This window comes from Streptococcus sp. WM07, from assembly GCF_004570525.1.
Classification (GTDB): Bacteria; Bacillota; Bacilli; order Lactobacillales; family Streptococcaceae; genus Streptococcus.
The window spans coordinates 1-41,923 of the sequence record NZ_SPPZ01000004.1 but is presented as its reverse complement, the minus strand read 5'-3'; the positions used below and the strand labels follow the sequence as shown (position 1 = coordinate 41,923).

Below are 41,923 nucleotides of genomic sequence, written 5' to 3'. Positions count from 1 at the left end.
CGATAGGATGTTTCTTTTAGAAAGACAGTGGGAGGAGCTAGAACCAGAAATCAGACATCAAAAACGACAAGAAGAGCTCCGTCCCTTGATGGAAGAATTCTTTGATTGGTGTCGGGAGCAGTATGTCTTACCAGAGTCTAAGTTAGGCCGTGCTCTTAAATACAGTTTGGATTATGAGTCCACATTCAAGACTGTATTGGAAGATGGACGTCTAGTTCTCTCTAATAATCTGGCAGAGAGGGCTATTAAATCCTTGGTTATGGGACGTAAGAATTGGCTATTCTCCCAAAGTTTAGAGGGAGCAGAGTCAAGTGCTATTATCATGACTCTGCTTGAGACAGCCAAAGTCCATCAACTTGATAGTGAAAAATATATAGCTTATCTTCTAGAACATTTGCCAAACGAGGAGACTCTCGTAAAAAAAGAGGTTCTAGAGGCTTATTTACCATGGGCTCCAAAAATCCAAGAGAATTGTAGATAAAGAAAACTCCAAGATTAAAAGCAATCTGCTTATAATCTTGGAGTTTTGTCAATATACTCTGTTATTGGGCGCTTACGATTCTTGAAAAACGATTGCCGATAAGAAAAACCAGACTGCTTAAGCCAAAGCAATCTGGTTCCTCATATTTTATCTGTCTACTTGAAACAGTGCATATCCGTTTTACAATTCAACAATTTCACCTGTTTCCAAATAAACAACCCATTCACAAACGTTCTTAGCATAGTCACCAATTCGCTCCAAGTAGCTGATCACTTGGAAATAGTCCCGACCTGCCACAATGGCTTCGGGGTTATGCTTGATTTCTTCAGTTGCTAATTCTTGGATCTTTTTGAAATAATCATTAACTTCTTCGTCCATAGCCGCAACTTGATAAGCAGAGTCAACATCTCCTTTGAGATAGAGGTCCAAAGTCGCTTCCACAAATTCTTTGACTTTTTTACCCATTTTATCAATCTCTTGCTCAACAGCTGCAATCCGTACTTCCCCTTTTACACGGATTGTTGCTTGTGCAATGGATACTGCATGGTCACCCATACGTTCAATATCACTTGAAGCCTTTAGAATCGTAATAACAGTCCGCAAATCATGTGAAACAGGCTGTTGGAGAGCAATAATCTCAAGAGATTTTTCTTCGAGTTTTACTTCATACTTATTGACATCCGCATCATCTTCAATAACGGCACGAGCTAATTCGCGATCGTGAGTAACAAAGGCACGAACGGTCCGGTTAATCTGAGATAGAACTTCGGTTCCCATCGCATAAAACTGATTGTGTAGTTTCTCTAATTCATTTTCAAATTGTGTACGTAACATATGAACTCCTATCCAAATTTACCTGTAATGTAATCTTCCGTTTCCTTGTGCTGTGGATTGAGGAACATATCCTTGGTAGAGCTATATTCCAGGCAATTGCCATCAAGGAAGAATGCAGTTCTATCGGAAATCCGAGAAGCTTGTTGCATAGACCGGGTCACTAAGAGTAAGGTGTATTGATCTTTCAAACCATAAAGGGTCTCTTCAATTTTACCAGATGAAATAGGGTCTAAGGCTGATGTAGGCTCATCCAACAAGATAATTTTAGGACTGGTTGCCAATACCCGTGCTACACAGACCCGCTGTTGTTGTCCACCAGATAGACCTAAGGCAGAATCGTGTAATCGATCTTTGACCTCATCCCAGATAGAAGCTCCTTTCAGAGATGACTCCACAGCCTCATCCAAGACTTGTTTATCCTTAATTCCTTTAATCCGGAGACCATAGACTACATTCTCATAAATCGTCATAGGGAAAGGATTGGGTTGCTGGAAGACCATTCCAATTTCCTTACGCAATTCAACTGTATCACGTCGAGGACTATATACTTCGTGCCCATCATAAACGATTGATCCTGTCAGACTAGCCTCAGGATTTAAATCATTCATCCGGTTGATAGACCGTAAAAGAGTAGATTTACCAGATCCCGAAGGTCCAATGAGAGCAGTGATTTCCTTAGGATAAAAGTCTAATGAAACACTGTTGAGGGCTTTCTTTTTACCGTAGTACACGGATAAGTCCTTCACACTTAAAATAGGTTCTGTCATGACTTCCTCCTAACCAAAACGTCCTGATACATAATCATTTGTGGATTTTAGTTGGGCATTTTGGAAAATTTTTCCAGTCTCATCGTACTCGATTAGATCTCCCAAATAGAAGAAAGCCGTATAATCACTAGCCCGAGCAGCTTGTTGCATATTGTGGGTTACGATGATAATGGTATAGTTTTTCTTCAATTCCAACATAGTCTCTTCCAACTGCATTGTCGCGATTGGATCCAAGGCAGAAGCCGGTTCATCCATCAAAAGAATGTCAGGCTTCACAGAGATTGCGCGGGCAATACAAAGCCGCTGCTGTTGTCCACCTGATAAGGTAAAAGCCGATTTATGAAGGTCATCTTTCACCTGATCCCATAAGGCTGCCTGCTTAAGCGAAGTCTCCACAATCTCATCTAAGACTTTCTTATCTTTTACCCCTGCCCGTTCATGAGCAAAGGTAATATTGCGATAAATCGATTTAGCAAATGGATTCGGCCGTTGAAAGACCATTCCAATATGCTTGCGCATTTCATACACATTGATATCTGGACGATTGACATCCACTCCCTCATAGAGGATTTCCCCTGTAACGCGGGCAATATCAATGGTGTCATTCATGCGATTCAAACTACGCAAGTAAGTCGACTTCCCAGATCCTGATGGTCCAATCAAGGCCGTAATCTTGTTCTTTTCGAACTGCATATCAATTCCCTTGATGGACTCATTTTGACCATAATACACATGAAGGTCCTTGGTCTCAAGGGCAACTTTTTCTTCTGGGAAACGAATAATGTGTTTTTCATCCCAATTATATGTTGTCATTTTTCCTTAAACCTCCTTAGGATGCTGAAGTCATCTTCTGATGAAGTTTTTTACCAAGGTAACGAGCACCTAGGTTGAAAATCAAGATAAAGATCAGAAGAACTGCTGCGCTTCCTGCTGATACCTGCATAGCATCTGGTATAGTTCCCTCACTATTGACCTTCCAAATATGGACAGCCAAAGTTTCCGCTTGGCGGAAAATCGAAATAGGGCTTGTTACATCTAAGATATTCCAATTTGACCAATCAAGAGCTGGAGCAGATTGCCCGGCAGTATAAATGAGGGCTGCCGCCTCACCAAAGATACGGCCGGAAGCCAAAACAATACCCGTCACAATTCCAGGAAGAGCCTCCGGAATAACAACATGCACTACAGTTTCCCACCGTGATATTCCAAGTGCCAAACCGGCTTCTCGCTGAGTGTGATGAACTGTCCGAAGACTATCTTCGACATTCCGTGTCATCATTGGCAAGTTAAAAACTGTCAATGCCAAGGCACCCGAAATAATAGAGAAACCATATTGAAATTGAATAACAAAAATCAAATATCCAAAGAGACCAACAACCACAGAAGGGAGTGATGAAAGAATCTCGATACACGTTCGAATAAAGTTAGTAACAGGCCCCTTCTTGGCATACTCTGATAAATAAATTCCTGCTCCCGTAGATAGGGGGAGAGAGATCAAAAGAGTAATGACCAACAAGAAAAAGGAATTAAACAATTGGATTCCAATCCCGCCTCCAGCTTCATAAGAAGAAGAACGACCTGTCAAGAAATGCCAATTTACATGTGGCAATCCTCGAACCAGAATAAATAAGAGAAGGGAGGTTAGGATGGTGACGATAATTCCTGCAATGGTGTAGAGAACAATGGTCGCCACCTTGTTCATTTTCTTAGCGTTCATAATTTCTCTTTCCTTCCCTTGTAATTAATTTAATCACGGAATTAAAGGCTAGACTCATCATTAAAAGAACCAAAGCCAAGGACCAAAGAACATTGTTCTGAACCGTACCCATAATGGTGTTCCCGATTCCCATAGTCAAAACAGAAGTCAATGTTGAAGCGGGTGTTGTCAGAGATGTTGGCATCACAGCAGAATTTCCGACAACCATCTGGATGGCTAATGCTTCACCAAAGGCCCGTGCCATCCCAAAGACAATAGCCGTAAAAATACCTGGACGAGCAGCATTCAGAACCACGCGCCAGATAGTTTGCCAGCGAGTAGCCCCCATAGCTAAACTCGCTTCTTTATAGTGACGTGGAACAGCCTTCAAACTATCGACAGTCATAAAGGTCACCGTTGGCAAAATCATAACGAAGAGGACAAATACCCCAGATAAGATTCCAAACCCTGTTCCACCTGCAATACCGCGGACAAAAGGAACAACTACTTGTAAACCAATAAATCCATAAACTACTGATGGAATTCCCACCAATAATTCAATAGCTGGCTGAAGAATTTTAGCTCCATATTTAGGAGAAATCTCTGTCATAAAGATAGCCGCTCCAATCGCAAAAGGAGTTGCAAGCAGGGCAGATAAGATGGTAACAATAAAGGAACCTGTAATCATTGGCAGAGCCCCCATATAGGGTTGACCATTCGCATCTTTCACACTTGGTTGCCATTCTGTTCCTGTAAGGAAAGAAATAGGATTAATTCCATCTACAAAGAAGGTCGATAAACCTTTCTGAGCCACGAAAATCAAAATCATCGCAACCACTAGAACAATCAGTGAGAGACACATAAAAGTAACTGTTTTACCAAATTTTTCTAATTTGGAATTTTTAGAAGGGGATAGTAATTTCTTTTCTAATTCTGATGTTTTCATTCCTGTTCCCCCTCGCTCTTTGGACTTTGTGCTTTCACAGTTACCTTACCATCCGCATCTTTCTCAACTTCCATTTTATTAATGGAGATATAGCCCATGCTACGAACGATACCATCTTGGACTTCATCAGAAATCATATAGTCCAAAAACTCTTCTGTGAGCTCATCCTTATTCTTTTTAGTATACATATGTTCATAAGACCAGATAGGCCACTTATTTGTAGCAACATTCTCAGCAGTTGGTGCAGCACCATCTAGCTTTAACTGTTTCACAGAGTCATCTACATAAGAAAAGGCAAGATAAGAAATAGCTCCCGGTGTTTGAGACACAATGGACTTAACCATACCATTGGAATCTTGTTCTTGACTCTTCTTAGCAGTTACACCATCCATAACAACTTTATCAAAAGTCGAACGGGAACCTGAACCAACCGCACGGTTGATAATCGTTACTTCCAAGTTTGGTCCCCCAACTTCTTTCCAGTTGGTAATCTTGCCCGCAAAGACATCTCGTAATTGATTCAAGGTGAGATTATCGATGCTAACTTCCTTATTAGCAATCACAGCTAAACCTGCAACTGCAACTTGATGATCCATTAATTCATCTGCTTTAATCCCATCTTTCTCTTCCGCAAAGACATCACTATTCCCGATTTGAACAGCACCCGATTGCACCTGAGAAAGACCCGTACCGGATCCTCCACCTTGGACATTGATGGTTTTTCCTAGATGCTGGGCAGAAAACTCATCTGATGCGGCTTCGACTAGCGGTTGCAAGGCTGTAGATCCCACAGCCGTAATGGATTCGCCTTTATCAATCCATGCTGCACAGGCTGATAGAGACAGAGCTGTCATCCCCAGAACAGAGATGCTCAGTAGTTTTTTACCAAAGCTCATATTTTTTTCCTTTAATTAAATTTGGGGTGGCTTTCACGCCATTTCTAGCCCCTTTCTCACTATACCATAAAGCACGAAAGGTTCCATCAAAATTGCCCAAAAAACCACCAAATGAAATACTTTTTTTGATTAACGAATTTCAGCTCCAAGTTCTGATTCCAAAGCCTTCTGAATCTTGTCCATATAGCGTACCACTTCCTCATCTTCCATAGTAGCTTCTGGATTTTGGAAGGTCAGGCTATAGGCCATAGATTTCTGATTCTCACTCAATGGTAATCCTTGATAGACATCAAACAGATGAATAGCTTTCAAGCGTTTCAAATTTAAAGATGAAAGAACATCTAGAATCGCTTGATGCTGAACCTCTTCCTGAACCAAAAGAGCAATATCCCGTGTAACGGAAGGGAATTTACTAATATCCTGGAAGATCGCTTGCTCTGGTAATAAGTTTTCTACAAGTGACAGATTAACTTCCGCAACATAAACTTCTGATAAATCATAATCCTTAGATAGAGCCGGATGAACTTGACCAAGGAAACCAATCGTTTGATCTCCTACCTGAAGCAGAGCTGTCCGCCCAGGATGACTACCAGGAAGATCAGCAATGGCTTTATAGGTTACCTCTAATCCCAAACGATCAAAGAGTAATTCCAACATCCCCTTAGCCGTAAAGAAGTCGACTGCTTGAGGTTGAGTTTGGAAATCTTTTTCTGTGAGTGACCCCGTTAAGGCCAAGGCCAAGACTGTATCTTCCTGTGGCAGTTGCTGACCTTCAATCTGTTTGAAAATCTTACCAATCTCATAAATAGCTAGGTTCGGCTGACGACGAGCTTGATTATATTGAAGCGTTTCTAGAAGACTAGATACCATACTTTGCCGAAGCACACTGCGCTCGACACTCATTGGCCACATCAATTGAATCAATGCAGATGGATTCTGTCTGAACAATTGTGCTTTTTCAGGTGTTGTCAATGTATAAGTGATAACTTCTGTTAAACCAGCACCTTCCATCGTGTCTTGAACCTTGCGACGAAGAGCTTGCATCGTAGTCAATTCACCTGCAGTTCCCTGTCCTCCTGGCAAAGAAGACGGGAGACGGTCATAGCCATAAATACGAGCAATCTCCTCATTTAAATCTGCTGGGATGGTAATATCCCAGCGACGCTTTGGTACCGAGACTTGGAAAGCTGTCGCATCTCCAGACAGACCAAAGCCTAAGCGACGGAAAACATCCTCGATGGCAGCATAATCTAAGTCTGTACCTAGGACACGATTAACAGAGGCTAAATCAGTAGCAACAGATACTGGTTCAACATCAACCTCTCCTGCTTCTACACGCCCCGACAGTACTTCAGCTCCAGCAAGTTCCACTAAAAGACTAGCAGCATAATCCAAAGCCTCAGAAACAGACCCTACATTAATTCCCTTTTCAAAACGTGCTGATGCTTCGCTACGTAAATTGAGGCGTCCACTTGTTTTACGGATTGAAGTTCCATCAAAAACAGCTGCTTCAAGAACTACCCGTTTGGATTCCTTAGTAATTTCTGTCGCTTGACCTCCCATAACTCCTGCAAGGGCAACAGGCTCATCCGCAACTGTAATCACTAAATCGGAAACTTCTAGATTCCGCTCAACTCCATCCAAAGTTAGGAGCTGTTCACCCACACGAGCCTCTCGCACAACAATCTTAGAATCCTTGAAGGTATCTAAGTCAAAAGCATGCAAGGGCTGACCATACTCTAGCAGAACCAAATTCGTTACGTCCACGACATTGTTAATCGGTCTAATACCAGCATTCATTAAACGATTTTGCAACCATTGAGGACTTGGTGCTACTTGAACATTTTCCAAAATACGTGCCTGATAAGTCGATACTTTATCGGATTCAATCGCTACTTCTAATAAGTCGGACGCAGGTTGCGAAACTTCCGTTAATGTAACAGGCTTCAAGGTCAAGTTACTATCGTAAATAGCCGCGACCTCATAGGCAACTCCTCTCATGGAAAGAGCATCTGCACGGTTAGGTGTAATGGACAATTCAATGATTTGATCATCCATATCCAAATAAGGAAATACCGATTCTCCAGGAATTGCATCAGCTGGAAGAACTTGAATCCCTTCCGCATACTCCTTAGGAATAATAGATTCAGAGAGTCCCAACTCAGCTAACGAACAGATCATACCAAGAGATTCCATCCCTCGAATTTTACCTTTTTTAATTTTATAGTTATCTGCAATTCTAGCACCAGGTAAAGCAACAATGACCTTTTGTCCAGCCGCAATATTGGGAGCCCCACAAACAATTTGCCGAGCTTCTTCTTCACCAACATCTACTTGGCAACGATGAAGATGAGTTTCAGGGACTGCCTCCTCTGTTAGCACATGCCCCACGACAATTTTAGAAAGTCCATCTGCAGGGCTCATGACTCCCTCAACCTCGATACCAGTTGTAGACATTTTTTCGGCTAATGCAGCCACTGGAACATCCAATTCCACTAATTCTTTTAACCACTTATAACTTACTAACACTTCATACTCCTTACTTGAACTGCTCTGAGAAGCGTTGGTCTCCCAAATAAAAACCACGAATATCATTGATTCCGTACCGCAACATGGCAATACGTTCTTGTCCTAATCCAAAGGCGAAACCGGAATATTTACTAGAATCAATTCCACTCATTTCAAGAACACGTGGGTGTACCATACCAGCCCCTAAAATTTCAATCCAACCAGTTTTTTTGCAGACATTACAGCCCTCACCACCACACTTAAAGCAGGAAACATCCACTTCTACAGAAGGTTCTGTAAACGGGAAATAGGACGGACGTAAACGAATTTTGCGATCTTGACCAAACATCTTCTGGAGAATTAATTCCAAAGTTCCTTTAAGGTCTGCCATAGAGATTCCTTCTCCTACAACTAAACCTTCAATTTGATGGAACTGATGACTATGGGTAGCATCATCTGTATCTCTACGATAAACACGTCCCGGAGAAATCATCTTAAGAGGACCCTGGCTAAAATCATGGGTCTCCATAGTCCGTGCTTGGACTGGACTTGTGTGAGTCCGCAATAAAACTTCCTCTGTAACATAGAAAGTATCTTGCATATCACGTGCTGGATGGTCCTTCGGCAAATTCATACGCTCAAAATTATAATAATCAGACTCTACTTCAAAGCCATCGACAATCTGATATCCCATACCTAGGAAAATGTCTTCGATTTCTTGGCTAATTTGAGTCAAGACATGGCGTTGACCACGCTTCACCTGACGCCCTGGTAGAGTGACATCAATACTTTCAGCTTCCAGCTGTTTAAGAATTCGATCTGCTTCTAAATCCTTTGCAGCTTGATCAAATGCTTGTGTTAAGACATCACGAGCTTCATTCACATGTTTTCCAACCACAGGACGCATCTCGGCAGATAAGTCCTTCATTCCTTTCAAGATCTCAGTCAAAGAACCTTTTTTACCCATGACAGAAACTCTTAGATTTTCTAACTCATGATCTAGCTCACTGTTAACATCATTCAAACTGGCAAGGGTATCCGCCACCAGTTTGGACAGCTTTTCTTCAATTGTTTCCATTTTTCCTCCATAAAAAAAGCGCGTGCAAACTCACCTTAATCGGAGCGTTGACACGCGGTACCATCCGTCTTTCATCCCATCAAGGGACCTTATTTTCATTGTTCTTATATGGGTGAATTCACCAAGCTTCCCCTGGGCAGACTCTCAGTCACGGTCTCCCTCCCTGTACAGCTTTCCCTTGGTTACTAGTCCCACGAACAAGTATTCAATTACAATTTTAGTCTATCAAAAATAGTAGTCTTTGACAAGCGAATTACGAATTCCAACGGAAGTTCACTAGCTCTTTTTAAGCCTAGTTCAAAAAAACTTGTCCTGTTTGGTAATCTAGCCTGATTCCTTCCTGAACATTCGGAATAAAAACATTAAATTCCAAACTTCCGTCACTGGATTTTGCCTCCAGATGAGAGCCAGATGGAACTAAATCCCATTGATTATTATAGATGACCTCAACCCGGTAACGAACACGCTTATTTTTATCTAAAGCTTTACGAACAAGGGTTTCATAATAATTTTGACCACGTCCTTGTTTTGAATTGGCCTGATTCGACCAAGCAGTTTGAACCGCTATATTGGCGGGATTACTCGTTGAAGCATCATATCCTTTCAAACCACCGACTAAGGCATAGCCTAATAAATGCCCACGATCAACAGCATGGTTATATTCTCCTTCAAGACGAAGTTGGTGCCAACCAGCTGGAGTCCATGATGTCGAACCATTTCCAGTTTCTTCTCGGCTTTTATACTGACGTGTCGATTTAGCCAATAGCGCATTCGCCAGAGTTGGCACTACTTCACCATTCACTTCCTTGGTTTCATTTGTAGCATAGGGTTTACTAGCCACGTTGGCATTTAAATTTGTCTGATTTCCGTTCACCTCAAAAGAACCAGCTCCATTCCAAGTCAGGTCTCCCTTAAGTTGAGCTCTAACAGATTCTGTTAATACAGACTCCGCTAAAACTTGACTGGGTGCTTCTTGTGAATGCTGTATACTTTGCTGGGGGAGGGCTTCTTGGTTACTAGTTTGGTCAGATACATAATAACTCGCCAAGGCCAATCCTAAACTGACTAACACACCTAAAGTACTAACTGCCTGTTTTTGTTTTCTTCGACCCATAGTTCTCCTTAATGAAATTTATCCATCAATTCTTTCCAAGTTGATGGGGACAAAATATCAAGAGGCTGTTTTCCCTCTCCCAAGACAGAGTAGCCTAAAAGTAAACCCAAGGCAAATACCAAGAAGGTTAACAGAAGAAATCCAAAGATCAATAACCACTGTCTTCGAAAACGACGCCAATTACTTTCCATTAGTAGTTCCTACTCGTTCTATGTTTGCTCCTAAAGCAGCTAACTTGCGTTCAAACTGATAATAGCCGCGATCTAAATGACTGAGTTTGCCAACTCGAGTTTCTCCCTCTGCTACTAGACCTGCTAAAATTAAGGCTGCACTAGCCCGCAAATCCGTTGACATCACCTCAGCCCCTTGTAAAGTTTGACCACCATAAATAATAGCGGTGTCCCGAAGAATATCAGAATGTAAATTCATTCGACGCATTTCTTCCAAGTGTTGAAAACGATTTTCAAAAACCGTTTCAATCATGGTCGACTCCCCTGGTGCGACAGCCATCAAGGTTGTAAACTGGGCCTGCATATCTGTTGGAAAACCTGGATGAGGCTGAGTCTTAACGGTCACCGATTTTAATTTCGAAACATCCGATTTTATACGGATACCTGCTGCCTCTTCTAGGACTTCAACCCCCATCTCCTGCATTTTTGCTAGAAGCGGGCGGTTGTGTTCCCAAATGGCATCTTCAATCAAGACATCGCCACCAGTCATGGCTGCAGCTACCATAAAGGTTCCCGCTTCAATTCTGTCCTGCACAACAGCATGTTCCGCTCCATGTAAAGACTCTACGCCATGAATAATCAAGGTTTCCGTGCCAGCACCACGAACATCTGCCCCCATAGCATTTAAGAGTAGGGCTAAACCCACGATTTCAGGCTCACGAGCCGCATTTTCAATAATTGTTACCCCATCAGCTAGGGTGGCTGCCATCATAATATTCTGAGTAGCCCCAACACTTGGGAAATCAAGATAAATCGTAGCGCCTTTCAAACGATCCGCCTTCGCTTCAATATAACCTGCCTCTTGATGGATTTCCGCCCCCAGAGCTTCTAATCCCTTCAAATGTAGGTCAATAGGTCGGCTACCGATGGTACAACCTCCAGGCATGGAAACCTTGGCAAAACCATTACGCGCTAAAATAGGACCAAGAACCACGATAGAAGCTCGCATTTGGCTTACATATTCATAGGGAGCTTCACTGAGAATAGAGCCCTGAGCATCCACTACGATCTGATTTAATTCCTGTTGAAAGTCGACATCAATGTTCAGACCAGAAATAACTTGAGCGAGGGTGAATACATCAGATAATATAGGAACGTTGGTAAGGGTTGTCTTACCCTCAGAAACCAGAATTGTTGCTGCTAGTAAGGGCAGAACTGCATTCTTAGCTCCTTCAATTTTTACTGTACCGGTTAGACGGTTGTTACCACCTTTTATAACAATTTGATCCATTTTTTACTCCAAAAAATCATTTTGATTTTATTCTAACACAAAAGTAGAAATAGAGGCCAAAATCACTCTGCTAGTGAACGAAGCTCCATACTCAATTGCACTAAGCTAAGAAAAAAGGAGGACACCAAGAACCCCAATGCAATACTGAACATCAGATGAAGTAATTGAGCTTTGTGGGTATTCTCAGATGTGATACGTAACAACTTATTCCATGCCAGTAAATCCCCCAGTAAACGATGACTTACATAAATAAAAAACAAGTGACTGCAAACTGCTAAAATTTGAATATTCATGAATCCATTGTAACATAGTCTAAACCAATACTCCTTCAATTTCAAATTGGACATTACCATACCTCTTGCAATGACTTAGCTATGAAAAAACAAGGCCTCGAAAGAACCTTGTTTCTTCTTATTACTTACTTCCCACATTGATTCGGTTAATGGCTCGTTGCAAGGCAATGCGCGCCCGTTGTTCCTGATCAATGGAATGTTCTGAAATAGCTTGTTCCAAAGCTGCTTCCGCACGCTTCTTAGCTCTCTCTGCGCGGCTGATATCAATATCTCGTTCACGCTCTGCAGAATCAGCAATAATCGTGATGGTATCGTCAGCTACTTCAATAACTCCTCCATTTACAGCTACCCAATCAACATGACCTTCATCATCAACTCGACGAACCTTTAGTTCATCCACCGCCAAAACGGCTAATAGATTGGTATGACCTGGAAGAATTCCAAGCTCCCCTTCGGTGGTTCGAGCCATGACAAATTGAGCATGGTGCTGATAGATCATACCATGAGGCGTTACAATTTGTACAGTCATCTGGCCCATAGTTCACCTCTAAAAGTTCATTTTCTCTGCCTTAGCGATTACATCTTCGATAGAACCAACACCCCGGAAGGCATCTTCAGGAAGATGATCGTATTTTCCGTTTAGGATATCTTTAAATCCACGGACAGTTTCCGCAACTGGAACATAAGATCCTGGCTGTCCTGTAAATTGTTCCGCAACGTTAAAGTTTTGAGAGAGGAAGAACTGAATACGGCGTGCACGCGCAACCAGTGTCTTTTCTTCATCAGATAATTCATCCATACCAAGAATCGCAATGATGTCTTGTAGCTCATTGTAACGTTGGAGCACACGTTTCACCTCAGAGGCTACTTCATAATGCTCTTCTCCAACAATTTCTGGAGCCAATGCTCGTGAACTAGATGCCAATGGATCTACGGCTGGATAAATCCCCAATTGTACCAATTTACGTTCCAAGTTCGTCGTGGAATCTAAGTGGGCAAAGGCTGTCGCAGGAGCCGGGTCAGTATAGTCATCCGCAGGAACATAAATCGCCTGAATTGATGTAACCGAACCTTTTTTAGTTGAAGTAATCCGTTCTTGCAATTGTCCCATCTCAGTAGCCAAGGTCGGTTGATAACCCACAGCAGATGGCATCCGACCTAAAAGGGCCGACACTTCTGAACCCGCTTGAGTGAAACGGAAGATGTTATCAATAAAGAGCAAAACGTCTTGTCCTTCAACATCTCGGAAGTATTCTGCGATTGTCAAACCTGTAAGCGCCACACGCATCCGTGCTCCTGGTGGCTCATTCATTTGTCCGAAAACCATGGCTGTTTTTTCAATAACGCCAGATTCCTTCATTTCCCAATAAAGGTCATTTCCTTCACGGGTCCGCTCACCAACACCTGTAAAGACGGAAATTCCTCCATGCTCTTGAGCGATATTGTGAATCAATTCCTGGATCAAAACGGTTTTACCAACTCCGGCACCACCGAAGAGTCCAACCTTACCACCTTTTAGATAGGGAGCCAAGAGGTCAATGACCTTGATTCCTGTTTCCAAAATCTCAGTAGAAGTTGACAATTCATCAAAGCTTGGAGCTTTCTTATGAATAGGTTGACGGCTGATGTGATCTTCAATCGGCTGATCCAAATCAATGGTTTCTCCTAGAACATTGAAAACCCGTCCAAGAGTTTCTTTTCCAACTGGAACAGAAATTGGTCGACCAGTATCTAACACCTCTTGGCCACGTTTCAAACCATCTGTTGATTCCATAGCGATGGTACGTACAACACCATCTCCCAACTCAAGAGCAACTTCAAGAACAATTTTACCTGCTTGCTCTCCATCCTTATAGACCACTAAGGCATTATTAATTTCTGGTAATGGTGCATCCGTTGGAAAGACTACATCCACAACGGGTCCAATTACCTGAGCAATCTTACCTGTGCTCATGTCTTTCTCCTTTTCTTCTATCGTTACTCTAAAGCGCTTGCTCCAGCAACGATTTCTGTAATTTCTTGTGTAATAGCTGCTTGACGGGCACGATTATACTGAATCGTTAATTCAGAAATGACCTTTTTAGCATTATCCGTCGCAGTCTGCATGGCTGTCATACCTGCAGCATTCTCAGCAGTTTTCGCATCGATAATAGCTCCATAAATCATACTTTCCGCATATTGTGGCAAAAGCTGATTTAAGAGTGCTTCTTTTCCAGGCTCCAAATCAAATTCTTTGGCATAACCTGTTTTAGCTTCATTTGGATCCAAATCAACAATCGGCAACATCTGCTCAACCCGCATCTGACTGGTTAAGGAGTTGATGTGATGATTGTAACAAACGTACAATTCATCAAACAATTCTGCCTGATACATTCCCACAGCCTTATTGATGATTTTCTGAACCTCATCAAAACTTGGCTGATCTGCTAATCCACGGAGCTCATAGATAGGCTCAATCCCACGAGCCTTAAAGAAATCTGTCCCCATTCCACCAATTGAAATGATGGCATAAGTTTCTGGATCTTCATGGTATTCTTTAATCAAATCCATCACAGCCTTCAGCACGGTTGAATTGTAACCACCAACCAAACCACGATCAGAAGTAATCACAATATAACCCGTCTTTTTGACCGGACGACTAAGGAGCATGGGATTGCTACTTCCGGATACCAACTCAGAATCTAGTAAATCCGTGAGGAGTTGGCGTACCCGTTTAGCGTACACTTGAAAATCTTTCGCAGCTTGCTCAGACTTTCCTAGTTTTGCAGCGGAAACCATTTGCATGGCATTGGTGATTTGACTCGTATTTTTAGTCGATGCAATTTTATTTTTAATTTCATTTAAAGAAACGGCCATTTCTTACCCCTTTCTTAGTTGAAATTTGTTTGATCCTTAAATTCTTGGATGGCAGCATCCAATACTTCTTCTTTTGGAAGGTCCTTGGTCATACGAATACCTTCAAAAATCTCAGGATGTTTGGCATCGAAATAATCATAAAGCTCTGCTTCAAAACGAATAATCTCATCCACAGGAATATCATCCAAGAATCCGTGAGTTAGAGCATAAAGAATCACAACTTGCTTTTCAACAGGCAGAGGCTTATGAACCGGTTGTTTCAAAACTTCAATGGTACGACGACCACGGTTTAAACGAGCCTGGGTTGCTGCGTCCAAATCACTACCAAATTTGGTAAAGGCTTCGAGTTCACGATAGGCTGCTAAGTCAATCCGAAGAGTACCCGCAACTTTTTTCATAGCCTTGATCTGAGCTGAACCTCCAACCCGTGATACAGATGACCCTGCATCAATAGCAGGACGAACACCAGAATTGAAAAGAGAGTCATCCAAGAAAATTTGACCATCTGTAATAGAAATCACATTCGTCGCAATATAGGCTGAGATATCTCCTGCTTGGGTTTCAATAAATGGAAGGGCTGTAATAGATCCACCTCCAAGCTCATCTGAAACTTTCGCAGACCGTTCCAAAAGACGACTATGTAGATAGAAAACATCCCCAGGGAAAGCCTCCCGTCCTGGTGGACGACGAAGTAAGAGGGAAAGTTCCCGATAGGCAACGGCTTGTTTTGATAAATCATCATAAACGATTAAAACATGTTTCCCTTGGTACATAAATTCTTCCGCCATTGCAACACCGGCATAAGGTGCCAAGAAAAGCAATGGTGAAGGTTGTGACGCTGATGCTGACACCACAATTGTATAATCAAGAGCTCCATGCTTCCGCAAGGTTTCAACTTGTGTCCGAACGGTTGATTCCTTTTGTCCAATGGCTACATAGATACAAATCATATCTTGGCCTTTTTGGTTCAAAATAGCATCAATAGCAATAGTTGTTTTACCAGTTTGACGGTCACCAATCACCAATTCCCGTTGCCCGCGTCCAATTGGAACTAGGGCATCAATCGCCTTTAATCCTGTTTGGAGTGGTTCTGAAACGGACTTCCGTTCCATAACACCAGGTGCCGGAGCCTCTACTGGACGCGTCCCTGAAGTTTCGATTGGGCCAAGCCCATCAATAGGACGTCCCAAAGGATCCACAACACGTCCAATCAAAGCTTCCCCTACAGGGACTTCCATAATTTTTCCAGTACGGCGTACAGTATCACCTTCACGAATATCTGTAAATTCACCAAGAATGATGATCCCGACATCTTTGGTTTCCAGGTTTTGCGCCATTCCATAGGAGCCATTTTCAAAGATGAGTAATTCACCACTCATAGCCTGATTTAGACCATGGGCCCGTGCAATTCCGTCACCGATGTAGGTTACAACTCCTGTTTCGGTCACATCAAAATCTGGTTGAAAATTGTCGATTTGTTGCTTAATTAAAGCGCTAATTTCTTGTGCTTGAATCGCCAACGCTCACACCACTTTCTATTTCATTTTTTCTTTCATTGTTTGCAATTGGCGTCGAATACTTACATCAATTTGCTTATGATTAGCCGTGATAACAAAGCCACCAATCAAATCCCGATTAATGACTTGGTTTAGTTTTCGTACACCAATTCCCATTTTTTCCTGAACAAGTGGAAGCAACCTTCCTAATTGTTCTTCTGATAAAGCATAGGCCGACTCTAGGGTAACCTCAAAGGAATTGGTCTCCACTTCTAGTCGGCTTAGACTTTCTTTTAAAATAGCTTCAAGCAATTCCTCACGATGATTTTGCAACAAGACCCTCAAAAGATTATCCATTAATTCAGATCCTGTCGGCAAAATTTTCTGGAAGATTTCAGCTTTCTGCACTTGGGGAACAGCGATATTTGTTAAAAAACTTGTAAGGTCTGTCTCTTTCACAAGGTCCAAAAGTTGATCCAGCAGTGGAAAGATTTCTAGACTTTGATTTTTTTCAATCACTAATTGGACAAAGGGACTTGCATAGCTATCTACCAAGATCATTTCTTTCTTGTCCATTAGCTTTCTCCTAATTGTTTAATGTACTGATCAATCAATTCTGAATGAGCTTCTTGATTCAACTCTTTTCCTAAAATCTTAGAAGTTAGATCAACAGTTAAATCTGCTACATCTTGTTTAATACCAGCTAGAGCTTCTGCACGTTCTTGAGCAATCTCTTGACCTGCATTCTCCTTCAAACGCTGTACTTGATCCCTGGTTTCAGCAAGTAGTTGATTTTTTTGATGCTCAGCATTTTCTTTTGCAGTAGCAATGATTGCTGCCGCTTCTTCTTTGGTACCGGATAGCTGCTCTTGTCGTTCTTGCAACAAAGCTTCCGCTCGCTGTTTAGCCGCTTCTGCTTGATCAATATCCGAACTAATCTTGTCTGAGCGTTCATCTAGTACTGTTTCCACACGATTCCAAACATATTTTTTAATAAGTAGGAGAACCGCTATAAAAGATCCAGTTACTAGAATAAAGTTACCAATTAACTGTCCTAATGTAATTTCCATGGTCTATCTCCTTTCTTATTCTTCCTCATCACTAATTTTCTTACCTAAATAACTTGAGGACAACATAGTAAAGACGAAAGCTTGCATCCCAGAGATAAACAGTGAGAAAGCTGTCCAAGCCATGTTAAGCCCAAATACAAATGGAAAGGCAATCAAATAGGCTCCGATAAGTTGTGTCAAAAGCGATACAATAACTTCACCAGAAAAGATATTTCCATATAGCCGAAGAGCCAAAGAAAGAAAATTGGTGATTTCTTCCAGAATATTCATCGGGGTCATTGCCACAGGTGTTACAAACCCTTTGACATACCGCTTAAATCCTTGACGACGAATCCCTTCCACCTGAATAAAGACAGTTACCAAGAAAGACAAACTCAAGTCATAAACTAGATTTGCTGTTGGCGAAGTCCAGAGGTTAAAGTGTTCTGGGGGAAGAGTTTCAATTTTTGTAGCCAAACCAATAGAGTTCCCTAAAAATAAGAATAGGAAAAGACTAAAGAAAATAGGAAGGTAGGTCTTTACATTGGTGGCACCAATATTGTTCTGAATAACTCCAGTAACAAAATCAATCAAGGCTTCCAAGGCGCTCTGCTTCCGGTTGGGACGAATACTAAGATCTCGACTCAACCAATAGACAAAGCCAAATACCAACGCTACCGTCAAGAGAGACATGGCCAATAAAGTTAAATCAAAAACAATCGGTCCGATTGTAATTGATGGTGAATGGGATTCCACGGGTCTCTCACCTCAATTCTACAAGAATATTCTTACAAGATGAAGGCCACAGCAAGAAGTACGAAGAAAGTACCCTCGATAAAGGCAATCCCCATCAACATACTTGTTTGAAGTTTGTTGTATAGTTCTGGTTGACGAGCTGCTGAACGAAGGAAGCTCGATACCAACAAACCTTCACCGATACTTACACCCATAACGGCCAAACCAAGGGCCAAAATTGATAAATTCATTTCGAATTCTCCTTTTATTTTTGTTACCCCACTACTCTACTCCTATTCAAGTCATTTGTCAAATTTTCACAAGAAGAAAACGCTTGATTTTTTCAAGATTTTTTCAAGAAAAAAGAGGTCTATCTGACCTCTTTTCACCTTCCTACATCCAATGGTACAAATCACTATAAGATTGGCTTGCAGCTTCCCATGAAAAATCACGATGCATCGCTTCTTGGATTAGGTTATGCCACACTTCTTTTTGATTCCAATACAGGTAAATAGCCTGATCAATCGTCCAAGTCAACCAATAACCACTGAGATTGTTAAAGGAGAATCCAGTTCCAGAGCTAGTAACTGGATTGTAGGCTGTGACAGTATCTCGCAAACCACCAACCTCATGGACAATTGGAAGTGCTCCATAACGCATAGCCATCATTTGTGACAGTCCACAAGGCTCAAAGCGACTTGGCATTAGGAACATATCGCTAGCTGCATAAATTTCTTGAGCTAAGCCTGGATCAAAAGTCATCGCAGCAACCATTTTCTCTGGATAATGCTGACCAAACCAAGAAAAGGCTTGTTCAAAATTTGGGTCTCCTGTTCCTAGAACAATCACTTGCACATCACGCTGAAGAATCTGATGCAATTCTTCAACCACTACATCGAACCCTTTTTGATAGGTCAAACGAGAAACCATCCCAATCAATGGCACTTCTGGTCGTTGAGGTAAGCCAAAACGAGCTTGAAGAGCAGCTTTATTAGCAGCCTTACCAGCTAAATCAGCGGCACTGAAATGATGATGTAAGTAGGTATCGGTTTCTGGATTATAGAGATCTGTGTCAATGCCATTCACAAACCCAAAGAGTTTCCAGCTTTCATTACGAAGCAAAGAATCTAAGCCACAGCCAAACTCAGGAGTTTGAATTTCGTGAGCATAGGATGGAGACACAGTTGTGACACGATCAGCAAAAGTGATACCTGCTTTCATCCAGTTCAAATCTTGTCCCCAACGCACCGCTCCATTCCAAAAATCTTCCATGCCCATTCCAAATAAGTCACTGAGCATCGCTGGATTAAATTGACCTTGAAACTCCAAGTTATGGATGGTGAGAACAGTCTTAATCCCACGATAAGCCTCAATCCAAGCATATTTAGTCCGTAGAAGGAAGGGCATCATGGCTGTATGGTAATCATGTACATGGAGAATTTCAGGAATAAAATCAATCTTCTCCATCAATTCTAGTGTTGCCATTTGGAAAAAGGCAAAACGCTCACCATCATCCAAATCACCATAAACATGACCACGGAAGAAATAATATTGATTATCAATGAAATAAGTAGGAACTCCATCCCAAACCAAATATTTCACGCCAACATATTGACGGCGCCACCCAAGAGAGATTTCAAAGAAACCAAGATCCTCTACTTGATCACCAAACTTAGCGTCCACGCTGTCATAGTATGGAAGAACGACTCGGACTTCGTGCCCTTTTTTAACAAGGGATTTCGGAAGAGCACCAATAACGTCTCCCAAACCACCCGTTTTAGAAAATGGAGCACCTTCTGCTGCTACGACTAAAATTCTCATCTAATAATATCCTCTGTAATTTCTTGACCTTTTTCAATCACGATTGGATGCTCCTTACGACCTTTAACCGTTACACCAGGTGCAATTTTGGCTTCTTTATCGACAATAGCATACTCAACTCGTGCTCCTTCACCAACAACAACTCGTGGGAAAAGAAGACTATCTTTAACAAGAGCCCCAGCTTCAATACGATTGTTCCGTGAAAGAATAGACTCCTCAACCGATCCTTTAATGATACTTCCAGATGCAAATTGAGACAAGGACACTTTAGAGCCTGGAGCATAATAGGTAGGCTCTTCATTTTTCACCTTTGTATAGACCTTTTGATTTGGGCTGAAAAGAGAATTGAATTTTTGCTGGTCAATCATATCTAGATTAGCCCGATAGTAGGACTCTACTGAATAAATATTGGATACATGCCCTGTATATTCGTAGGCAAAGGCTCCAATCTCTTTAGCAAAATCACGTAGCAAATAACGAATCTTACGTGGTTTCGCTTCTTCCAGTTCTTTCTCAATAGCAGAAATAAGCAGGTCTGTATCGACCAAGAAGATGTCCGTTGACATATTATAGACTTCTTGTGGGAGGCTATCTTCAAACAACTCATGATCTGTGACAGTATCTTGACTTGAAATCCTCAAAATTGCATTATTATCTGCGATATCTTTAGCAGGGAGTTTTTTGTAGATAACCGTCATTTCTCGCTTGGTTGCTTGATGCAAATGGAAAACTTGACGGAGATCCATGCTAAGAAGCACATCACTGTTCAAAATAACAGTGACATCACTACCTGACCGGCGAAGATAAGTCAACAACTGGTCATAGTACTCAGATTTAACATAATCGGAATCAGCATCCGTCGTATAAAGCCCCAAGTAATAATGACTTAAAAGAGTCGACAATCCCCACTCACGACCCGAGCGAATATGGTCAAACACTGATGAAATATTTTCTTCTTGGAAAATCCCGTAGACACTTCGAACCCCTGCATTGGCTAAACTTGATAGCGGAAAATCAATCAGACGGTATTTTCCGCCAAATGGTAGCGTAGCTAAAGGACGGTTTTCAGTCAACTTTCCCATATCATGACGGCCAACTGTGTTTACTAGAATTGCTGAATATTTATCAATCTTCATCCTTTGGTACCCCCACTACTTCGTTATAACCAACAACTTTAATTTCTTCACTACCATCAATTTCGACGCCTTCACTAATCACAGCTCCTTCACCGATAATAGCTTTTTTAATAACTGCACCAGCACCAATAATTGCACCACTCATAATCACGGAGTCTTCAACCACAGCTCCAGTTTTTACCTGAGCATTGGTTGAGAGAATGGAATGTTTCACCTGACCATCCACATGACAGCCATCAACAATCAAAGAATCTTCAACTGAACCATGTTCTCCAATAAAGTTTGGTGGGGAAATTAAGTTTTTAGAATAAATTTTCCATTGACGATTACGACTATCCAAGGCATTTTCTGGCGAAATGTATTCCATATTTGCCTCCCATAGAGAATCAATGGTACCTACGTCTTTCCAGTAGCCTTCAAATTCATAAGCATAGACGCTTTCTCCAGACTCAAGGTAGGCAGGAATCACATTACTTCCGAAATCAGACATTTCAACAGAACCTTTTTCCGCAGCTACTAAAATATTACGGAGACGTTTCCAGTTGAAAATATAGATTCCCATAGAAGCTTTGGTAGTTTTTGGATTCTCGGGTTTTTCTTCAAATTCAATAATTCGATTATTGGAATCCGTGTTCATGATTCCGAAACGACTAGCCTCTTTAAGAGGAACATTTAAGACTGCAACCGTTAGACTAGCATTGTTATCTTTATGGGCTTGCAGCATCTTGTCATAATCCATCTTGTAGATATGATCCCCTGAAAGAATCAAGACATATTCTGGATCAATACTATCGATATAATCAATATTTTGATAGATAGCATGACTGGTTCCTTCAAACCAACGATTTCCTTCACTAGCTGAATAAGGTTGGAGAATGCTCACTCCTGTGTTAATACCATCTAGCCCCCAACTTGAACCATTCCCGATATGGGTATTCAAGGCTAGAGGTTGATACTGGGTAATAACCCCGACATTCTGAATACCCGAATTAGCACAGTTTGAAAGAGCAAAATCAATAATACGATAACGACCACCGAACTCAACAGCTGGTTTGGCGATATTTTTTGTTAATTTCCCCAAACGTGTTCCTTGTCCTCCAGCCAAAATCAAGGCCAACATTTCATCTCTCATTTAGGTTTCCTCCTTATTCGATTATCTCAGACGATTCCACAAAAACTTCTGAATCTACTTCACTTTCTGACGATCCATCAATCAATAGTTCCTCCGAAAGAAGTTCTGATTCACTCCAATCCGACACAAGCTCCTTTTCTTCTTCAAATTTGGCTTTCATTTTCCAAATGATAGCTCCCATAGCTGGTAATGTAAAACTCAAAGTCTGCTTATAGTTCTTCCATTTACCAGCTTTCGTAGCTATATCTGGATGATGCTCTAACCAAGAACCACCCCATTCTTGGAGTTCTGTATTCCAAATTTCCTGGTAGAGACCTGGATTGGAAACACCAATAGTAAAGTTTTGCCGTTCAACTGGTGCCATATTGAACACACAGATTAATTCTGAACCTTCATTGTTCTTACGAATAAAACTTAAAACAGTCTCATCTTTATTATCTGCATCAATAATCTCAATGCCATCATAAGAATCATCAATATCCCAAAGAACAAATTCGTTCTTGTAGAGACGATTGAGTTCTACTGTGAATTTTTGCATGCGACCATTCAAATCATCTTCTAAATCATGCCACTCCAGAGGTTCTTGCGATTTCCACTCCAAGAACTGTCCCCACTCACTTCCCATAAATAAAAGCTTCTTACCCGGATGACACATTTGATATGTATAAAGATTCCTTAGACTGGCAAATTGATTGTAACGATCCCCCCACATTTTATGCATAAGGCTCTTTTTCCCATGAACGACTTCATCATGAGAGAACGGTAAGATATAATTTTCCTTAAATACATACATGAAACTAAAGGTCACGAGATTGAATTCATATTTCCGATAAATGGGATCCATTTCATAGAAACGTAAAATATCATTCATCCAGCCCATGTTCCACTTGTAGTCAAAACCAAGGGACTCCTCTCCAGCGCCAGTAATCTGAGTATAGCTGGTTGCTTCTTCTGCAATCATCATAACTTCTGGATGATATTTCTTCATGATGGCATTTAATTTCTTGAGAAAGTGAAATCCTTGATAATTAAGATTGCCACCATCCTCATTCTGTGTCCATGGGCCTTGATCATAATCCAAGTAAAGCATATTGCTAACCGCATCTACCCTGACACCATCTAAGTGGAAAGTCTGAACCCAATAGTTAATACTAGAAATCAAGAAAGACTGAACGTGGGGCTTCCCTAAATCAAAGTTAAGAGCTCCCCATCCATAATTGTGCGCTCGATGATAATCTTGATATTCATAAGTGGGGGTTCCATCATAATAAGCCAGAGCATCATCGTTAATCGTGAAGTGACCGGGAACCCAGTCAACAATTACCCCAATATCTTCCAAGTGACAGGCTTCTACAAAGTCTCGAAACTCCTCAGGTGTTCCATAAGACTGATCCAACCCAAAATATCCCATCAATTGGTATCCCCAACTCTCCGCTAAAGGATGTGTCATCAAGGGCATAAACTCAACATGAGTATAATTCATCTCCTTCAGATAAGGAATCAGTTCTTGCTGTAAATCCTTAAAGGTATACGGCTCTCCATCTAAATGCTTTCTCCAAGAACCTGCATGCACTTCATAAATAGAAACTGGTCTACCCTTGAAGCCCATCGCCTTCCGCTGCTCCAACCAATCCTGATCATGCCATTCTTTTTCTGGCATGGTATAAATCCTTGCGCTTGTTCCTGGTCGCTTTTCAAAAACACGGGCCATAGGGTCAATTTTATCCACCACTTGCCCGCCTAGTCGTTCTACTTGAAATTTATAGAGACTCCCTTCCTGAGCAAGATTAGTCCAAGCTTCCCAAACCCCAGCTTCATTCTTGACCATGGGAATTCGATTTTCTTGCCAATTCGTAAAGTCTCCAATGACATATACCCCTTGGGCATTTGGCGCCCAAACCCGAAAGCTATAGCCATCATTTTCACGATGAACACCCAGGTAGTCTTGAAGATTGTAGTTCTCCCCAATCCCAAAAGTCCACATAGCTTCACGATAATCCATACGACCACCCTCTCCGTCTTGTAAGCGCTTTTTTATAACAATATTCTACTATATTTTAAATGATTTCTCAAGTTATTATACAATAATTTTAGGAAAAACAAAACATTTGTCTGAAAATAATCAACTGTCATTTTCCTGTTTTCAAAAAGGAAAAGTAAAGAAAAACTGGACCAAGGAAAAACCAAGGTCCAGTTTCAATATTAGAGTTAGTTAGTCAAAATCGACGTATTCTTTTTGAAGCTCAAGAACTTCTTCAGCTGTACCACACTCTGTCAAAGCACGGTTAGCCATTTCTTGCATTTTAGCAGTGTCCAATTTCTTCATAAGACTACGCGTACGAAGCACAGAAGTCGCACTCATCGAAAACTCATCCAAGCCCATTCCTACAAGAAGAGGAACAGCTTGTTGATCTCCAGCCATTTCTCCACACATACCAGCCCACTTACCTTCGGCATGAGCTGCTTTAATGACGTTATTAATCAAACGAAGAATTGATGGGTTGTATGGTTGATACAAGTAAGAAACTTGTTCATTCATGCGGTCTGCCGCCATCGTATATTGGATAAGGTCATTCGTTCCAATAGAGAAGAAATCAACTTCCTTAGCAAATTGATCTGCAATCATGGCTGCCGCAGGAATTTCAATCATAATTCCGACTTGAATATCATCAGCTACTGCTACACCCTCTGCCAACAAGTTTGCTTTTTCCTCATCCAAGATTGCTTTTGCAGCACGGAATTCAGAAAGAAGAGCCACCATCGGGAACATAATCCGTAATTTACCATGAACAGATGAACGAAGAAGAGCCCGCAATTGTGTACGGAACATTTGATTTCCAGTTTCTGAAATGGAAATACGTAGAGCACGGAAACCAAGGAATGGATTCATTTCATTTGGAAGATCGAAGTAAGGAAGTTCTTTATCTCCACCGATATCCATTGTCCGAACCACAACTGGTTTTCCGTTCATACCTTCCAAAACAGCTTTATAAGCTTCATATTGCTCATCTTCTGTTGGGAAGTCTTGTGAGTCCATGTAAAGAAACTCAGTCCGATAAAGACCAACAGCTTCCGCACCATTATCATTAACCCCTTCAACATCTTTCGGAGTACCGATATTGGCTGCTAGTTCAAAGTGTTTGCCATCAGCTGTCACAGTCTGAGCATCTTTCAAAAGAGCCCATTCTGCTTTTTGTTCTGCATAAGCACGGCCAGCTGCTTCGAATTCAGCAATAACTTCTTCTGAGGGATTAATCACCACTTCACCTGTGATACCGTTAACAGCTAATACATCACCGTCTTTGACAATTTCAGTAATGTTATTAGTTCCAAGTACCGCTGCAATTTCAAGGGTCCGAGCCATGATTGCTGAATGGCTTGTACGTCCACCAATGTTCGTTACGAAAGCCTTAACAAATTCTTTATTCAATTGTGCTGTATCAGATGGAGTCAAATCGTGAGCAATCACAATCGCTTCTTCATCAATAGCCGCTGGATTTGGTAAACGAACACCTAACAAGTGTGAAAGCACACGTTTGGTTACATCACGGATATCTGCAGCACGCTCTTGCATATATGGATTGTCTTCCATGTTTTCAAAGAGAGTGATGAACATATCTGTCACTTCTTTTAGTCCTGCTTCCGCATTGACTTTCTTAGCACGAATGGTTTCTTTAATTTGACCAATCATTTCTGGATCAGCCAATACCATCAAGTGGGCATCAAAAACTTGTGCTGCTTCTTCTCCAAGACTATCTACTGCATTCGTACGAATAAAAGAAAGCTCGTTTTGAGAAGCCTCTAAAGCCACATCTAAACGAGCCTCTTCTGCATTCGTATCTTCAACTGAAACTGTCTCAAAAGACAAGTCTGGTTGGACAAGTAGATATGCCTTAGCAACAGCAACACCATCAGACGCTGCAATTCCTTTAAGCATATTTGTCATCTCCTTATGCCAAACCTTCTTTTTCCATTGTTTCTGAGATAGCTGCGATGGCATCGTCAGCATCAGCACCTTCAGCAGAGATTGTTACATCAGCACCCTGACCAACACCAAGGCTCATAACACCCATGATTGATTTCAAGTTTACTGATTTACCTTTGTAATCCAAGGTGATATCTGAAGCAAATTTGCTTGCTGTTTGCACTAAAAGTGTTGCTGGACGTGCGTGAATCCCTGTTTCTGCTACAATGTGAAAATCTTTAGAAGCCATAGTGACTCTCCTTTTAAATTTATTCTTAGGTTTTTGATAACCCTTACAATTAAGAATTATATCACTAGTCTTGGTTTTTTTCAAGAAAAAATTGTCGCTTTCAGAAAAAACGACTTTTTTCACTCTCAAAAGAAAAAGATAACACAAGATTTTGATAGAGAAAGAATCGCTATCCTTGATATAATCAAGACAAAAAAACACAGACCACCATATGTTGTATGTCGAGTGCTAGTAAGCACAAAATATTGACAAAACTGCCACTTTCCCCTATACTATTTTCATACTCAAAAATGAGAAGGAGGTCCCCTTGTGGTAACAGTTTATTCAAAAAATAACTGCATGCAATGCCGCATGACTAAGAAATTCTTAGATGATCATCATGTGTCTTACAAAGAGATAAATCTAGACCTTGAACCTGAACACATTGATACAGTCAAACAAATGGGCTTTGCGACTGCTCCAGTCATTGTTTCACCAGTGGGAAACTTTGCTGGATTTCAACCAGGCCGACTAAAAGAATTAGCTTAATAATAGAGGCAGGGACTAGCGCCCTGCCTCCTCGTTTTGAATAAAATCACCTGTCCATTTGAAAGGAGAACCCTCATGGGTCTTAAAGATTTAGAAAATGTATCTTATTTTCGTTTAAATAATGAAATCAACCGTCCAGTGAATGGACAAATTATGCTCCATAAGGATAAAGAAGCTTTGGAAGCCTTCTTTGAAGAGAATGTCTTACCCAATACCCGACAGTTTTCTTCTATTACTGAAAAGATTAACTACCTTATCCAGGAGAACTATCTCGAAGAACTCTTTATTCAAAAATACCAGCCAGCTTTCATCGAAGAACTCTACCAATTTATTTTGGAGCAAAAATTCCAATTCAAATCTTTCATGGCCGCTTACAAATTCTACAATCAATACGCTCTTAAAAGTAACGATGGGAATGAATACTTAGAAGGAATGGAAGAACGAGTGCTCTTTAACGCCCTCTACTTTGCGGATGGAAATGAAGAAATCGCCAAAAATATTGCTAATGAGATCATTCATCAACGCTATCAACCTGCTACACCAAGTTTCCTGAATGCTGGTCGGGCCCGCCGAGGAGAGCTAGTCTCTTGTTTCTTAATTCAAGTAACAGATGATATGAACTCTATCGGTCGTGCCATCAACTCGGCTCTTCAACTCTCTCGTATTGGTGGTGGAGTCGGTATCTCCCTCAGCAATCTCCGAGAAGCCGGGGCTCCTATCAAAGGTTATGAAGGAGCAGCTTCTGGAGTTGTACCTGTCATGAAGCTTTTCGAGGACAGCTTCTCCTACTCTAATCAGTTAGGGCAACGTCAAGGAGCTGGGGCAGTCTATCTCAATGTCTTCCACCCAGATATTATTCAATTCCTTTCTACTAAAAAAGAGAATGCGGATGAAAAAATCCGGGTTAAAACACTGTCCTTAGGAATTACTGTTCCTGATAAATTCTATGAGTTAGCTCGTAACAATGAGGAGATGTACCTCTTTAGTCCATACTCGATTGAAAAAGAATATGGAGTTCCCTTTAGCTACCTAGACATCACCGAAAAATATGATGAACTAGTCGCAAATCCACGTATTCGTAAAACTAAAATTAAAGCCCGCGATTTAGAAACTGAAATTTCTAAACTACAACAAGAATCTGGCTATCCTTATGTCATTAACATTGATACTGCCAATAAGGTTAATCCTGTAGATGGAAAAATCGTTATGAGTAACCTTTGCTCCGAGATTCTCCAAGTTCAAGAACCAAGTCTCATTGATGACGCTCAAAACTATGTTCACTTAGGAACGGATGTCTCTTGTAACCTCGGTTCTACAAATGTGGTCAATATGATGGCTTCCCCTAACTTTGGAAAATCCATCCGTACAATGACACGTGCACTCACTTTTGTCACAGACTCCTCTAACATCGAAGCTGTGCCGTCAGTACTAAACGGAAACCGCCAAGCCCATACTTTTGGACTTGGAGCTATGGGACTTCACTCCTACCTCGCTCAAAACCACATCCATTATGGATCAGAGGAGTCCTTAGAATTCACTAATATCTACTTCCTCTTAATGAACTACTGGACTTTAGTGGAATCCAATGTTATTGCCCGTGAACGAGGCCAAGTTTTTACCAATTTTGAAAAATCAAAATACGCCGACGGCAGTTACTTCGATAAATATTTGGAAAAAGACTACCAACCAAAATTGGACAAGGTAAAAGAACTCTTCAAAGATATTTTTATCCCAAGTAAAGCAGACTGGCAAGCTCTGAAAGAGGCTGTTATGAAAGATGGACTCTATCATCAAAATCGATTAGCAGTTGCACCAAATGGTTCTATTTCCTATATCAACGATGTTTCTGCATCCATTCATCCTATTACCCAACGGGTTGAAGAGCGTCAGGAAAAGAAAATCGGTAAAATTTACTATCCAGCTGCCGGTCTTTCAACAGATACCATCCCTTATTACACTAGCGCCTATGATATGGATATGCGTAAAGTCATCGATGTCTATGCTGCCGCTACAGACCATGTCGACCAAGGTCTTTCTTTGACTCTCTTCCTCCGCAGCGACATTCCTAAAGGACTCTACGAATGGAAAAAAGAAACCAAACAAACTACTCGTGATCTCTCTATTCTACGAAACTATGCTTTCAACAAAGGAATCAAATCCATCTATTATATCCGTACCTTCACCGATGATGGAGCTGAAGTTGGAGCCAACCAATGTGAAAGCTGTGTTATCTAATCTTATTGAAAATCAACAGCTAAATCTCTGCATCCTCTTTTCTGGAACTACAGTTCTCCTACCATCGGATTACTTTTCTAGCTACTGATTTTCTTTTGAATCAATCATTTCAAAAGGAGTAAGCATGCAAACCTACTACGAAGCCATAAACTGGAACAATATCGAAGACGTTATCGATAAATCAACTTGGGAAAAATTAACCGAGCAATTTTGGTTGGACACTCGGATTCCTCTCTCCAATGATTTGGATGATTGGCGAAAACTGTCTGCCCAAGAAAAAGACTTGGTGGGTAAGGTCTTTGGTGGATTAACACTTCTCGATACCATGCAATCTGAAGCTGGTATTGAAGCTCTCCGCCAAGATGTTCGGACTCCTCATGAAGAAGCCGTCTATAACAATATTCAATTTATGGAATCCGTTCACGCCAAGTCTTACTCTTCTATCTTTTCAACTTTAAATACAAAGGCTGAAATCGAAGAAATCTTCGAATGGACTAACACAAATCCCTATCTCCAAAAGAAGGCTGAAATCATTAACAAAATTTATGAAAATGGAACAGCACTTGAGAAAAAAGTAGCCAGTGTTTTCTTGGAAACATTCCTCTTCTATTCAGGATTTTTCACTCCTCTCTACTACTTGGGGAACAACAAACTTGCCAATGTTGCAGAAATTATCAAGTTGATTATTCGGGATGAGTCTGTTCATGGAACCTATATTGGTTACAAATTCCAATTAGGATTTAAAGAGCTCTCAGATGAAGAACAAGAAACCTTCAAAAACTGGATGTATGACCTCCTCTACACCCTTTATGAAAATGAAGAAGCCTATACACGCTCCTTATATGATACTGTAGGGTGGACTGAGGAAGTCCTAGTATTCCTCCGATACAACGCTAATAAAGCCCTTATGAATTTGGGACACGATCCTCTCTTCCCAGATACAGCTGATGATGTCAACCCCATCATCATGAATGGAATTTCCACTGGAACTTCCAACCACGACTTCTTCAGTCAAGTCGGAAATGGTTACCTCCTTGGTGAAGTTGAAGCCATGGAAGACGATGACTACCTTTATGGACTCTAATTAGACCAGAAAAAAGAGACTGGGCAAAAACTAGCAATTTCTGGCTTAGCTTGAAATTTGAATAAATAGAAAACAGCTTAGAATCAACGTTTTTAATAACGTAATTCTAAGCTGTTTTCTATTTCGAAGGCTTTTTGCCCAGCCTCTTTTTTTATGATGATGATCCTAACAACAATATCACCACTAAAGAAAGACTATTATTCAACATATGTAGCCAAATCGCATCCCAAAGATTATTCCGTCTGCTGTAAGCTCTATAACAGACATAACCGATTGTCGAATAAGATAAAAGGGCAAACCAGTCCAAACTTTGCATATGATTCAAACCAAAAGCTAAAGAAGTCAATAAAGCAATTAAGACATTTGACCAACCTCTAAAAACAAATTTAGAACCTAGCCCACGAAACACAGTTTCTTCTAGTAAGGGAGCAAAGATGCCAATAGAAATCATAAAGGCTGTAAAATAAGGTCCTCCTAGATCTTTGAGAGCCGCTAAAGCTTCAACAACAAGTTGTTGATTTTCTGCTTCTTCCGGTAATCCAAAGAGTAGCCGGAAAATACCAAAAATAAGATTGGCACCCATAATGATTCCCCATCCAAGCAAAAGGTATTGCCATTGCTTTCGGTCAAACTGAGCTTCTCTAGATCCTGCATCTGGTTGTTTAAAGTACCATTTCATTAGGAAATAGATCACCGTAAAGGTAAGGATTAAATAGAGAATAGTAGAGCTCCACTGCTGCTCTACAGGTAAATTTTTCCCCACTAACCCAAGAGCAATCGGAATACTATTCAGAACACCAACTAATGACATAAGTAGAAACCAAACGAATATTCTACCCAATGCTTGTAAAAATTTCAAAACCATAAGTATACCTCAAGATTTAACTATCCCAAAATGCTCAAAACACGGATTCTCTCGGGAAAAACAAGATGCCACTAGAGGGTTTGGGGATATTCCCCCAAACCCTCTAAGCATTATCCTACTATTTCTAATCAGCAACCAACATCGAGTCACCTAGTAGAGAACACCTGTCTACAAAGGCTGAAGCTATTTTAAACAAACTCTTACATCAAATCAGCTACTGCTTGCAACAGAGTCGGAATAGCTGCTTGATCACTACCACCAGCCATGGCCATATCTGGTTTTCCACCACCACGACCAGCTACGATTGGCGCTAATTCTTTGATAAGGTTACCTGCATGAACATCTTTGGAACGACTCGCTACCAAGACATTGACCTTATCTCCAATTGCAGCAACCAAAACAAGTACATCGGAATAATCTCCTTGTTTCCAAGTATCTGCGAAGGTGCGAAGAGCCCCAGCATCATCCACTTCAACTTGTTTCGCAATATAACGAAGTCCCTTAGCTTCCTCCACATCTTGGAAAATTTGACCCGATGCAGCAGCAGCAGCTTTTTCTTTCAATTCCCGATTCTCTTTTTGCAACTGACGAGCTTGTTCTTGCAAGGCTTCAACCTTAGCAGGAACATCTCCTACCTGCGGTGCCTTCAGTTGACGGGCAATATCTTGTAGGAGTTTAGCTTCTTCACGGTATGAGTTATAAGCCTCGCGACCAGTTACAGCTACAATACGACGAGTACCTGAACCAATTCCTTCTTCTTTTAGGATTCGGAAAAGACCGATCTCAGAAGTATTACCAACGTGGGTACCTCCACAAAGCTCTACAGAGTAATCTCCAATAGAAACCACACGTACTTCTTTGCCATATTTTTCGCCAAAGAGAGCCATCGCTCCCATATCTTTAGCAGTAGCGATATCTGTTTCTACCGTTTCAACAGCCAAAGCTTCGTTAATTTTACGATTGACATCTGCTTCAATTTGCGCCAATTCCTCTGGCTTCACTGCTTCGAAATGAGTAAAGTCAAAGCGAAGGAAGTCTTTTTCATTCAAAGAACCTGCTTGAGTGGCGTGCTTACCGAGAACTTCATGAAGGGCTGCATGGAGCAAGTGTGTGGCAGTATGGTTTTGCATCACACGGCGACGACGATCCTTATCAAGAACTAAGTGATACACTCCATCTTTAGTTAGTGGTACCAGTACCTCTACCTTATGAAGCGGCTGACCATTTGGTGCCTTCTGTACATCTACAACATGGGCAAGCACTTGACCATATTCATCCAGGATTTGACCATGGTCTGCTACCTGACCACCCATTTCTGCATAAAATGGCGTTTGATCAAAGATAAGGTAAGCTTCACCAGACTCAACACGATCGACTTCCACATCTCCTTGCACTAAAGCTAGCAAGCGACCATCAGCTTCTTGAACATTGTACAAGAAAGTACTTGGAACCGTTAGAGCTTGTAAAATCTCATTTTGACTTCCCATAGAGGTACCTTTAACCACAGAAGCTCGTGCCCGATCTTGTTGGGCCTTCATTTCTTGATCAAAACCATCCTTATCAACGGTCCAGCCTCGTTCCTCTGCGATCTCTTCAGTTAATTCTACTGGGAAACCATAAGTGTCATAGAGTTTAAAGGCAGCTTGACCAGAAATAACGGTTTCTCCTGCTTTTTCCATCTCAGCGACAATTTCATCAGCATAGCTTTGCCCTGCAGTCAGAGTACGGGCAAAAGATTCTTCCTCATTTTTAACAATTTTTTGGATGAAGTCTTGTTTTTCCAGTACTTCTGGATAATAAGACTCCATAATTTGCCCCACTGTTGGTACTAAGCGGTACATAAATGGTTCATGGATTCCCAATTTTTGTCCATGACGAGCGGCCCGACGAAGCAAGCGACGAAGTACATAACCACGACCTTCATTTCCTGGTAAAGCTCCATCTCCAATCGCAAATGCCAATGAACGAATATGATCAGCAATAACCTTAAAGCTCATATTCTCACCTTCTGGATCATAGGTTTTCCCAGATAGCACTTCGACTTCCTTGATGATTGGCATAAACAAATCTGTCTCAAAGTTAGTTTTAGCCCCTTGCATAACTGCTACGAGACGCTCAAGACCTGCTCCCGTATCAATATTTTTATGAGGAAGTTCCTTATATTCACTTCGTGGTACACTTGGATCCGCATTAAATTGAGATAGAACAATATTCCAAATTTCAATATACCGATCATTTTCGATATCTTCCGCTAGAAGACGAAGTCCAACCTTATCCGGATCAAAAGCTTCACCCCGATCGAAGAAAATCTCAGTATCTGGACCAGAAGGACCTGCACCAATTTCCCAGAAATTATCCTCAATTGGAACCAAGTGATCTGGTTCAACTCCTACTTCAATCCAACGATTGTAGGAGTCTTTATCATCTGGATAGTATGTCATATATAATTTGTCTTTAGGAAAGGCAAACCACTCTGGACTTGTCAATAACTCCCAAGCCCAAGTAATCGCTTCATCCCGGAAATAGTCTCCAATAGAAAAATTCCCTAGCATTTCAAACATCGTATGGTGACGAGCTGTCTTCCCGACATTCTCAATGTCATTCGTCCGAATTGATTTCTGAGCATTGGTAATTCGTGGATTTTCTGGAATAACCGAACCATCAAAATATTTCTTCAAGGTTGCAACTCCAGAGTTAATCCATAGTAAGGTTGGATCATTAACCGGAACTAAATTCGCTGAAGGTTCTACAGCATGACCCTTAGATGCCCAAAAGTCTAGCCACATCTTACGAATCTCAGCACTAGTCATATATTTCATATTTCTCTCCTTTAAAGTTCATTCAAAAAAGACAAGCCCAATCGACGAAGGGCGTCAAAACGCGGTACCACCTTCCTTCGATGAACTTGTCATCCTCATTACAATTCTTCAAAAACTCTCTCAAGTAGCAAGATAAGACTCAACTAGTAGCTTGCACCAACCGCCACCTCTCTGCTAAGTTGTCTGTATTATCCATTCTTGATACATTTATTATACTCTAAGTAACTCTTTTGTCAACTACTTATCTTCAGAGCTGCTAGCTTCTTCTCCAGTTGCATTCATATATTGTGAGAAGGCATTTTGGAAGGCTGGATCTTTAACCTTAATGTTAGCTTCTTCCATTTCCTTAGCTATAACACTTTGGATAAAGGCAGCGTCTGTACGTTTTTCAGCTAAGATAATATTTTCCAATTGTTTTTGATAATCTTTCCAATTATCTTTTTTCTGGGTTTTATTCGTTAGCTTAACGACATAATAACTTGTAGACAAGGTTGAAGTATCTGACACCTTAATAACATCAGAAATACCATTGTTATCCAAAGCAAAAGCAGCTTTTTTAACATCTTCTGGAAGTGAGGTTGAAGCAGAATCAAATTTCACTTCTCCACCCTTTTCCTTAGTGTCTTCATCAACTGTATTATCTTTTACAAGCTGGGTAAAATCTTCACCCTTTTTAGCTTTTTCAGCTACTTCTTTTGCCTTACTTTCATCCGTCAAACGAATAACTTGGGCAGTGACTTCTGGTGTATAGTTTTCAAAAGCAGCTTGGTAATTTTCATCGGTCAATTCTTTTTTAGATGCTTCATTCACAGCATATTCAACCAATTTATTAGTCCGAATTTGTTCCCGATAAGTATCCGTGGTCAATCCTTCCTGAGCTAAAACTTGTTGGAAACGATCTCCATAGGTTTGCAAGCTCTTGTTGTATTCTTCAGATACTTCATCATCACTGACCTTATCTCCGTATTTTTTTTCGAAGACTTCATTAATGGTCATGGTCAAGAGAACTTGTTGAGCCTGAGTATTATTTTTAACCTTATCATAATATTCAGCGACAGTAATGGTATTGCCCTTCATGGTGATAACATCCGTATTATTATCGGTCTCACGTGCGCAGGCTGCAAGAGCTACCACAGACAAGAGCGTGATAGCTCCAATTTTGATTTTTTTCATACTTTGGTTTACTCCTTTTTACAATAACTTAAATAGTATATCACATCTTGACTTAATTGCGCCTTAATTATAGGTTTTCTTGGAGAAATTCCACGGAATCTGCTTCTTTTTTAACCATAAGTAGACCATCTCCCAATGGAAGATAGGAGACCATTAAATCAGGATGCTGGTCAACTGCTGCAAAAAGTTTGTGTAAGCCACGATAAATAGCTCTTTGACCTCTCCGAATCTCTCCAGAATCCTTGGCAATGTCTCCCCCCTGGAAAACATCGTCAAAAATCAAGATTCCTCCTTTGGGTAATAATTCCAAAAGATCTGGTAAAAAAACCACATACTTAGATTTAGCCGAATCAACGAAGATAAAATCAAACGTGTGCCCCTTCAAATCCTTTAAAATGTCCTGAGCTTCTCCTTCCAAGAGGCGAATTTGTTTTCCTTCCTCAAAGCGAGCAAAATTCTCTTTCGCTAACTGAATCATTTCTGGATTGCGGTCAATCGTTACTATTTCTGCTTCCGGAAGAGCCTCTGCCATCATCAATGCAGAAAAACCAATAGCTGTTCCTACTTCTAAAATTTTCTGAGGTGCCAGCACTTGTAAAAAGAAGCGGAAGAAAGCCACTGTTTCCTTAGGAATAATCGGTATATTCTCAGTAGCTGCAAAAGCTTGTAGATCTTGTAAAAAAGTTGGTAAGGCCTGATCTTGTTGCCTCATAAATTCTACAATTCCTTGCTGAACAACCGGACGTCGCATATTAGGATTGGAGTGCTCTGAATAAGTCTTAACCATTACAAAACTCCTAACTCTTGGGCCAAGTTTTCCAACTCATCTAAACGACGCTCAAAAACAGCAAAAGCATCATTTAAATAATCTTCTACCTCCATGTTGACCCCAGCTTTAGAGATAACAGCTAATGGATAATCAGAGTTGCCCGCTTTCAAATAATTGATATAGGCTTCCCCATCCTCATCTGTACCATGAACAATCTTATCTGCTAAGGCAGACGCGGCCGCAAATCCCGTCGCATATTGGAAAACATAATAGTTGTAGTAGAAGTGTGGAATCCGTGCCCACTCATATTGAATTTGTGGATTCTCCTCTACCGACAATCCATAATACTTGGCATTCAAGTCTCCATACGTTTGATTCAGGAAGTCACTTGTTAGCACCTGTCCTTCTTGATCAGCCTTATGAATCAGTTGTTCAAATTCCGCAAATTGTGTTTGACGGAAGACAGTTCCACGAAAACCATCCAAGTAATGATTTAAAATGGCAAAACGGCTTTCCTTGTCTTCCACAGAAGCCAATAATTTCTCAGTTAGAATATTCTCATTGGTCGTGGAAGCAATCTCAGCTAAGAAAATCGAATAATCACCATAAACATACGGTTGTGTTTCACGACTATAGCTTGAATGCATAGAATGTCCTGTTTCGTGAACCAAGGTATAAAGATTATCCAAGTTATCCTGCCAATTCAAGAGCATGTAAGCCTTTGTATCATAAGAACCACCAGAATAAGCTCCAGATCGTTTCCCTTTGTTTTCATAAACATCAATCCAACGATTGTCAAAAGCATCTTTAACTTTTGATAGGTAATCATCTCCGAGAACCGCAAGAACCTCTTTGGATTTTTCCAAAGATTCCTCGTAAGAAATTGAAAGATTATTGCGACTTAATGGCGTATAAATATCATACATCCGAATATCGTCAAGTCCTAAAATTCGAGCCTTAAGCGCAACATACCGATGCAATAGTGGCAAATGACGATTGACAGCCTTCAGCAGAGTATCATAAACAGACTCTGGAATAAAGTTGGCTGCTAAGGCAGCTTGACGAGCTGATTGGTAATTCCGAACCTGAGCTTGGTAATTGTGAACCTTAACAGTGGTCTGCAAGGTCTTAGCATAAGTATGCTGGTATTGTTCATAAACACTATAAAGAGCCTCGTAAGCATCCTTACGCACGCGCCGGTCGTCTGATTCCATAAAGTGAATGTAGTTGCCATGAGTTAATTGCACCGCATCACCGTTTTCATCTTCAATAAATGGCAAAACAATATCGGCATTATCTAAAATCTCGAACATCTCAGACGCTGATCCAAAAATTTCAGATGCCCCTGCCAACAAGGCTTCTTCTTTTGGACTTAAAACATGCTCTTTTTGGAAAAGCAAACGATCAAAATAATGACGATAAAGATTTAGACCTGGCTCCTCCGCCATATACGACTCCAACTGCTCTTTTGTCACAGCCATAAATTCTGGCTCATAGAAGGCAAAAGTCTGTCCAAAACGTGCATAGAGACCATTAATTTGAGAATAGAGTTCTTGATAGGCTGATACACGCGTATCTTCATCCTGCTTCATTGAAGCATAAACATACAACTTCTCCAAACGACGCATAAGGCTCAGTTGCAACTCTGTAATCTCGAGTAAGTTCTGGGCAGAATCCAAAAGATGTCCTGCCAAATCACTCCCCTTGGCCACATCTGCCTCTAAAGAAACAAACTCATCACGCCAAGCCTGATCATCCGCAAACACACTGGTCAAATCCCAGGTATATTCTACATTGATTTCATTACGTTCTTTACTCATAAGATTCCTCCAATGTCCTTATTATATCACTAGTTTTCTAAAAGGGTACTCTCCCACTAGAATTCTTATAATCTTACTTCAACATTCCCACACAGTCATCCCATTGCTCTGAGTATACAGGGTTATAAGCCTACTCAGATTTCAGTCCATATCCGCTAACTCTATTTTTAATCCCTTATCATTAAACCCAATCTCTACTATTGATTCCCATAAATAACAGCTGAGTGACTACTCTCTGTTATTTTCCCGCTTCCACATTCGGTAATAAAAAGGAGAATACAATACCTGACTGTGAATATTCCTTTCTTGAGCATAGAAGGCTATAAACTGCTCCTCATATTCCCTTTCACAAGCTGATTGAGGTCTGTGACGATTCCTAACTTTGACTGGAAAAATTTGCGGATACCAGTCTGCCAAAGTACGGGTCAAAAGATTATCTCCCTTCTGATAAGCTTGAAATTGTTGCTCAACCCAATAGGGATTCCGATAACGCAATTCCCTAGCCAGGTAACTAGGAAAATGGAGATCCAACTTCCCTTGAAAAGAGAAGACGTGTCTTTGCTGATAAGGCCAACGTAAGACCTCCCTCAGTGATTCTCGAAAGAACGGAAACGTTTTTACCAAACCTTGGCAAGCTCCATGTAGATCTTGATGCAATAAATAATGCAAGATTACAATCTCATTCTCCAAATCAAGATTCCAAAAAAAGTAACCACAAGTAGGACTAAACTGCAAAGAATTTCTCTGCAAAACTGTTAGTCGTCGTTTTAAAAAATGTCTGGAACCCAATAGCCACACTACTGGAATCCCCAAATGCTGATAAGCTTGGTCCCTTTTTTCAAATTCATCTTGTCCTAAGGGGCTACATTGAACTTCCAAGGCTAAATTGTCAGATAGCAGTAAGTCTGACACGAGTCCTTCTGCAGAATTTGCTACTTCAACTGAAACACGCTCACTTTGCTGTGCCCAGCTAAAGAGTTTCGCCTTAAGGTTTAGGTGCTCTGCTCCCTCATTCAAACTAATAAAGTCGCAAGCCTGATCAGCTTGATGAGCAAAATGCGGTCGAACTTTTGGACCACTTTTTAGAATAAGCAATTGATGGCAGGCTGGGCAAAAAAATACCTCTCCCTGAGGGAGAGGATCTGTCAATAAGTGGTGAAGATGTCCTTGAGCATCTAGGGCTTGAAACATTCTTTGTTCCTCCTCATCTTCTTTATTCGAATTTAGGAGAATAATTTTTCACTTTTGGATTCATCCACACGAAGAAAGGGAATCATCAACAGAACTAAAAGCAACAGTCCAACCATAACCCAAGACATCAGTTCATAACCAGAACTGTCGATTAACCAGCCTGCCCAGGTTTGAACGACAATTGAAAGAAGACTTTTAGCTGTCTGAATCAAGGCCATTCCAGTCATAACAAAACGTGGAGCAACCAACGTACTGACCAATTTTAAAGTCAGCATGATTAAGGTCATATTGGCCGCATGTTTAGCTAAGAGTGTCCCCAAAATCTTAAAACTTAGGGGAGCAGCTAGACCAAAAAAGACAAATTGTAAGGTCATGAAAAAGAGCGGGAATAACATTAGAATCTTGCTAGGATAGCGGTCCATAAATAAGTAGGAATAAAAAATCAAAGGCGCCTCACAGATAACAGCTAGTGAAACAACTGTTGAAGCTTGACTTACAGATAGACCGCTAGCTTCTAGCATAGCTGGGATATAGGTATGACCTACATTGGCTACACCTGAAAAGAGGGCAATGATAAGTAGGGCAAGAAGATAGGGACGATTCTTGAGAACATCATTCAGAAACGATTCCTCTTGTTGCTTCTCAACTTCTACTTCTTCTTTCTCAAACGAAAGGCCAAGTACGCCTAATATTGAAATCACCATGGTTCCCAAAAAAGCCACATAAATAGCTTGAGGATGAATGAGTTGGTAGAGAACACCCGCCATCTGAGTTCCCGTTGCATAACCAATTGTCCCCCAGACACGAATTGATCCATATTTATAGGGCGATTTAGCAGCCAATAAATCCATAACGGGATTGATGCCGTTAATCATCATAATGGCCAAACTATATCCTAAAACAAGCCCCCACAAATGGTTAGAAAGTAGAAAAATAACCCCACCCGCTAAAGCTAAACCTAAACCTGCTAACGTCACCGGCTTAATCCCTAAGCGATCATTCAAATAGCCCAAAATAGGTTGGGATACGACAGAGGTAAAAAACGACACCGATACCACCAAAGAAACCTGACTGGCCGAATACCCTAAATCCAACATGTAAATGGACAAAATAGCTGAAAATAAAGCCCAAGAAAGATAAAAAAAGGTATACATCAGAAAATAACGAAAATATAGGGAAGCAGACCGCTGCACACGCAACTCCTTTCAATTTCAAACATAAATCAGGGGAATAAGACAGTAACAATGTTTGAAAAAGTTATTGTCTTATTCCCACCCTATAAAAACTCTATTAAACTATGGAAGCTAGACTAGCAACCGTTACACGAAGTATCCTACTTTACTTCTTCCGTTTTGCTTGGCCCTTCTTTGTCTCACCCTTACCATTTTTAGTAAAGAACAGGCGAAGCAATAGAATAATCACAGCTAAAAGAAATAAAATTGGGATGAGTAATAACCATTGATAGTGTTCCAGGATACTAATAGCCGTGACCTTTTCTGTCTTACTTTTGGACTTGTTCTCTACTTTTTGTGCAGAGGCAAATAGTGAATTATCCTTGGTCACCTTGTAAGTAACATCCAATTGTTCAGTGATCGGATTTAGGCCATTGTTAACTGTAAGTTGGTCATCTTTGACCTCAATGCTTGGGGTCGTTCCCTTTTTTACCGTTGCATAGACATCTTGATCTACTTTGTATTTTTGACCATCTACATCTACCAAACCTTTATCCAAGACCTTTTTATACTCATAATCATTAAAGGCTTTTTCAAGAAGGGCATTTCCGAATGGATGGCGATAGTATTCCCCATTTTGGTCGACCCAATCACCAACCCCCATAATCAACTCTACAAAACGCTCGCCTTTACGCTCACCAGTAGCAATATAATTAAAGGCTCCTGCTGGACTAGATCCTGTTTTTAGTCCATCGACACCCTCTAGCCCATATAACGCTCCAGCTACAGAATAATTATAGGTTTCAAACGTCTCCTCATAAGGAGTTCCTTTTTTAACGGTCACAACTGGATCACTGGTGTAATTTAAGATATCTGGATACTTATTCACAAAGTTTACACCAAGAATGGCCATATCACGCGCTGTCGTCTGATTCTCTTTGGTATTGTCATAGCGCTGCGGAGTATAATAACCACTGAAAGAAACAGCTGCTGCACCACTGGCATTGTACCACTTCGTATTACTCATGCCCATTTTTTGAGATGCCTCGTTCATTTTATCGAGGAAAACATCCGCATCCCCATTTGATAGATAATCTGCCAACATAACTGTTGTCACATTGGAAGATGGGATGGCTGTCATGGTAATCAATTCATCAACTGTATAATCAACTCCAGCTACGATTTTATTATTTGAAATAGCATAAAGCCCTGCGATAGCCTGTTCACGAGGTGTGGATGTAATAACATCATCTTTGGAGATTTCTCCCTTGTCCAAGGCTTCAAAAACTAGATATAACGTCATCAATTTACTCATACTTGCAGGATCTCGCAATAAATCTGCATTATCTTCCCACACAACATCACCTGTTTTAGCATCTACTATAATAGAAGACTTAGGTCGGTGAATATCCAACACTTCAGGATACATTTGACGGGTGATATCCATCAACTCATCTGCAGATGCGACCAGAGGGGTCGTCACTAATAACCCCGCTAGTAAGAGGGCTCCAAGCTTTTTCATTATCAATCTCCTTATTTTCAATCTCTTCTATTCTATCATACTTTCTGTCAGCGAACTAGGCTACTCGTCTATGAAAAGGCTCAGAAAGCTGATTTGCAAACATTTGCTAAATTTCAAGTTGAAGTTAGCCACCGCTAAGAAATTCCTTCGGCGACTTGTAGCCCAAGCATTTTTTAGGATAGTTGTTTATCCAATTTTCAATAAAGGCTACCTCTTTTGGGGTCGTTTCTTT

Annotated in this window: 37 protein-coding genes and 2 pseudogenes; 4 read left to right on the top strand and 35 right to left on the bottom strand. The window is 40.9% G+C overall.

The window, feature by feature from the left end:
• Nucleotides 1–481: transposase (locus E4T71_RS01425; protein WP_135035756.1), on the top strand; the 481-nt coding region annotated here is incomplete at its 5' end.
• Between the two features lie 180 nt (nucleotides 482–661).
• Here the strand turns inward: E4T71_RS01425 and phoU are convergent.
• The 26 genes and pseudogenes from phoU to E4T71_RS01295 form a co-directional block, all read right to left on the bottom strand.
• Nucleotides 662–1,315, bottom strand: a complete 654-nt coding sequence (gene phoU / locus E4T71_RS01420; RefSeq protein ID WP_135035753.1) for a phosphate signaling complex protein PhoU — start codon at nucleotides 1,313–1,315, stop codon at nucleotides 662–664.
• An 8-nt stretch (nucleotides 1,316–1,323) separates the two neighbouring features.
• The gene (gene pstB, locus E4T71_RS01415) at nucleotides 1,324–2,082 is read right to left on the bottom strand and encodes a phosphate ABC transporter ATP-binding protein PstB (protein ID WP_135035750.1); all 759 of its coding nucleotides are present in this window, start codon (nucleotides 2,080–2,082) and stop codon (nucleotides 1,324–1,326) included.
• A 9-nt stretch (nucleotides 2,083–2,091) separates the two neighbouring features.
• The gene (gene pstB, locus E4T71_RS01410; RefSeq protein ID WP_135035748.1) at nucleotides 2,092–2,895 is read right to left on the bottom strand and encodes a phosphate ABC transporter ATP-binding protein PstB; all 804 of its coding nucleotides are present in this window, start codon (nucleotides 2,893–2,895) and stop codon (nucleotides 2,092–2,094) included.
• Between the two features lie 16 nt (nucleotides 2,896–2,911).
• On the bottom strand, nucleotides 2,912–3,799 hold the full coding sequence (gene pstA, locus E4T71_RS01405) for a phosphate ABC transporter permease PstA (RefSeq protein WP_135035745.1): 888 nt from the start codon (nucleotides 3,797–3,799) through the stop codon (nucleotides 2,912–2,914).
• Complete coding sequence (pstC, locus tag E4T71_RS01400; protein ID WP_135035742.1) at nucleotides 3,789–4,724, bottom strand: phosphate ABC transporter permease subunit PstC; 936 nt, start codon at nucleotides 4,722–4,724, stop codon at nucleotides 3,789–3,791. The genes pstA and pstC overlap by 11 nt, the downstream gene beginning before the upstream one ends.
• A complete protein-coding gene (locus E4T71_RS01395) occupies nucleotides 4,721–5,620 on the bottom strand; it encodes a phosphate ABC transporter substrate-binding protein PstS family protein (RefSeq protein WP_135035739.1) in 900 nt (299 codons plus the stop codon). The genes pstC and E4T71_RS01395 overlap by 4 nt, the downstream gene beginning before the upstream one ends.
• Nucleotides 5,621–5,749: 129 nt before the next feature.
• Entirely contained in the window at nucleotides 5,750–8,149 is a 2,400-nt protein-coding gene (gene pheT, locus E4T71_RS01390) for a phenylalanine--tRNA ligase subunit beta (protein WP_135035736.1), read from the bottom strand.
• Nucleotides 8,150–8,159: 10 nt separating this feature from the next.
• Nucleotides 8,160–9,206 carry a phenylalanine--tRNA ligase subunit alpha gene (gene pheS, locus E4T71_RS01385; protein ID WP_135035733.1) on the bottom strand — a complete coding sequence of 349 codons (1,047 nt, stop codon included), beginning with the start codon at nucleotides 9,204–9,206 and terminating at the stop codon, nucleotides 8,160–8,162.
• Between the two features lie 292 nt (nucleotides 9,207–9,498).
• A complete protein-coding gene (locus E4T71_RS01380) occupies nucleotides 9,499–10,320 on the bottom strand; it encodes a DNA/RNA non-specific endonuclease (RefSeq protein ID WP_135035730.1) in 822 nt (273 codons plus the stop codon).
• An 8-nt stretch (nucleotides 10,321–10,328) separates the two neighbouring features.
• On the bottom strand, nucleotides 10,329–10,511 hold the full coding sequence (locus E4T71_RS01375; RefSeq protein WP_135035727.1) for a DNA-directed RNA polymerase subunit beta: 183 nt from the start codon (nucleotides 10,509–10,511) through the stop codon (nucleotides 10,329–10,331).
• The gene (murA, locus tag E4T71_RS01370) at nucleotides 10,501–11,781 is read right to left on the bottom strand and encodes a UDP-N-acetylglucosamine 1-carboxyvinyltransferase (protein ID WP_135035724.1); all 1,281 of its coding nucleotides are present in this window, start codon (nucleotides 11,779–11,781) and stop codon (nucleotides 10,501–10,503) included. The genes E4T71_RS01375 and murA overlap by 11 nt, the downstream gene beginning before the upstream one ends.
• Nucleotides 11,782–11,843: 62 nt before the next feature.
• The gene (locus E4T71_RS01365; protein ID WP_135035765.1) at nucleotides 11,844–12,074 is read right to left on the bottom strand and encodes a DUF1146 family protein; all 231 of its coding nucleotides are present in this window, start codon (nucleotides 12,072–12,074) and stop codon (nucleotides 11,844–11,846) included.
• Between the two features lie 121 nt (nucleotides 12,075–12,195).
• A complete protein-coding gene (locus tag E4T71_RS01360; protein ID WP_135035721.1) occupies nucleotides 12,196–12,612 on the bottom strand; it encodes a F0F1 ATP synthase subunit epsilon in 417 nt (138 codons plus the stop codon).
• 9 nt (nucleotides 12,613–12,621) lie between these two features.
• Nucleotides 12,622–14,028 (bottom strand): F0F1 ATP synthase subunit beta, encoded by a 1,407-nt coding sequence (atpD, locus tag E4T71_RS01355; protein ID WP_135035717.1) that lies wholly within the window; start codon nucleotides 14,026–14,028, stop codon nucleotides 12,622–12,624.
• A gap of 23 nt (nucleotides 14,029–14,051) precedes the next feature.
• A complete protein-coding gene (locus E4T71_RS01350; protein WP_135035714.1) occupies nucleotides 14,052–14,930 on the bottom strand; it encodes a F0F1 ATP synthase subunit gamma in 879 nt (292 codons plus the stop codon).
• A 14-nt stretch (nucleotides 14,931–14,944) separates the two neighbouring features.
• Nucleotides 14,945–16,450, bottom strand: a complete 1,506-nt coding sequence (atpA, locus tag E4T71_RS01345) for a F0F1 ATP synthase subunit alpha (RefSeq protein ID WP_135035711.1) — start codon at nucleotides 16,448–16,450, stop codon at nucleotides 14,945–14,947.
• A 15-nt stretch (nucleotides 16,451–16,465) separates the two neighbouring features.
• The gene (locus E4T71_RS01340; protein ID WP_135035708.1) at nucleotides 16,466–17,002 is read right to left on the bottom strand and encodes a F0F1 ATP synthase subunit delta; all 537 of its coding nucleotides are present in this window, start codon (nucleotides 17,000–17,002) and stop codon (nucleotides 16,466–16,468) included.
• Entirely contained in the window at nucleotides 17,002–17,496 is a 495-nt protein-coding gene (gene atpF, locus E4T71_RS01335; RefSeq protein WP_135035705.1) for a F0F1 ATP synthase subunit B, read from the bottom strand. The genes E4T71_RS01340 and atpF overlap by 1 nt, the downstream gene beginning before the upstream one ends.
• Before the next feature lie 15 nt (nucleotides 17,497–17,511).
• Nucleotides 17,512–18,231 carry a F0F1 ATP synthase subunit A gene (atpB, locus tag E4T71_RS01330; protein WP_135035702.1) on the bottom strand — a complete coding sequence of 240 codons (720 nt, stop codon included), beginning with the start codon at nucleotides 18,229–18,231 and terminating at the stop codon, nucleotides 17,512–17,514.
• Between the two features lie 32 nt (nucleotides 18,232–18,263).
• Nucleotides 18,264–18,461, bottom strand: coding sequence for a F0F1 ATP synthase subunit C (locus E4T71_RS01325; protein ID WP_135035699.1), 198 nt, complete (start codon nucleotides 18,459–18,461; stop codon nucleotides 18,264–18,266).
• A 142-nt stretch (nucleotides 18,462–18,603) separates the two neighbouring features.
• Entirely contained in the window at nucleotides 18,604–20,031 is a 1,428-nt protein-coding gene (glgA, locus tag E4T71_RS01320) for a glycogen synthase GlgA (protein WP_135035696.1), read from the bottom strand.
• On the bottom strand, nucleotides 20,028–21,167 hold the full coding sequence (gene glgD / locus E4T71_RS01315; protein ID WP_135035693.1) for a glucose-1-phosphate adenylyltransferase subunit GlgD: 1,140 nt from the start codon (nucleotides 21,165–21,167) through the stop codon (nucleotides 20,028–20,030). Before glgD ends, glgA begins: the two co-directional genes overlap by 4 nt.
• Nucleotides 21,157–22,299 carry a glucose-1-phosphate adenylyltransferase gene (locus E4T71_RS01310; RefSeq protein WP_135035690.1) on the bottom strand — a complete coding sequence of 381 codons (1,143 nt, stop codon included), beginning with the start codon at nucleotides 22,297–22,299 and terminating at the stop codon, nucleotides 21,157–21,159. The genes glgD and E4T71_RS01310 overlap by 11 nt, the downstream gene beginning before the upstream one ends.
• A gap of 130 nt (nucleotides 22,300–22,429) precedes the next feature.
• Nucleotides 22,430–24,301 (bottom strand): annotated as a pseudogene (gene glgB, locus E4T71_RS01305) (1,4-alpha-glucan branching protein GlgB); the annotation flags it as partial.
• A gap of 210 nt (nucleotides 24,302–24,511) precedes the next feature.
• Nucleotides 24,512–26,245, bottom strand: coding sequence for a phosphoenolpyruvate--protein phosphotransferase (gene ptsP, locus E4T71_RS01300; protein ID WP_135035684.1), 1,734 nt, complete (start codon nucleotides 26,243–26,245; stop codon nucleotides 24,512–24,514).
• A 4-nt stretch (nucleotides 26,246–26,249) separates the two neighbouring features.
• On the bottom strand, nucleotides 26,250–26,513 hold the full coding sequence (locus tag E4T71_RS01295) for a phosphocarrier protein HPr (protein WP_135035680.1): 264 nt from the start codon (nucleotides 26,511–26,513) through the stop codon (nucleotides 26,250–26,252).
• 309 nt (nucleotides 26,514–26,822) lie between these two features.
• Here E4T71_RS01295 and nrdH point away from each other — a divergent pair, with 309 nt between their 5' ends.
• The 3 genes from nrdH to nrdF all read left to right on the top strand — a co-directional run bounded on the left by nrdH (nucleotide 26,823) and on the right by nrdF (nucleotide 30,360).
• Entirely contained in the window at nucleotides 26,823–27,041 is a 219-nt protein-coding gene (nrdH, locus tag E4T71_RS01290; RefSeq protein ID WP_135035677.1) for a glutaredoxin-like protein NrdH, read from the top strand.
• 75 nt (nucleotides 27,042–27,116) lie between these two features.
• A complete protein-coding gene (gene nrdE, locus E4T71_RS01285; RefSeq protein ID WP_135035674.1) occupies nucleotides 27,117–29,276 on the top strand; it encodes a class 1b ribonucleoside-diphosphate reductase subunit alpha in 2,160 nt (719 codons plus the stop codon).
• A 124-nt stretch (nucleotides 29,277–29,400) separates the two neighbouring features.
• Nucleotides 29,401–30,360 (top strand): class 1b ribonucleoside-diphosphate reductase subunit beta, encoded by a 960-nt coding sequence (nrdF, locus tag E4T71_RS01280; protein ID WP_135035671.1) that lies wholly within the window; start codon nucleotides 29,401–29,403, stop codon nucleotides 30,358–30,360.
• A 151-nt stretch (nucleotides 30,361–30,511) separates the two neighbouring features.
• On the opposite strand, the gene E4T71_RS01275 is transcribed toward nrdF, so the two are convergent.
• From E4T71_RS01275 to E4T71_RS01235, 9 genes and pseudogenes are all read right to left on the bottom strand, one after another.
• The gene (locus tag E4T71_RS01275; protein ID WP_135035668.1) at nucleotides 30,512–31,225 is read right to left on the bottom strand and encodes a CPBP family intramembrane glutamic endopeptidase; all 714 of its coding nucleotides are present in this window, start codon (nucleotides 31,223–31,225) and stop codon (nucleotides 30,512–30,514) included.
• A 200-nt stretch (nucleotides 31,226–31,425) separates the two neighbouring features.
• The gene (gene alaS, locus E4T71_RS01270; RefSeq protein ID WP_135035665.1) at nucleotides 31,426–34,044 is read right to left on the bottom strand and encodes an alanine--tRNA ligase; all 2,619 of its coding nucleotides are present in this window, start codon (nucleotides 34,042–34,044) and stop codon (nucleotides 31,426–31,428) included.
• Nucleotides 34,045–34,281: 237 nt separating this feature from the next.
• On the bottom strand, nucleotides 34,282–35,217 hold the full coding sequence (prsA, locus tag E4T71_RS01265; RefSeq protein WP_135035662.1) for a peptidylprolyl isomerase PrsA: 936 nt from the start codon (nucleotides 35,215–35,217) through the stop codon (nucleotides 34,282–34,284).
• Between the two features lie 67 nt (nucleotides 35,218–35,284).
• On the bottom strand, nucleotides 35,285–36,004 hold the full coding sequence (locus E4T71_RS01260; RefSeq protein ID WP_135035659.1) for an O-methyltransferase: 720 nt from the start codon (nucleotides 36,002–36,004) through the stop codon (nucleotides 35,285–35,287).
• Nucleotides 36,004–37,806: an oligoendopeptidase F gene (gene pepF, locus E4T71_RS01255; protein ID WP_135035656.1), complete on the bottom strand. Its 1,803-nt coding sequence runs from the start codon at nucleotides 37,804–37,806 to the stop codon at nucleotides 36,004–36,006. Before pepF ends, E4T71_RS01260 begins: the two co-directional genes overlap by 1 nt.
• A gap of 228 nt (nucleotides 37,807–38,034) precedes the next feature.
• Complete coding sequence (locus E4T71_RS01250; protein WP_135035653.1) at nucleotides 38,035–38,997, bottom strand: competence protein CoiA; 963 nt, start codon at nucleotides 38,995–38,997, stop codon at nucleotides 38,035–38,037.
• A gap of 32 nt (nucleotides 38,998–39,029) precedes the next feature.
• Nucleotides 39,030–40,190: an MFS transporter gene (locus E4T71_RS01245; protein ID WP_306766715.1), complete on the bottom strand. Its 1,161-nt coding sequence runs from the start codon at nucleotides 40,188–40,190 to the stop codon at nucleotides 39,030–39,032.
• Between the two features lie 145 nt (nucleotides 40,191–40,335).
• Nucleotides 40,336–41,691: a DUF1958 domain-containing protein gene (locus tag E4T71_RS01240; protein ID WP_167758452.1), complete on the bottom strand. Its 1,356-nt coding sequence runs from the start codon at nucleotides 41,689–41,691 to the stop codon at nucleotides 40,336–40,338.
• 124 nt (nucleotides 41,692–41,815) lie between these two features.
• A pseudogene (locus E4T71_RS01235) lies at nucleotides 41,816–41,923 on the bottom strand (IS30 family transposase); the annotation flags it as partial.

Excerpts from the sequence above, each read along its gene's own strand:
- phoU (WP_135035753.1), bottom strand. The coding sequence starts at position 1,315 with ATGTTACGTACACAATTTGAAAATGAATTAGAGAAACTACACAATCAG.
- pstB (WP_135035750.1), bottom strand. The coding sequence starts at position 2,082 with ATGACAGAACCTATTTTAAGTGTGAAGGACTTATCCGTGTACTACGGT.
- pstB (WP_135035748.1), bottom strand. The coding sequence starts at position 2,895 with ATGACAACATATAATTGGGATGAAAAACACATTATTCGTTTCCCAGAA.
- pstA (WP_135035745.1), bottom strand. The coding sequence starts at position 3,799 with ATGAACGCTAAGAAAATGAACAAGGTGGCGACCATTGTTCTCTACACC.
- pstC (WP_135035742.1), bottom strand. The coding sequence starts at position 4,724 with ATGAAAACATCAGAATTAGAAAAGAAATTACTATCCCCTTCTAAAAAT.
- E4T71_RS01395 (WP_135035739.1), bottom strand. The coding sequence starts at position 5,620 with ATGAGCTTTGGTAAAAAACTACTGAGCATCTCTGTTCTGGGGATGACA.
- pheS (WP_135035733.1), bottom strand. The coding sequence starts at position 9,206 with ATGGAAACAATTGAAGAAAAGCTGTCCAAACTGGTGGCGGATACCCTT.
- E4T71_RS01380 (WP_135035730.1), bottom strand. The coding sequence starts at position 10,320 with ATGGGTCGAAGAAAACAAAAACAGGCAGTTAGTACTTTAGGTGTGTTA.
- E4T71_RS01375 (WP_135035727.1), bottom strand. The coding sequence starts at position 10,511 with ATGGAAAGTAATTGGCGTCGTTTTCGAAGACAGTGGTTATTGATCTTT.
- murA (WP_135035724.1), bottom strand. The coding sequence starts at position 11,781 with ATGGATCAAATTGTTATAAAAGGTGGTAACAACCGTCTAACCGGTACA.
- E4T71_RS01365 (WP_135035765.1), bottom strand. The coding sequence starts at position 12,074 with ATGAATATTCAAATTTTAGCAGTTTGCAGTCACTTGTTTTTTATTTAT.
- E4T71_RS01360 (WP_135035721.1), bottom strand. The coding sequence starts at position 12,612 with ATGGGCCAGATGACTGTACAAATTGTAACGCCTCATGGTATGATCTAT.
- atpD (WP_135035717.1), bottom strand. The coding sequence starts at position 14,028 with ATGAGCACAGGTAAGATTGCTCAGGTAATTGGACCCGTTGTGGATGTA.
- E4T71_RS01350 (WP_135035714.1), bottom strand. The coding sequence starts at position 14,930 with ATGGCCGTTTCTTTAAATGAAATTAAAAATAAAATTGCATCGACTAAA.
- E4T71_RS01340 (WP_135035708.1), bottom strand. The coding sequence starts at position 17,002 with ATGGACAAGAAAGAAATGATCTTGGTAGATAGCTATGCAAGTCCCTTT.
- atpF (WP_135035705.1), bottom strand. The coding sequence starts at position 17,496 with ATGGAAATTACATTAGGACAGTTAATTGGTAACTTTATTCTAGTAACT.
- E4T71_RS01325 (WP_135035699.1), bottom strand. The coding sequence starts at position 18,461 with ATGAATTTATCAATTTTGGCCCTTGGTTTGGCCGTTATGGGTGTAAGT.
- glgA (WP_135035696.1), bottom strand. The coding sequence starts at position 20,031 with ATGAGAATTTTAGTCGTAGCAGCAGAAGGTGCTCCATTTTCTAAAACG.
- glgD (WP_135035693.1), bottom strand. The coding sequence starts at position 21,167 with ATGAAGATTGATAAATATTCAGCAATTCTAGTAAACACAGTTGGCCGT.
- E4T71_RS01310 (WP_135035690.1), bottom strand. The coding sequence starts at position 22,299 with ATGAGAGATGAAATGTTGGCCTTGATTTTGGCTGGAGGACAAGGAACA.
- ptsP (WP_135035684.1), bottom strand. The coding sequence starts at position 26,245 with ATGACAAATATGCTTAAAGGAATTGCAGCGTCTGATGGTGTTGCTGTT.
- E4T71_RS01295 (WP_135035680.1), bottom strand. The coding sequence starts at position 26,513 with ATGGCTTCTAAAGATTTTCACATTGTAGCAGAAACAGGGATTCACGCA.
- nrdE (WP_135035674.1), top strand. The coding sequence starts at position 27,117 with ATGGGTCTTAAAGATTTAGAAAATGTATCTTATTTTCGTTTAAATAAT.
- nrdF (WP_135035671.1), top strand. The coding sequence starts at position 29,401 with ATGCAAACCTACTACGAAGCCATAAACTGGAACAATATCGAAGACGTT.
- E4T71_RS01275 (WP_135035668.1), bottom strand. The coding sequence starts at position 31,225 with ATGGTTTTGAAATTTTTACAAGCATTGGGTAGAATATTCGTTTGGTTT.
- alaS (WP_135035665.1), bottom strand. The coding sequence starts at position 34,044 with ATGAAATATATGACTAGTGCTGAGATTCGTAAGATGTGGCTAGACTTT.
- prsA (WP_135035662.1), bottom strand. The coding sequence starts at position 35,217 with ATGAAAAAAATCAAAATTGGAGCTATCACGCTCTTGTCTGTGGTAGCT.
- E4T71_RS01260 (WP_135035659.1), bottom strand. The coding sequence starts at position 36,004 with ATGGTTAAGACTTATTCAGAGCACTCCAATCCTAATATGCGACGTCCG.
- pepF (WP_135035656.1), bottom strand. The coding sequence starts at position 37,806 with ATGAGTAAAGAACGTAATGAAATCAATGTAGAATATACCTGGGATTTG.
- E4T71_RS01250 (WP_135035653.1), bottom strand. The coding sequence starts at position 38,997 with ATGTTTCAAGCCCTAGATGCTCAAGGACATCTTCACCACTTATTGACA.
- E4T71_RS01240 (WP_167758452.1), bottom strand. The coding sequence starts at position 41,691 with ATGAAAAAGCTTGGAGCCCTCTTACTAGCGGGGTTATTAGTGACGACC.